Origin of the sequence: Streptomyces sp. NPDC059852 (assembly GCF_042731455.1) — a bacterium.
Classification (GTDB): Bacteria; Actinomycetota; Actinomycetes; order Streptomycetales; family Streptomycetaceae; genus Streptomyces.
Map to the genome: position 1 here is coordinate 56,633 of NZ_JBHWJK010000003.1, position 55,820 is coordinate 112,452.

The 55,820-nt window shown below is 72.5% G+C and carries 50 protein-coding genes, 1 tRNA gene, 1 pseudogene and 1 riboswitch (2 of these 53 running past the window's edge); of the genes and pseudogenes, 21 read left to right on the forward strand and 31 right to left on the reverse strand.

Going from position 1 to position 55,820, the window contains the following annotated elements:
* Positions 1 to 138: the 3' end of a ricin-type beta-trefoil lectin domain protein gene (locus tag ACFV46_RS04595; protein ID WP_376727267.1), read on the forward strand. The gene continues 1,458 nt to the left of window position 1, outside the view; only the last 138 of its 1,596 coding nucleotides appear in the window; its start codon lies off the left edge, out of view; its stop codon occupies positions 136 to 138.
* Here the strand turns inward: ACFV46_RS04595 and hutI are convergent, their stop codons facing one another.
* The 4 genes from hutI to hutU are packed head-to-tail and all read right to left on the reverse strand — an operon-like array spanning position 139 to position 5,619.
* Positions 139 to 1,410 (reverse strand): imidazolonepropionase, encoded by a 1,272-nt coding sequence (gene hutI, locus ACFV46_RS04600; protein WP_376727266.1) that lies wholly within the window; start codon positions 1,408 to 1,410, stop codon positions 139 to 141.
* Complete coding sequence (locus ACFV46_RS04605; RefSeq protein WP_361923619.1) at positions 1,407 to 2,744, reverse strand: formimidoylglutamate deiminase; 1,338 nt, start codon at positions 2,742 to 2,744, stop codon at positions 1,407 to 1,409. The genes hutI and ACFV46_RS04605 overlap by 4 nt, the downstream gene beginning before the upstream one ends.
* Complete coding sequence (locus ACFV46_RS04610) at positions 2,741 to 3,958, reverse strand: allantoate amidohydrolase (protein ID WP_361923617.1); 1,218 nt, start codon at positions 3,956 to 3,958, stop codon at positions 2,741 to 2,743. The genes ACFV46_RS04605 and ACFV46_RS04610 overlap by 4 nt, the downstream gene beginning before the upstream one ends.
* Positions 3,955 to 5,619, reverse strand: coding sequence for a urocanate hydratase (gene hutU, locus ACFV46_RS04615; protein ID WP_385497001.1), 1,665 nt, complete (start codon positions 5,617 to 5,619; stop codon positions 3,955 to 3,957). The genes ACFV46_RS04610 and hutU overlap by 4 nt, the downstream gene beginning before the upstream one ends.
* A gap of 161 nt (positions 5,620 to 5,780) precedes the next feature.
* On the opposite strand from hutU, the gene ACFV46_RS04620 reads away from it, so the two are divergent.
* The 5 genes from ACFV46_RS04620 (at position 5,781) to ACFV46_RS04640 (ending at position 9,532) form a co-directional block, all read left to right on the forward strand.
* Entirely contained in the window at positions 5,781 to 7,202 is a 1,422-nt protein-coding gene (locus ACFV46_RS04620) for a diaminopimelate decarboxylase (protein ID WP_376727299.1), read from the forward strand.
* A 180-nt stretch (positions 7,203 to 7,382) separates the two neighbouring features.
* Positions 7,383 to 7,775 (forward strand): hypothetical protein, encoded by a 393-nt coding sequence (locus ACFV46_RS04625; protein ID WP_055624228.1) that lies wholly within the window; start codon positions 7,383 to 7,385, stop codon positions 7,773 to 7,775.
* Positions 7,772 to 8,563 (forward strand): transcriptional regulator, encoded by a 792-nt coding sequence (locus ACFV46_RS04630; protein WP_376727263.1) that lies wholly within the window; start codon positions 7,772 to 7,774, stop codon positions 8,561 to 8,563. The genes ACFV46_RS04625 and ACFV46_RS04630 overlap by 4 nt, the downstream gene beginning before the upstream one ends.
* 82 nt (positions 8,564 to 8,645) lie before the next feature.
* Positions 8,646 to 9,143, forward strand: coding sequence for a roadblock/LC7 domain-containing protein (locus ACFV46_RS04635; RefSeq protein WP_361923608.1), 498 nt, complete (start codon positions 8,646 to 8,648; stop codon positions 9,141 to 9,143).
* A 14-nt stretch (positions 9,144 to 9,157) separates the two neighbouring features.
* Positions 9,158 to 9,532 carry a hypothetical protein gene (locus ACFV46_RS04640; protein ID WP_062664557.1) on the forward strand — a complete coding sequence of 125 codons (375 nt, stop codon included), beginning with the start codon at positions 9,158 to 9,160 and terminating at the stop codon, positions 9,530 to 9,532.
* Positions 9,533 to 9,542: 10 nt separating this feature from the next.
* Here the strand turns inward: ACFV46_RS04640 and ACFV46_RS04645 are convergent, their stop codons facing one another.
* The 3 genes from ACFV46_RS04645 to ACFV46_RS04655 form a co-directional block, all read right to left on the reverse strand.
* A complete protein-coding gene (locus ACFV46_RS04645; protein WP_385497003.1) occupies positions 9,543 to 10,097 on the reverse strand; it encodes a hypothetical protein in 555 nt (184 codons plus the stop codon).
* Between the two features lie 133 nt (positions 10,098 to 10,230).
* Complete coding sequence (locus ACFV46_RS04650; RefSeq protein WP_361923602.1) at positions 10,231 to 11,091, reverse strand: MurR/RpiR family transcriptional regulator; 861 nt, start codon at positions 11,089 to 11,091, stop codon at positions 10,231 to 10,233.
* Positions 11,088 to 12,605: an aromatic amino acid ammonia-lyase gene (locus ACFV46_RS04655; protein WP_361923599.1), complete on the reverse strand. Its 1,518-nt coding sequence runs from the start codon at positions 12,603 to 12,605 to the stop codon at positions 11,088 to 11,090. Before ACFV46_RS04655 ends, ACFV46_RS04650 begins: the two co-directional genes overlap by 4 nt.
* Before the next feature lie 182 nt (positions 12,606 to 12,787).
* Here ACFV46_RS04655 and ACFV46_RS04660 point away from each other — a divergent pair, with 182 nt between their 5' ends.
* A complete protein-coding gene (locus ACFV46_RS04660) occupies positions 12,788 to 13,228 on the forward strand; it encodes a hypothetical protein (RefSeq protein WP_361923596.1) in 441 nt (146 codons plus the stop codon).
* A 329-nt stretch (positions 13,229 to 13,557) separates the two neighbouring features.
* Here ACFV46_RS04660 and ACFV46_RS04665 read toward each other — a convergent pair whose 3' ends face one another.
* The gene (locus tag ACFV46_RS04665) at positions 13,558 to 14,946 is read right to left on the reverse strand and encodes a cystathionine beta-synthase (RefSeq protein WP_361923593.1); all 1,389 of its coding nucleotides are present in this window, start codon (positions 14,944 to 14,946) and stop codon (positions 13,558 to 13,560) included.
* Positions 14,947 to 15,104: 158 nt separating this feature from the next.
* Between ACFV46_RS04665 and ACFV46_RS04670 the strand changes: the two genes are divergently transcribed.
* The 3 genes from ACFV46_RS04670 (at position 15,105) to ACFV46_RS04680 (ending at position 18,682) form a co-directional block, all read left to right on the forward strand.
* Entirely contained in the window at positions 15,105 to 16,145 is a 1,041-nt protein-coding gene (locus ACFV46_RS04670) for an SGNH/GDSL hydrolase family protein (RefSeq protein WP_361923591.1), read from the forward strand.
* 211 nt (positions 16,146 to 16,356) lie between these two features.
* A complete protein-coding gene (locus tag ACFV46_RS04675) occupies positions 16,357 to 17,577 on the forward strand; it encodes an acetyl-CoA C-acetyltransferase (protein ID WP_361923588.1) in 1,221 nt (406 codons plus the stop codon).
* Positions 17,578 to 17,860: 283 nt separating this feature from the next.
* Positions 17,861 to 18,682 carry a hypothetical protein gene (locus ACFV46_RS04680; RefSeq protein ID WP_376727258.1) on the forward strand — a complete coding sequence of 274 codons (822 nt, stop codon included), beginning with the start codon at positions 17,861 to 17,863 and terminating at the stop codon, positions 18,680 to 18,682.
* Positions 18,683 to 18,701: 19 nt separating this feature from the next.
* On the opposite strand, the gene ACFV46_RS04685 is transcribed toward ACFV46_RS04680, so the two are convergent.
* The gene (locus ACFV46_RS04685; RefSeq protein WP_361923582.1) at positions 18,702 to 19,013 is read right to left on the reverse strand and encodes a hypothetical protein; all 312 of its coding nucleotides are present in this window, start codon (positions 19,011 to 19,013) and stop codon (positions 18,702 to 18,704) included.
* Positions 19,014 to 19,115: 102 nt separating this feature from the next.
* Between ACFV46_RS04685 and ACFV46_RS04690 the strand changes: the two genes are divergently transcribed.
* Positions 19,116 to 19,346, forward strand: a complete 231-nt coding sequence (locus ACFV46_RS04690; protein ID WP_037888320.1) for a DUF4287 domain-containing protein — start codon at positions 19,116 to 19,118, stop codon at positions 19,344 to 19,346.
* Between the two features lie 89 nt (positions 19,347 to 19,435).
* Here ACFV46_RS04690 and ACFV46_RS04695 read toward each other — a convergent pair whose 3' ends face one another.
* Together ACFV46_RS04695 and ACFV46_RS04700 are read right to left on the reverse strand one after the other, a co-directional pair.
* Positions 19,436 to 20,332 carry a Bax inhibitor-1/YccA family protein gene (locus ACFV46_RS04695; RefSeq protein ID WP_361923579.1) on the reverse strand — a complete coding sequence of 299 codons (897 nt, stop codon included), beginning with the start codon at positions 20,330 to 20,332 and terminating at the stop codon, positions 19,436 to 19,438.
* A gap of 317 nt (positions 20,333 to 20,649) precedes the next feature.
* Positions 20,650 to 20,733: transfer RNA gene (locus ACFV46_RS04700), tRNA-Leu, on the reverse strand.
* Between the two features lie 395 nt (positions 20,734 to 21,128).
* Between ACFV46_RS04700 and ACFV46_RS04705 the strand changes: the two genes are divergently transcribed.
* Both ACFV46_RS04705 and ACFV46_RS04710 read left to right on the forward strand, forming a co-directional pair.
* A complete protein-coding gene (locus ACFV46_RS04705; protein ID WP_361923576.1) occupies positions 21,129 to 21,899 on the forward strand; it encodes an ABC transporter ATP-binding protein in 771 nt (256 codons plus the stop codon).
* Positions 21,899 to 24,433, forward strand: a complete 2,535-nt coding sequence (locus ACFV46_RS04710; protein ID WP_376727257.1) for an ABC transporter permease — start codon at positions 21,899 to 21,901, stop codon at positions 24,431 to 24,433. The genes ACFV46_RS04705 and ACFV46_RS04710 overlap by 1 nt, the downstream gene beginning before the upstream one ends.
* Positions 24,434 to 24,510: 77 nt before the next feature.
* Here ACFV46_RS04710 and ACFV46_RS04715 read toward each other — a convergent pair whose 3' ends face one another.
* From ACFV46_RS04715 to ACFV46_RS04725, 3 genes are all read right to left on the reverse strand, one after another.
* Complete coding sequence (locus ACFV46_RS04715) at positions 24,511 to 25,809, reverse strand: cyclopropane-fatty-acyl-phospholipid synthase family protein (protein WP_361923570.1); 1,299 nt, start codon at positions 25,807 to 25,809, stop codon at positions 24,511 to 24,513.
* A 191-nt stretch (positions 25,810 to 26,000) separates the two neighbouring features.
* On the reverse strand, positions 26,001 to 27,389 hold the full coding sequence (locus ACFV46_RS04720; protein WP_115508360.1) for an NAD(P)/FAD-dependent oxidoreductase: 1,389 nt from the start codon (positions 27,387 to 27,389) through the stop codon (positions 26,001 to 26,003).
* Positions 27,390 to 27,913: 524 nt separating this feature from the next.
* Positions 27,914 to 28,807, reverse strand: a complete 894-nt coding sequence (locus ACFV46_RS04725) for a DUF2382 domain-containing protein (protein WP_385497005.1) — start codon at positions 28,805 to 28,807, stop codon at positions 27,914 to 27,916.
* Between the two features lie 142 nt (positions 28,808 to 28,949).
* Here ACFV46_RS04725 and ACFV46_RS04730 point away from each other — a divergent pair.
* Positions 28,950 to 29,150, forward strand: a pseudogene (locus tag ACFV46_RS04730) (type II toxin-antitoxin system prevent-host-death family antitoxin); the annotation flags it as partial.
* Between the two features lie 27 nt (positions 29,151 to 29,177).
* Here the strand turns inward: ACFV46_RS04730 and ACFV46_RS04735 are convergent.
* The 13 genes from ACFV46_RS04735 to ACFV46_RS04795 form a co-directional block, all read right to left on the reverse strand.
* Positions 29,178 to 30,119 carry an exopolyphosphatase gene (locus ACFV46_RS04735; RefSeq protein ID WP_376727254.1) on the reverse strand — a complete coding sequence of 314 codons (942 nt, stop codon included), beginning with the start codon at positions 30,117 to 30,119 and terminating at the stop codon, positions 29,178 to 29,180.
* Entirely contained in the window at positions 30,116 to 30,649 is a 534-nt protein-coding gene (locus tag ACFV46_RS04740; RefSeq protein ID WP_361923561.1) for a DUF501 domain-containing protein, read from the reverse strand. Before ACFV46_RS04740 ends, ACFV46_RS04735 begins: the two co-directional genes overlap by 4 nt.
* A 10-nt stretch (positions 30,650 to 30,659) precedes the next feature.
* The gene (locus ACFV46_RS04745; RefSeq protein WP_151784405.1) at positions 30,660 to 31,148 is read right to left on the reverse strand and encodes a septum formation initiator family protein; all 489 of its coding nucleotides are present in this window, start codon (positions 31,146 to 31,148) and stop codon (positions 30,660 to 30,662) included.
* Between the two features lie 93 nt (positions 31,149 to 31,241).
* On the reverse strand, positions 31,242 to 32,522 hold the full coding sequence (eno, locus tag ACFV46_RS04750) for a phosphopyruvate hydratase (protein ID WP_151784406.1): 1,281 nt from the start codon (positions 32,520 to 32,522) through the stop codon (positions 31,242 to 31,244).
* Between the two features lie 222 nt (positions 32,523 to 32,744).
* Positions 32,745 to 33,422, reverse strand: a complete 678-nt coding sequence (locus ACFV46_RS04755) for a transglycosylase family protein (protein WP_361923557.1) — start codon at positions 33,420 to 33,422, stop codon at positions 32,745 to 32,747.
* Positions 33,423 to 33,426: 4 nt separating this feature from the next.
* Positions 33,427 to 33,620, reverse strand: a riboswitch (cyclic di-AMP (ydaO/yuaA leader).
* 209 nt (positions 33,621 to 33,829) lie between these two features.
* Positions 33,830 to 34,828, reverse strand: coding sequence for a transglycosylase family protein (locus ACFV46_RS04760; protein ID WP_376727251.1), 999 nt, complete (start codon positions 34,826 to 34,828; stop codon positions 33,830 to 33,832).
* A 143-nt stretch (positions 34,829 to 34,971) separates the two neighbouring features.
* Positions 34,972 to 36,276, reverse strand: coding sequence for a cytochrome P450 (locus ACFV46_RS04765; RefSeq protein ID WP_385497006.1), 1,305 nt, complete (start codon positions 36,274 to 36,276; stop codon positions 34,972 to 34,974).
* A 19-nt stretch (positions 36,277 to 36,295) separates the two neighbouring features.
* Complete coding sequence (locus ACFV46_RS04770; protein ID WP_385497007.1) at positions 36,296 to 37,273, reverse strand: nucleoside triphosphate pyrophosphohydrolase; 978 nt, start codon at positions 37,271 to 37,273, stop codon at positions 36,296 to 36,298.
* A gap of 58 nt (positions 37,274 to 37,331) precedes the next feature.
* A complete protein-coding gene (locus ACFV46_RS04775; protein ID WP_361923545.1) occupies positions 37,332 to 37,970 on the reverse strand; it encodes a SurA N-terminal domain-containing protein in 639 nt (212 codons plus the stop codon).
* A gap of 157 nt (positions 37,971 to 38,127) precedes the next feature.
* Positions 38,128 to 39,621, reverse strand: coding sequence for a protein kinase (locus ACFV46_RS04780; RefSeq protein ID WP_385497172.1), 1,494 nt, complete (start codon positions 39,619 to 39,621; stop codon positions 38,128 to 38,130).
* A 38-nt stretch (positions 39,622 to 39,659) separates the two neighbouring features.
* Positions 39,660 to 40,274, reverse strand: coding sequence for a hypothetical protein (locus tag ACFV46_RS04785; RefSeq protein ID WP_361923542.1), 615 nt, complete (start codon positions 40,272 to 40,274; stop codon positions 39,660 to 39,662).
* A 194-nt stretch (positions 40,275 to 40,468) separates the two neighbouring features.
* Positions 40,469 to 41,212, reverse strand: coding sequence for an N-acetyltransferase (locus ACFV46_RS04790; protein ID WP_385497009.1), 744 nt, complete (start codon positions 41,210 to 41,212; stop codon positions 40,469 to 40,471).
* A gap of 57 nt (positions 41,213 to 41,269) precedes the next feature.
* A complete protein-coding gene (locus ACFV46_RS04795; RefSeq protein WP_385497010.1) occupies positions 41,270 to 42,040 on the reverse strand; it encodes an HNH endonuclease family protein in 771 nt (256 codons plus the stop codon).
* 196 nt (positions 42,041 to 42,236) lie between these two features.
* Between ACFV46_RS04795 and ACFV46_RS04800 the strand changes: the two genes are divergently transcribed.
* Positions 42,237 to 42,422, forward strand: coding sequence for an Rv0909 family putative TA system antitoxin (locus ACFV46_RS04800; RefSeq protein ID WP_361923534.1), 186 nt, complete (start codon positions 42,237 to 42,239; stop codon positions 42,420 to 42,422).
* Between the two features lie 136 nt (positions 42,423 to 42,558).
* Here the strand turns inward: ACFV46_RS04800 and mfd are convergent, their stop codons facing one another.
* Entirely contained in the window at positions 42,559 to 46,089 is a 3,531-nt protein-coding gene (mfd, locus tag ACFV46_RS04805) for a transcription-repair coupling factor (RefSeq protein ID WP_361923531.1), read from the reverse strand.
* A gap of 181 nt (positions 46,090 to 46,270) precedes the next feature.
* Between mfd and ACFV46_RS04810 the strand changes: the two genes are divergently transcribed.
* Positions 46,271 to 47,719, forward strand: coding sequence for a DUF2079 domain-containing protein (locus ACFV46_RS04810; RefSeq protein ID WP_385497011.1), 1,449 nt, complete (start codon positions 46,271 to 46,273; stop codon positions 47,717 to 47,719).
* Positions 47,720 to 47,791: 72 nt separating this feature from the next.
* Here ACFV46_RS04810 and ACFV46_RS04815 read toward each other — a convergent pair whose 3' ends face one another.
* The 3 genes from ACFV46_RS04815 to ACFV46_RS04825 all read right to left on the reverse strand — a co-directional run bounded on the left by ACFV46_RS04815 (position 47,792) and on the right by ACFV46_RS04825 (position 52,673).
* Positions 47,792 to 50,362: an FtsX-like permease family protein gene (locus ACFV46_RS04815; protein ID WP_361923525.1), complete on the reverse strand. Its 2,571-nt coding sequence runs from the start codon at positions 50,360 to 50,362 to the stop codon at positions 47,792 to 47,794.
* On the reverse strand, positions 50,359 to 51,147 hold the full coding sequence (locus ACFV46_RS04820) for an ABC transporter ATP-binding protein (protein ID WP_385497012.1): 789 nt from the start codon (positions 51,145 to 51,147) through the stop codon (positions 50,359 to 50,361). Before ACFV46_RS04820 ends, ACFV46_RS04815 begins: the two co-directional genes overlap by 4 nt.
* A 368-nt stretch (positions 51,148 to 51,515) precedes the next feature.
* Complete coding sequence (locus tag ACFV46_RS04825) at positions 51,516 to 52,673, reverse strand: alpha/beta hydrolase family protein (RefSeq protein WP_385497015.1); 1,158 nt, start codon at positions 52,671 to 52,673, stop codon at positions 51,516 to 51,518.
* Between the two features lie 401 nt (positions 52,674 to 53,074).
* Here ACFV46_RS04825 and ACFV46_RS04830 point away from each other — a divergent pair, with 401 nt between their 5' ends.
* The 5 genes in view from ACFV46_RS04830 to ACFV46_RS04850 are tightly spaced (at most 9 nt apart) and all read left to right on the forward strand, a layout consistent with a single transcriptional unit that may run on beyond the window.
* Positions 53,075 to 53,914, forward strand: a complete 840-nt coding sequence (locus ACFV46_RS04830; RefSeq protein ID WP_385497016.1) for a Scr1 family TA system antitoxin-like transcriptional regulator — start codon at positions 53,075 to 53,077, stop codon at positions 53,912 to 53,914.
* On the forward strand, positions 53,886 to 54,155 hold the full coding sequence (locus ACFV46_RS04835; protein WP_385497017.1) for a DUF397 domain-containing protein: 270 nt from the start codon (positions 53,886 to 53,888) through the stop codon (positions 54,153 to 54,155). Before ACFV46_RS04830 ends, ACFV46_RS04835 begins: the two co-directional genes overlap by 29 nt.
* The gene (locus ACFV46_RS04840; protein ID WP_385497018.1) at positions 54,152 to 54,814 is read left to right on the forward strand and encodes a VanZ family protein; all 663 of its coding nucleotides are present in this window, start codon (positions 54,152 to 54,154) and stop codon (positions 54,812 to 54,814) included. The genes ACFV46_RS04835 and ACFV46_RS04840 overlap by 4 nt, the downstream gene beginning before the upstream one ends.
* Positions 54,815 to 54,823: 9 nt before the next feature.
* Positions 54,824 to 55,501, forward strand: coding sequence for a response regulator transcription factor (locus ACFV46_RS04845; RefSeq protein ID WP_376727243.1), 678 nt, complete (start codon positions 54,824 to 54,826; stop codon positions 55,499 to 55,501).
* Positions 55,494 to 55,820, forward strand: partial view of a sensor histidine kinase gene (locus ACFV46_RS04850; RefSeq protein WP_385497019.1) — the start only. It continues 786 nt past the right edge of the window; the window shows 327 of its 1,113 coding nt (coding positions 1–327); its start codon is at positions 55,494 to 55,496; its stop codon lies beyond the right edge, outside the window. The genes ACFV46_RS04845 and ACFV46_RS04850 overlap by 8 nt, the downstream gene beginning before the upstream one ends.

Below are 55,820 nucleotides of genomic sequence, written 5' to 3' on the forward strand. Positions count from 1 at the left end.
GTCGACGGGGACGGGCTGATCCGCCCCGTCATCGCCTTCGGGACGGCCCTCACCCCGGACGGCGGCGCGGGCGACGGGCTGTCGCTGGAGCCCGCGGGCGGCGGCGCCGGCCAGCGGTGGCGGGCGGGGGCCGCCTGATCAGGCCACGCGGACGCCGCGCCGCCACACCTCGCCCACCAGGGGCACGCCGGGCCGGTAGGCCAGGTGCACATGGCTCGGGGCGTCGAGCAGCAGCAGGTCGGCACGGGCGCCCGGGGCGAGCCGGCCGATGTCGTCGCGGCGCAGCGCCGCCGCGCCGCCCGCCGTGGCCGACCAGACCGCCTCGTCGGGCGTCATCCCCATGTCCCGTACGGCGAGCGCCACGCAGAACGGCACCGACGAGGTGTACGACGAGCCCGGGTTGCAGTCGGTGGACAGCGCCACGGTGACCCCGGCGTCGAGCAGCCGCCGGGCGTCGGGCCACTGCGCCCGGGTGGAGAACTCGGCGCCGGGCAGCAGGGTGGCGACGGTACGGCTGTGGGCGAGCGCGTCGACGTCGGCGTCCGTGAGGTGGGTGCAGTGGTCGGCGCTGGCGGCGTCCAGTTCGACGGCCAGCTGGACGCCGGGGCCGTGGGAGAGCTGGTTGGCGTGGATGCGCGGGTGCAGGCCGCGGGCCTTGCCCGCGGTGAGGATCGCGCGGGCCTGGTCGCCGTCGAAGGCGCCCTTCTCGCAGAACACGTCGATCCAGCGGGCGTACGGGGCGCAGGCGTCCAGCATCGGGCCGGTGACGAGGTCGACGTAGGCCGTCGGGTCGTCGGCGTGGTCCGGGGAGACGATGTGCGCGCCGAGGTAGGTGACCTCGTCGGTGTGGGCGGCGGCGATGCGCAGGGCGCGGGCCTCGTCGTCGACGGTCAGGCCGTAGCCGGACTTGGTCTCGAAGGTGGTGGTGCCCTGGCGCAGGGCCTCGGCGAGGTGCCGGGTGAGGTTCGCCTCCAGCTCGGCGTCGCTCGCGGCGCGCGTGGCGGCGACGGTGGTGCGGATGCCGCCCGCGCTGTACGGCCGCCCGGACATCCGGGCGTTGAACTCCTCGGTGCGGTCGCCCGCGAAGACGAGGTGCGAGTGGGAGTCGACGAAGCCCGGGATCACCGCCCGGCCACCGGCGTCGACCCGGTTGTCAGTGGCGGGTGCTTTCCTTTGATCACCGGTCCACACGACGCGGTCGCCCTCGACGGCGATCGCCGCGTCGTGGACCAGTCCGAGGGGGGAACCGTCACCTAGGGAGGGGTCGTTGGTGACCAGGGCGGCGATGTTGGTGATGAGCGTGCTGGCGGTGCTCGCCGAGTGGGCGGGGCTGACGGTCGTCGCGTTGCTCATGGCGTCCTTGGTTGCCTTGTCGGCGGTGGGGTCGGGGGCGGGGCGGCCGGGGGTCATCCGCGCAGGGCTGCCACGGCGTCCGCGAGGGCGCGCGGCACGTCCGGCACAAGGGTGTGGGCCCCGTCCCGCACGACGTGCCGGCCGGCCACGACCGTATGCGACACGTCCGCTGCCGACGCGGCGAATACGGCCGTCTCGGCCCCGAGCCGCGGAAGCGGCCCTGCCGTCCTGACGGAGTCCAGCGCGATGGTCGTGAAGTCGGCGGGCGCACCCGGTTCCAGGGTGCCCGCTCCGTCCCAGCCGAGGGCCGCGTGGCCGTCGGCGGAGGCGGCCCGCAGCAGGGCGGACGCCGTCCAGTGACCGCGGGTGCGGGTGCGCAGCCGCTCGTTGAGCTCCAGGGCGCGGGCCTCCTCGAGCAGGTCGATGACGGCGTGGCTGTCGGAGCCGAGACACAGCGGTGAGCCCTCGTTCTGGAGGGCGGCGGCCGGTCCGATGCCGTCGGCGAGGTCGCGTTCGGTGGTGGGGCACATGCAGGTGCCGGTGCCGCTGCCGCCGATGAGGGAGATGTCCTCGGGCGTGAGGTGGGTGTTGTGCACGCCGGTGGTGCGCGGGCCGAGGACGCCGTGCAGGGCCAGCAGCTGGGTGGGGGTGCAGCCGTGGACCTCGCGGCAGGCGTCGTTCTCGGCGGTCTGCTCGGACAGATGCACATGGAGGGGGGCGTGCCGCTCCTCGGCCCAGCGGGCGACGGTCGCCAGCTGGTCGGCGGGCACGGCCCGCACGGAGTGGACGGCCGCGCCGATCCGCGCGTGATCGTGTTCCTTGAGAAGTGAACAGCGTTCGGCCCAGGCGTCGGCGTCCCCGTCGGAGAAGCGCAGCTGGTGCGCGGTGGGCGGGCGGCCGAAGCCGGAGGAGAGGTAGGCGGTGTCGAGGAGGGTGATCCGGATGCCGGCCTCGGCGGCGGCCGCGATCAGGGCCTCGCCCATCGCGTTGGGGTCGGCGTAGGGGGTGCCGCCGGGCGCGTGGTGGACGTAGTGGAACTCGCCGACGGCGGTGACGCCGGCGAGCGCCATCTCGGCGTACACCGCGCGGGCGAGCGCGTGGTAGGTCTCCGGGGTCAGCCGCTCGGCGATGGTGTACATGACCTCGCGCCAGGTCCAGAAGGTCCCGGAGCCGACCTGGACGGTGCCGCGCAGGGCGCGGTGGAAGGCGTGGCTGTGCGCGTTCGCGAGACCGGGCAGGGTCAGCCCGCGCAGGACCTCGGCGCCGGGCGGCGGGGAGGGGACGTCGGTGCGGACGGCGGTGACGCGGCCGTCCGCCACCTCCAGGGCGACGCCCGGTTCGACGTGGGTGTCGAGCCAGGCGTGCTCCAGCCAGTACGTCTTCGCTGTCACCTGCGGGCCAGCCCTTCCAGTACGTCGGCGAGTGCGAGCACCCCGGCCACGCAGTCGTCCTCGGCGGCGAACTCGGCCGGGGAGTGCGAGACGCCCGTGGGGTTGCGTACGAACAGCATGGCGGTCGGGATGCTCCCGGAGAGGATTCCGGCGTCGTGTCCGGCGCCGGTTCCCAGGACGGGCACGGTGATCTCGGTGTCCTTGCCGAGGATGCGGGCCAGTTCGTCGCGCAGTGCGTGGTCGAACTCGACGACGGGGGTGAAGGACTCGCGGACCACGTCGAGTCCGACGCCGTGCGCGTCGGCGTGGGCGCGGGCCGCCTTCTCGATGCCGCCGACGACGGCGTCGAGGCACGCCTGGTCCTCGGCGCGGGAGTCGAGCCAGCCGCGCACCAGGGAGGGGATGGCGTTGACGCCGTTGGGCTCGACGGCGATCTTGCCGAAGGTGGCGACGGCTCGGGCCTGTTCGGCCTCGCGGCGGGCGGCGAGCACCGTCTCGGCGTAGGGGAGCATCGGGTCGTGCCGGTCGGTGAGCCGGGTGGTCCCGGCGTGGTTGGCCTCGCCCCGGAAGTCGAACCGCCAGCGGCCGTGCGGCCAGATGGCGCCGGCGACGCCGACCGGGTCGCCGGTCAGGTCCAGGGCGCGGCCCTGCTCGACGTGCAGCTCGACGAAGGCGCCGATGCGGGCGAGCCGTTCGGGGTCGGCGCCGAGGGCGTCGGGGTCGTATCCGGCGGCCTCCATGGCGCGCGGCAGGCTGGTGCCGTCCGCGTCGGTCAGGCGGTGCGCCTCCTCGACGGTGAGCGCTCCGGCGGTGAGGCGGGAGCCCACGCAGGCGAGCCCGAAGCGGGCGCCCTCCTCGTCGCCGAAGTTGACGACGGCGAGGGGCTTGGCGAGGTGCGTGCCACGGGCGCGCAGCTCGTCGAGCGCGGCGAAGGAGGACACCACGCCGAGGGGGCCGTCGAAGGCCCCGCCGTCGGGCACGGAGTCCAGGTGCGACCCGGTGACGACGGCGTCCCCGGCGGTCGGGTCGCCGAGCCAGGCCCACTGGTTGCCGTTGCGGTCCACCTCGTAGGCGAGCCCGCGGGTCCGCGCCTGCTCCTCGAACCAGGCCCGGCACTCGAGATCGGCACCGGTCCAGGCGGACCGGCGGTAGCCGCCGGAGGCCGGGCTGCGGCCGATCGGCAGCAGCTCGGCCCACATGCTGTGGAAGGTCACGCGTCGTCACCCTCGCGCATCGGCACCCGGACCTGCCGCTCGTCGGCGACCGACTCCGCGATGTCGTAGCCGGCGTCCACGTGCCGGATGACGCCCATGCCGGGGTCGTTGGTGAGCACGCGGCGGATCTTCTCGCCGCCGAGCTTCGTGCCGTCGGCGACCGTGACCTGGCCGGCGTGGAGGGAGCGGCCCATGCCGACGCCGCCGCCGTGGTGCAGGGAGACCCAGGAGGCGCCGGACGCCACGTTCACCATGGCGTTCAGCAGCGGCCAGTCGGCGATCGCGTCGGAGCCGTCGAGCATGGCCTCGGTCTCGCGGTACGGCGAGGCGACCGAGCCGCAGTCGAGGTGGTCGCGCCCGATGGCCAGCGGCGCGGCCAGCTCGCCGCTCGCGACCATGTCGTTGAAGCGCTCGCCGGCCTTGTCGCGTTCGCCGTAGCCGAGCCAGCAGATCCGGGCGGGCAGGCCCTGGAAGTGGACGCGCTCGCCGGCCATCTTGATCCAGCGGGCGAGGGACTCGTTCTCCGGGAACAGGTCGAGGATCGCCTTGTCGGTCTTCGCGATGTCGGCCGGGTCGCCGGACAGGGCGGCCCAGCGGAAGGGGCCCTTGCCCTCGCAGAACAGGGGGCGGATGTAGGCGGGGACGAAGCCGGGGAAGGCGAACGCCCGGTCGTACCCGGCGAGCTGGGCCTCGCCGCGGATCGAGTTGCCGTAGTCGAAGACCTCGGCACCGGCGTCCATGAAGCCGACCATGGCCTCGACGTGCCGGGCCATGGACTCGCGGGCGCGGGTCGTGAACCCGGCCGGGTCCTTGGCCGCGTAGGAAGCCATGTCGTCGAAGTCGACGCCGACCGGCAGGTAGGCCAGCGGGTCGTGGGCGGAGGTCTGGTCGGTGACGATGTCGATCGGGGCGCCCTCGGCGAGCATCCGCGGGAGCAGTTCGGCGGCGTTGCCGAGGAGGCCGATGGACAGCGGGCGGCGGGCGTCGCGGGCCTCGGTGGCGAGCTGGAGGGCGTGCTCCAGGGAGTCGGCGCGCACGTCGAGGTAGCGGTGCTCGATACGGCGCTCGATGGCGCGCGGGTCGCAGTCGACGCAGATGGCGACGCCGTCGTTCATGGTGACGGCGAGCGGCTGGGCGCCGCCCATGCCGCCGAGGCCGGCGGTGAGGGTGATGGTCCCGGCGAGGGTGCCGCCGAACTTCTTCGCGGCGACGGCGGCGAACGTCTCGTAGGTGCCCTGGAGGATGCCCTGGGTGCCGATGTAGATCCAGGAGCCGGCGGTCATCTGGCCGTACATGGTGAGGCCGAGGGCCTCCAGACGGCGGAACTCCTCCCAGTTGGCCCAGTCGCCGACGAGGTTGGAGTTGGCGATCAGGACGCGCGGGGCCCACTCGTGCGTCTGCATGACGCCGACGGGGCGGCCGGACTGGACGAGCATCGTCTCGTCCTGCTTCAGGGTCCTGAGCGTGCGGACCATGGCGTCGAAGGAGCGCCAGTCGCGGGCGGCCTTGCCGGTGCCGCCGTAGACGACGAGCTTGTCGGGGTGCTCGGCGACCTCGGGGTCGAGGTTGTTCTGGAGCATCCGCAGGGCGGCTTCCTGCTGCCATCCCAGGGCACTCAGTTCCGTACCGCGCGGGGCTCGGACGGTGCGGGGTCCTGACATGGTCTGCCTCCCAGCGGACGAGGACGATGACTGTTGAGGTTGCTATTCACATCCTGACTTCATGAATAGAGCTAGTCAATACATCCGTGCGCCAGCAGGGGCGCCCGGTCGGTGTTTGGCTGGACGCGGTCGGTGTGGACGGCGAAGGGACGGAGGACACGGTGGGCGAGGCAGCGGGGATCGAGGCGCACGACGGACGCCGGGCGGCACGGCGGGACGAGGCGGTGCGGGCGGCCGTGGAGCAGGGGCTGCTCGGCCCGGCCTCCCCCGTGGTGGGCCTGCTCGACGTCACCGGCATCCGGGAGTCGGCGGCGGCGCTGCGGGCGGCCTTCGACGCCGTGACGGCACCCGGCACCCCCGTGCTGCACGCCTTCGCCGTCAAGGCGTGCCCGCTGGTGCCGGTGCTGCGGCTGCTGCACGAGGAGGGCATCGGCGCCGAGGTGGCCAGCCCCGGCGAGCTGGCGCTGGCCCGCGCCGCCGGGCTTCGCCCGGAGGCGACCGTGCTCGACTCGCCCGCGAAGACCCCGGCGGAGCTGCGCCAGGCGCTCGCCCTGGGCATCGCCGTGAACGCCGACAATCCGCAGGAGCTGGAGCGGCTGGACGCCCTGATGCTCCCCCACGGCCCGGACGGCACGGGCGGCACGGGCGGCACGGGCGGCACCCCCACCCTCTCCCCCCTCGGGCTGCGGGTGAACCCGCAGGTCGGCGGGGGTTCCATCGGGGCGACGTCGACGGCCACGCCCACCTCGAAGTTCGGGGTGGCGCTGCGCGATCCGGGGGCCCGGGCGTGGGTCGTCCAGGCGTACCGGGACCGTCCGTGGCTGACCCGGCTGCACACCCACACCGGGTCGCAGGGCATCCCGCTGTCCCTGATGGCCCAGGGGGTGGCGGAGGCGTACGCGCTGGCGGAGGAGATCAACGAGGCCGTCGGGCGGCGGCAGATCGACACCCTCGACCTCGGCGGCGGACTGCCCGTGAACTTCGCCTCGGACGCGACCGCCCCGACCTACGCGCAGTACGCGCGCCTGCTCGCGGAGGCGGTGCCGGGGCTGTTCGACGGCCGCTACGGCCTGGTCACCGAGTTCGGCCGGTCCCTGCTCGCCAAGCACGGCACGATCGTGGCGCGCGTCGAGTACGCCAAGAGCGCGGGCGGGCGGCCGGTCGCGATCACGCACGCGGGAGTGCAGGTCGCCACGCGGACGGTGTACATGCCGGGCAGCTGGCCGCTGCGGATCGCCGCGTACGACGCCAAGGGGCGCCCGAAGGAGGGGCCGGACGTGACGCAGGACGTGGCCGGCCCGGCCTGCTTCTCCGGTGACCTGCTGGCCGAGCGGGCCTCGCTGCCGCTGCTGGAGCAGGGGGACCACGCGGCGGCGCTCGACACCGGCGCGTACTACTTCGCGCACCACTACGCCTACAACTCCCTGGCCCGGCCCGGCGTGTACGGCTTCGCGGCCGGCGCGGACGGGGAGGTCGCGTTCGCGACGGTACGGGAGCCGCAGTCCGTCGAGGAGATCGTGGCCGAGTCCGGAGGGGCGCACGTCACCGCGCTCACCACCATCGGCGAGCCCGGGCGCCGTTGACGCACCCCGGGCCGGGCCTGTGAACAGGGGAGGTCAACTCCCCTGTGCCGGTGCCCAGTCGACCCACCCTAGCCACTTCGCGCATGTTCCACCGGAAAATGCCCGAACGCTCACTCGCCGCACACACGTTGCGTAGTTTGGCGGTCACTCAGCCGGACCCCAGGCGGGAGGGGAGCGACGGTGCCCGGAATCGACGAGTGCTTGCTGGAGACGATGCGACTGCCAGGTGCCCGGGGGGCGGCGCTCGTGGACTGGACGAGCGGGCTGGCCCTGGGCACGGTGGGCGACCCCCCGGGAGGTGACCACGAGACGGCGGCCGCCGAGGCGGCGGAACTGGCCCGGCTGGCCGCCGAGCAGCAGGCGTTCGGCCCGGAGGACGGCGGCGACGCCGCGGACCCCCCGGTCGAGGACGTGATCCTCAGCAACCGCGACAGCTACCACGTGCTGCGGTTCGTGCCGACGTCGTTCGACAGCAGCGTGTGCCTGTACCTGTGGCTGGCCCGCTCGGACGGCAACCTCGCGCTGGCCCGCATCCGGCTCGGCGAGATGGCCGAACGGCTGGTGCTGGGATGACCGTCGTCGCCGGCACCCCGCCGCCCCGGCTGCCGGTCCGGGACCGGCAGGCGGCCCTCCGGGAGGCCCGGGGCGTCGTCTCCCCGATGCTGACCCGGCTCGCGGACGAGCACGCCACCGGCGTCCTGCACCGCGAGCACGGCACGCTCCACCTCGTCGACGGCCGGGTGGTGCACGCGGAGAGCCCGCTCGCCCCCAGCCTCGGCGCGCTGCTCACGGCCCACGGCGGTCTCGACGCCACCGCGTGGCGGGACGCCGAGGACACCGCCGACGAGACCCATCTGCTGCGGCACGGCGTCACCCCCGGGGTGCTGGAGCTGGCCCAGGTCAGCGCCCTGTACGACGCGGCGTACTTCGCGCTCGCCCCGAGCAGCACCCCCGGCCGCTTCCGGTACGGCGGCGCGCACTGGCTCGCCGCCGTGCACCCGGTGCCGGTGGACGACCTGGAGCGCGAGACGCTGCGCCGCCGCGCCCTGCTCCGCACCATCTGGCCGGACCCGGCGATCGACGGGGCGCCCCTGGTGCGGGCCGACCCGGTGGCGGCGCCCTCGGTGCCGTCCCGGCAGGCGGCCGTCCTGGCCCGGGTGGACGGCGTCCGCAAGGCCGTGGACATCGCGCGGGAGCTGGGCAGGCCCGCCTTCCACACCCTGGTGCATCTGCGGCGGCTGGCCGCGGCGGGCCTCGTCTGCGCGCGGACGCCGCCCCACCAGGACCATCCGTCCGACGGCGCCGGCGATCCCTATGTCGCGCTGCTGAAGAGGGTCAGGGATGCGCTGGAGGCCCTTTGACCGCAAACCCTTCGAGGACCACGACACGGCGGACGGGCTGCCCCGCCCGCCCCAGCGGTCCCGTGCCGAGAGGAGAAGACTGATGGCGGCCGAGGCCGCTCTACTCGACGAGTTCCGCCGGCTCAGAGCCCGGGTGCCCCAGCTGACGGGGGCTCTGGCGGCCGGCGTCGACGGCCTCGTCCTCGCCCACGACACCCCCGGCGTCGAGCCGGACGGTCTGGCCGCGCTCACCGCGGCGGCGCTCGGCGTCGCGATGCGCGTGACGGACGCGACCGGCCGGGGCGACTTCCGCGAACTGCTCATGCGCGGCACCGGCGGCTATGTCGCCACCTACGCCGCCGGACGCACCGCCGTGCTGACGCTGCTCGCCGAGGACGGCGTCAACGTCGGCCGGCTGCACCTGGAGGGCCGCCGCGCCGGCGCCCGCATCGGCGAACTCGTCGACGCCGACGCGGCCCTGCCGAAGCGGAGCCCGGCCAAGAGCTCCGCGAAGGAGCCCGCCAAACCCATGCCCACCCGTACGAGAAGCACGCGCGCCGCGCGCACCGCCGCGAACGCGCGCACCACTACCGAAAGTTGAGAGGACACCACGTCATGGCCAACACCGAGACCGCTCTGAAGGAATGCCTCGCGTCGATCGAGGGGGCGACCGGCGTCGCGCTCGTCGACTACACCAGCGGAATGGCCCTCGGCACCCTGGGCGGCAGCAAGACCTTCGACCTGAACGTCGCCGCCGCGGGCAACACCGACGTCATCCGGGCCAAGATGCGCACCATGGAGCACCTGGGCCTCAAGGGCGGCATCGAGGACATCCTGATCACCCTGAACGACCAGTACCACCTGATCCGGCTGCTCACCGGGCGCGGCGGCAACGGCCTCTTCATGTACCTGGTCCTCGACGCCAAGCGCGCCAACCTGGCCATGGCCCGGCACCAGCTGAAGAAGATCGAGGAGGAGCTGGAGGTCTAGAGCGCCCGCGTCACACCAGCGCCGCGGCGCGGCGGCGGGCCCCGCCCGGGCCCGCGTCGCCCGCGGCGATGCCGGTGGTGCGGAAGCCCTTCACGGCCTTGCCGGCCGGGCGGCCCGCCCGGGCGTCCAGCCAGTCGACCCGCACCCACAGCAGGACGCCCCCGGCCAGCTCACGGCGGCCCACCCAGGCCGCCTTCAGCCACAGCCCCGCCCCGCAGCCCGCCAGCAGCAGCCCGCCGGCCACCGGCACCGCGAACGCGGAGGCCACGGCGGCGACGAGAGCGAGCAGCAGCCACCAGCGGTGGCCCCGGCGCCAGGCCCGTACGCTCACCGCCCGGTCCTGGAGCACGTCCTGCTTGGCGGCCCGCGCGGCCGACCCGATCAGCGCGGCGTACCGTCCGCGGCGGGCGAGAGCGACGACGGCGAGGGCCACGAGGAACAGCGCGGCCCCGGCGAGCGCGCCGATCCGGCGCCCCGTCAGGCCCGGCACCAGCGCGCCGACACCGGCCGCGCACACCCCGGTCCACCACAGCGGCGCGGCCCCGGCCCGTACGACGACGGCCACCCGAGCCAGCCCATGTCCTCCACCGCGCACCACGTTCAGCCTCCCGTCTCGTTGTCGTCCAGACGTCCGTGGCGGGCAGGTTAGCCAGCCAACGTGAGACGAGCCTTAAGAACGTCGGGAACGCGGGACCGGTTCACTCGACGAACAGTCCCCGTGCCGCCGCCCGTGCGTCGAACTCCTCCAGCCGCGCCTGGGCGTCCGGCAGGTCGTCGCACATGGCCTCCAGCAGGACCCGGCCCAGCAGCATCGGCGCGCAGGCGGTGTCGAAGGCGAGGCCGGTGCCGACGGCCGCGGGCAGCAGCAGGTCGGAGACCCGGGCGACGGGCGCGAACGCCGAGTCCGCGACGGTGACGACGGTCAGCCCGGCGTCCTTGGCGTAGGTCAGGGTGTCCACGACCTCGCGCGGGTGCCGGGGCAGCGCGAAGCACAGCAGGGCGCTCGCCCCGGCCCGGACGGCGGCGTCGATCCGGTCGTGGAGCATGGTGCCGCCCTCGTCGAGCAGCCGGACGTCCGGGTGCACCTTGGCGGCGAAGTACGCGAAGCCGTACGCCTGGGCGGCGGCGGCGCGCAGCCCCAGGACGGGCAGGGGGCGGGAGGCGGCGAGGACGCGCCCGGCGCGCTGCACGGGACGCGGGTCGGCGAGCGCCTCGGCCAGGTGCCGCAGGTTCTCGATCTCCGCCTCGACGGCCTGCTGGTACTCGTTGTACGAGCCGGAGTCCGGCGCGGGCTCGGCGGGCGCGACCTCGCGCAGGTGCCGGCGCAGCGCCGGGTAGCCGTCGAAACCGAGGGCGACGGCGAAGCGGGTCACGGACGGCTGGCTGACGCCGGCCAGTTCGGCCAGCTCCACACTGGACAGGAAGGGCACGTCGGCGGCCCGGCGCACCATGCTGTGCGCGATGCGCCGCTGGGTCGGTGTCAGCCGGTGCCCCTCGAAGAGGGTCTGGAGCCGCGCGGCGGGGCCGTCCGTCCCGGTCGTGTTCCTGTCGGCGCTCATGCCGCGCTTCCCCTCCAGAGGTCGGTGAACCGGTCGAGCAGGGCCGCCGCCGCGGTCACGTCGCCGGTGAGCGGACGGTCGGCCGGGTCGTCGTCGAGCACCGCCTCGGCCAGCGCCAGCGCCCGGCCCGCCGGAAGCGCGGGATCGGGCCGCAGATCGCGCTGGCGCAACGCCCGTACGGCGGAGACGAGTTCGCAGCCGACGACGAGACGGTACGCGTCGCACGCGCGCAGTGTCTGCCGGGCGGCGAGCGAGGCGAAGCTGGCCTGCTCCTCCACGCCCCGGGAGAGTACAGCGTGCCCGAGGGAGGCGGGGGCGGAGAACGCGCGCAGATCACCGAGGGCGGCCCCGGCGGCGTACTCCAGGATCATCACGCCGGACGCGGCGGGCGCGGGGTCGGCGAGGAACGGACGCAGGCGGGTGAACGCCGGTTCGTTGAGGGTCGAGAGCCGGGACGTCGACAGCCGGGCGACCTGCATGAGCGCGAGCCGGAAGTGGTCGAGGGCGAGGGCGAGCTGGGCCTGGTAGAAGCCGCCGTGGTGGTAGGCGGCCATGTCCTCCGGGGAGATGAGGGGGTTCTCGGCGGCCGCGTTCATCTCCACCGCCAGCACGTGTTCCAGGGCGTCGGCGGCGTCGTGCGCCGGGCCGTGGATCTGGGGCAGGCAGCGGAAGCCGTACGGGTCCTGGATGCGGCCGAGCGGCGGGGTCGGCCGGTCGTCGGCGCCGATGAGCCGGCGCATCCGGCGGGCGACCTCGGCGCTGCCCCGGTGCGGCCGGGCGGCGTGCACGGGCGCGGCGTACGCCTCGTGGGAGCCGTCGACGGCGAGCAGGGAGAGGGCGGCGACGACCTCGGTGGCGCCGACGAGTCCGCGCAGCTCGTGCAGGGCGAGGGCGGCCTGGCCGAGCGTGAGGGCGTTGCTGCTGATGAACGCGAGGGCGTCGTTGTTGTCGAGGGGCTGTGGCGCGGGGGCCCCGGGGCCTCGCCAGGGGTGTTCGCCGGCGAGCGCGAGGCCGGCCTGGGCGAGGGCCGCGATGTCGCCCGTGCCGACGGAGCCGAACTCGTTGACGACCGGGTGGGCGCCGCTCTCCAGTGCCTCGCACAGAGCGGTGACGACGCTGGGACGCAGTCCGGCGCCGCCCGCGAGCAGTTGGTTGGCCCGTATGGCGAGCATGGCCCGCACCTGCCGGGCGGGCACCTCCGCGCCGATGGCGCCGGCGTGGCTGCGCAGCAGCCGCAGTCCGTGCCCGGCGGCGGCCTCGGTGGGCACGGGTTCGTTGCGGTTGGCGCCGACGCCGGTGGAGCGGCCGTAGACCCGTCCGGTCGCGGCGATGAGGCGGGCGGCGTCCCAGGACGCCTCGGCCCTCTTGAGCGCCTCGGGCGCGGGCACCGGGCGCGCGGCGCCGTCGGCGAGGCGCACGACGTCCCGCACGCCGAGCCCGGTCCCGTCGAGGACGACCGGCCCGGCGCGCCGGGGGGACGGGACACCCGGCAGGTCCACGCACCGCGACCCCATCGACCAGCACTCCCCTCACGCCGCTATTCAGCTAGGAAGAACTCTGCATGACGCTATGCAGCCGGGCAAGGGACGTCTCGTGGCGCGACCTGTGCGCCCGGGTGGCGGGCGGGGCTTCCCCCGCCGGGAGAGGGGGGTTGTCCCCAGTGCGTGGGGCACCCGCCGCTGCCTACCGTGGGCGTATGACGGCAATGGACGCGCAGGGCCCCGAGCTCAAGAAGGAACTCGACGCCACGCTGCAGGCCCGCAGGGAGCTCGGTGAGGAGTACGAGTCCGCGCTGGTCGACTCGTTCCTGGAGAAGGTCGACCAGCGCATCGACGGCGCGGTCGAGCGCCGGCTCCGCCGGCAGCTGGCCGAGCAGCAGATGACGGCGGCCCGGGGCGCCCGGTCGTCCCAGGCCACGGACAGCTGGGGCGAGCGCTTCGGCTTCGGCATCGTCTCGCTGGTCCTGGCGATCCCGCTGTCGGCCATCGGCGGTGGTATCGCCCACCTGCCGGGTCTGCTGGTCGCCTGGGCCGGCATCGTCGGCGTGAACGTGGCCCAGGTCGCGCGCACCAACCCGGGGCTGTTCCGGGGCCGGCGCCGCGGGTCCGGCAAGGGCGACGACGCCTGGGAGGACTGAGAGGGTTTGTGCGCGGGGACCGCCGCACCCCCGTCACCGGGGGGCGGGACGACGGCGGTCCCCGCGAGGGACGTCGGCCGGGTCAGGGCCAGGTCTCGACGTCCGGGCGTCCATGGAGGTCCGGGAGCCGCTCCGGAGGTCCTTGGACGTTCGGTGCCGGCTCGGGCGGGGAGCCGCTCCCGCCCGTCTGCCGACACCCATCAATGTGCCGGACGCGTGTTAAGCGTGTGCTGCGCGGACGTGACACGCTCGTACCACTTCGGCGACGGCCGGGGCCCCGGCGGCCGTACGTTCGCCGCCGGCCGGGCCCGTTCACCGTGGATTCGCCGCTACTTCCCGCCCTTGGCCAGGAAGGCCAGCAGGTCCTGCCGGCTGATGACCCCGGTCGGCTTGCCCTCGACGAGCACGATCGCGGCGTCCGCGGCGCCCAGCACCGACATCAGGTCGCCGACCGGCTCACCGGAGCCGACCTGCGGCAGCGGGGCCGACATGTGCTTCTCCAGCGGGTCCTCCAGCGAGGCCTTCTTGGTGAAGAGGGCGTCCAGGAGCTCGCGCTCCACGACGGAGCCCACGACCTCGGCGGCCATGACGTCGGGGTGGCCGGCGCCCGGCTTCACGATCGGCATCTGCGAGACGCCGTACTCGCGCAGCACCTCGATGGCCTCGCCGACCGTCTCGTCGGGGTGCATGTGGACGAGGGACGGGATGGCGCCGTGCTCCTTGTCGTTGAGGACGTCGGCGACGCGGGCGTTCGGGCCCTCGTCCTCCAGGAAGCCGTAGTCGGCCATCCACTCGTCGTTGAAGATCTTGCTGAGGTAGCCGCGGCCGCTGTCGGGCAGCAGGACCACGACGACGTCGTCCGGGCCGAGCCGCTCGGCCACCCGCAGCGCGCCGACGACCGCCATGCCGCAGGAGCCGCCGACGAGGAGGCCCTCCTCCTTCGCGAGGCGCCGGGTCATCTGGAAGGAGTCCTTGTCGGACACCGGCACGATCTCGTCGGCGACGGTCCGGTCGTAGGCGCTCGGCCAGAAGTCCTCACCGACGCCCTCGACCAGGTAGGGCCGGCCGGAGCCGCCGGAGTACACCGAGCCCTCGGGGTCGGCACCGATGACCTTCACCTTGCCGTCGCTGACGTCCTTCAGGTAGCGGCCGGTGCCGGAGATGGTGCCGCCGGTGCCGACGCCCGCCACGAAGTGGGTGATCTTCCCCTCGGTCTGCTCCCACAGCTCGGGGCCGGTCGAGTGGTAGTGGGAGAGCGGGTTGTTCGGGTTGGAGTACTGGTCCGGCTTCCACGCCCCGGGCGTCTCGCGCACCAGCCGGTCGGAGACGTTGTAGTACGAGTCGGGGTGCTCGGGGTCGACGGCGGTCGGGCAGACGACGACCTCGGCGCCGTACGCGCGCAGCACGTTGATCTTGTCGGTACTCACCTTGTCGGGGCACACGAAGATGCACTTGTACCCCTTCTGCTGGGCCACGATGGCCAGCCCGACACCGGTGTTGCCGCTGGTGGGCTCGACGATGGTGCCCCCGGGCTTCAGCTCCCCGCTCTGCTCGGCCGCCTCGATCATGCGCAGGGCGATGCGGTCCTTCACGGAGCCGCCCGGGTTGAAGTACTCGACCTTGGCCAGGACGGTGGCCCGGATGCCCTTGGTCACGTGGTTGAGCCTCACCAGCGGGGTGTTGCCGACGAGGCTGATCATCGAGTCGTGGAAATGCACCGTTGTCTCCGGTAGCTGCAAAAGATGCGGTCGTGGTGTTCCGCCAGCCTATGGCCTGCACGAGACCCGTGAAGGTCGTTCACTCGCCGTGGGGATTGGGCCACCGTCCGTGCGGGGCAAGCAGTTGATGTACGGCTACGAGGAGGTGGCGGCGACGCATGACGAGCATGTCCAGGGCACGGGTGGCCCGACGGATCGCGGCGGGCGCCGCGTACGGCGGGGGCGGTATCGGCCTGGCGGGCGCGGCGACCGTCGGCCTGCTGCTCGCCGAGGTGCGGATGGCCAGGCGCCACGTCGGCAACGGCTCGACGAACCACGTCCCGAACGCCGACGGCCGCTACGGCCGCCTCTACGACGCCCCGGGTGAGACCGCGCTGCGCCTGACGCTGCTGGGCGACTCGACCGCCGCCGGGCAGGGCGTGCACCGGGCGGGGCAGACCCCGGGAGCCCTGCTGGCGTCGGGGCTGGCCGCGGTGGCGGAACGCCCGGTGGTGCTGCGCAACGTGGCGCTGCCGGGGGCCCGGTCGGACGATCTGGACCGCCAGGTGGCCCTGGTGCTCGCGGACTCCGCCGCGCCGCCCGACATCTGCGTGATCATGGTCGGCGCCAACGACGTCACCCACCGGATGCCTCCGACGCGTTCGGTGCGGCATCTGTCCTCGGCGGTCCGGCGGCTGCGCACGGCCGGCGCGGAGGTCGTCGTCGGCACCTGTCCCGACCTGGGCACGATCGAGCCGGTGCAGCAGCCGTTGCGCTGGCTGGCCCGGCGGGCCTCGCGCCAGCTGGCCGCCGCCCAGACCATCGGGGTGGTCGAGCAGGGCGGGCGCACGGTGTCGCTGGGCGACCTGCTGGGCCCGGAGTTCGAGGCGAACCCGCGCGAGCTGTTCGGCCCCGACCACTACCACCCCTCCGCGGAGGGGTACGCGACCGCGGCGATGGCGGTCCTGCCGACCCTGTGCGCGGCGCTCGGGCTGTGGCCGGCCGACGAGGAGCGTCCCGACGCCACCCGCCGCGAGGGGTTCCTGCCGGTCGCCCGGGCGGCCGCCGAGGCCGCGTCGGAGGCCGGTACGGAGGTCACCGCCGCGATGCCGACCGGGCCGAAGGGGCCCTGGGCTCTGCTCAAGCGGCGGCGCCGGCGCAGGCTGGGAGAGGCGGAGCCGTCACCGGCCGGACCGGCGGGTGTGCGGGAGGCCCCGTGAGTCACGACGGCCCCGTGGGCCACACAGCGACCCCGTGACCCAAGCAAGCGCTTAGACAATTGCGGCCAGGGTCACACCCCGATACCCGTGACCGTCCGCGTACGGACGGGTAACTTCCCTCACAGCCCTGCCCGACCCACCGGTATGCGCACCCTCCGCCGGCACCCCCGCAACGAGGTGCCGCGCGCCGCGCCCTTCGACTGGAGCCGTGATGCCCGAAGCCGTCATCGTCTCGACCGCCCGCTCCCCCATCGGCCGCGCCTTCAAGGGCTCCCTGAAGGACCTCCGTCCCGACGACCTCACCGCCACGATCATCCAGGCCGCCCTGGCCAAGGTGCCCGAGCTCGACCCGCGCGACATCGACGACCTGATGCTCGGCTGCGGCCTGCCCGGCGGCGAGCAGGGCAACAACCTCGGCCGGATCGTCGCCGTGCAGATGGGCATGGACCACCTGCCGGGCTGCACGGTCACCCGTTACTGTTCCTCGTCGCTGCAGACGAGCCGCATGGCCCTGCACGCCATCAAGGCCGGCGAGGGCGACGTCTTCATCTCGGCCGGCGTCGAGATGGTCTCCCGCTTCACCAAGGGCAACTCCGACTCGCTGCCCGACACGCACAACCCGTTCTTCGCCGAGGCCGAGGCCCGCACCGCCGAGGTCGCCCAGCAGGAGGGCACCACCTGGCACGACCCGCGCGAGGACGGCCTGGTGCCGGACGCCTACATCGCGATGGGCCAGACCGCCGAGAACCTGGCCCGCTGGAAGGGCGTCACCCGGCAGGACATGGACGAGTTCGGCGTCCGTTCCCAGAACCTCGCCGAGGAAGCCATCAAGAACGGCTTCTGGGAGCGCGAGATCACCCCGGTGACCCTCCCCGACGGCACCGTGGTCAGCAAGGACGACGGCCCGCGCGCGGGCGTCACCCTGGAGGGCGTGCAGGGCCTCAAGCCCGTCTTCCGCCCCGACGGCCTGGTCACCGCCGGCAACTGCTGCCCGCTGAACGACGGCGCCGCCGCCGTCGTCATCATGTCGGACACCAAGGCCCGCGAGCTCGGTCTCACCCCGCTCGCCCGCATCGTCTCCACCGGCGTCTCGGGCCTGTCCCCCGAGATCATGGGTCTCGGCCCGGTCGAGGCGTCCCAGCAGGCGCTGCGCCGCGCCGGCCTGAGCATCGACGACATCGACCTGGTCGAGATCAACGAGGCGTTCGCCGCACAGGTCATCCCCTCCTACCGCGACCTCGGCATCCCGCTGGAGAAGCTGAACGTCAACGGCGGTGCCATCGCCGTCGGCCACCCCTTCGGCATGACCGGCGCCCGCATCACCGGCACGCTGATCAACTCCCTCCAGTTCCACGACAAGCAGTTCGGTCTGGAGACGATGTGCGTGGGCGGCGGCCAGGGCATGGCCATGGTCATCGAGCGCCTCAGCTGACCCCGTCGGCGACCCCTGCGTAGTCGCCTCACGACCGAGTGTGAGCCGTCGGCCCAGAACCCGGGAAACCCCTTGGTTCTGGGCCGATTTGTGATCCAATCTCCCTCAGGATGTGACCTACCTCCCTCGTTGGAGGTATTCACGCAGCTCAGAGCCGTTGCACCACCCGCCCCCCGAGCCAAAGACCTGTCCGGTTCGTGACGTTACGCACTGACAGCTGGATGGTCCGCCCTTCAAGCTGATGTAGGAAGTCGGGGGTCGACTTTGAACCGGGAGTACGTCAGTGAGCGCCATGCCGATCGCCCTGCTGCTCATCACGGCCGCCACCGGCGCCGTGGGCGTCGCCGTCCTGCGCACCCTCTTGGTGCTGCGCCGACAGGTCGCGGCCCTGCACACCGAGCTCGCCCGGGGCAACGCCGCGCGGACCGCCGGCCGCGTCCCGCAGGCCCGGCTCTCCGCCGACGCGGACGAGATACGCGCGGCCGTCGCGGAAGCCCTCGCCGAGGAGCGGGAGCGGGAACTGGCCGAGGCGCGTGCCTTCTGGGCCGCGCAGGAGGCCCGGGACGGCTCCGAGGGCCCCACGCTGCTGGGTCTGGCCGACAGTGAGCTGTTCCTGCCCCGGCAGGCCGACCTCGCGGGCCTCGACCATCTGGAGCCGGTCGCCGAGCCGGCCGCGGACGCCGACGAGTTCTCCTCCAAGGACCTCGTGCAGCCGGGCACCCCGACGGAGTCGCCGGAGCTGGCCGCCGCCCGCCGCCGGCACCCCTCCCACCCGGACTTCGTCCCGGTGCAGTCGCCGGTCGTGAACGACCACGAGCGCACCGTGGCCACCCTGGAGGACCTGGCCGCCTCGGCCGTCGCGCTGACGGACGTCCGCCCCGGCCCGCTGGGCACGCTGGACGTGTACGTGTTCGCCGACGGCACCACGCTGTGCATGACGCCGGGTCACCGCGAGACGGCCGAGCGGCTGGCCGAGGCCCTGCGCGCCGGCGAGACGCCGGTCCTGCTGGGCGGCTCGGGTGTCTCCGGGGCGTACACCCTGACCTTCGCCTGCGGTGACGAGAACGTCTACATCCTGGCCGACCGGGTCATAGCGTCCCTGTAGTCAGCGCGGTCCGGGGCGCTCAGACCCCGGCGCGCTTCTGCGCCTCCTCCACCAGCCGTACCGCGTCCTCGACCTCGTCGTCGGCCGTCAGGACGACGGCCAGGTCGTGCACGGCGACGGTGATCTGGTCCGCCGCGGCGAACATGCCGGCGTCCGGCATCTCCCGGGGCTCCGCGCCCGGTTCCTCCAGCAGCTGCGCCCGCCGGGACAACTCCCGGGCCAGGCTCAAAGCTTCGCTCGCCGCCGAGCGCTGCAGCCGGCTCTGCGGAGCGGCCCTCAGACGATCGGCGAAGTGATCCACGGCACGGGTCAGGGGCGTCGTATCAACCACGGACCCAACCTACGCGCCGCGGCGGGACTGTTGCCAACGGGCGGACGCTCAGGCACGGTGACCTGAAGGACCGGCTTACATCCCCTGCGTTCGGAGGCGCCGATGTCCCAAGTCTTCTCCGAGGAGACCCATCGCAACCTGCTCGCCCGCATCCCCCATTGCACCGGTCGTGAAGTGTCCGACTGGCTCCGTGCCGTCGAAGAAGGCCCCGCTCTCTTCAACTTCGAGGAGAAGGTCAGCTGGCTCCGCCACGAGCACAACCTCGCGTACGGCCACGCGAAGGCGATCATCCATGAGTACGACCTGAGGAGGGCCGCGCGCAAGCTGCTCTGAGGCCGCCGGCCGGGGCACCCGTGCGCGCCACGACACGCGAAGGGCCCCGGGTGGGAACCCGGGGCCCTTCCGCGTACGACGGTCGGCGACTAGTCGTTGCTGTTGAGGATCGCGATGAGACGCAGGAACTCCATGTAGATCCAGACCAGCGTCAGCGTCAGGCCGAAGGCCGCCAGCCAGGACTCCTCGCGCGGAGCGCCGTAGGCGATGCCGTCCTCGACCTGCTTGAAGTCCAGGGCGAGGAAGCAGGCGCCGAGCAGGATGCCGATGACACCGAAGAGGATGCCGAGCGGGCCGCTGCGGAAGCCGAGGCCGTCACCGCCGCCGAACACCGCGAACAGCAGGTTGATCGCCATCAGCACGATGAAGCCGAGCGCGGCCGCCATCACGAAGCCGACGAAGCGCCGGTTCACCCGGATCCAGCCGGCCTTGTAGGCCACCAGGACCGCGGCGAAGACCGCCATGGTGCCGAGCACCGCCTGCATGGCCGCACCGCTGGCGATGCGGTTGTCCACGACGCTGGAGACGACGCCGAGGAACACGCCCTCGAACGCGGCGTACGCCAGGATCAGCGCGGGCGAGGCCTTGCGCTTGAAGGACTGGACGAGCCCCAGCACCATGCCGATGAGGCCGGCGCCGATGGCGATGCCGTACGACCGGCTGATGTTCGCGTCGTCGACGGGCAGCGTCGCCCAGGCGAGGGCCGCCGTGACGATCAGCACGCCGAGGGTGGTGCCGGTGCGCATGAGGACGTCGTCCATCGTCATGCGGCCGGTGGTCGCGGGGGCCTGCGGCGGCGCCCCGTACTGAAGGTCCTGCTGCGCGTAGGGGTTCTGCGCGTACGGGTTGCCGGCCTGCGGCTGGGCGTAGGGGTTGCCCTGCGTGCCGACAGCGGCGCCCCCGGCCTGCGGCGCGGCGTTGAAGCCCGCGTAGCCGTTGTCGCGGCTGAACCCCCGTCGCGAGAAGACCGGGTTGCTGCTCCTCATTTCACTCCTCCATGGCCACCGTGCGCGGCCTTGGCTCAAGAGTAATGGATTGGCAAAGGATCGACCCTAATACCTGGGGAGGATCTTTCCCTCTTCGTGCTGGCCAACACGCTACGCGTCCGGGTGATTCCCGGCCATGACCGGGAGCGTTCATGACCAGACTGGAACGCGCCCGGAACCTGACGGAGATCACCCGGCCGCCGGACGGCCGTCCGGGGCGGTCGCGGGACGGGACGCGCCCGGCGGAGGGAGCGGGAAACGAGGGAACCGAGGAAGCGCGGAGGCGTGGAAGCGCGGAAGCGAAGAAGATCGGAAAGTGCCCAGAGCCGGACTTGAACCGGCACGCCCGCGAAGGGGCAGCGAGGTTTAAGCTCGCCGTGTCTGCATTCCACCATCTGGGCAGGCCATGGGCTCCGCATCGAAGTCCTGAGCCTATCGGGAGCCGCCTGTCGAACAGGGGCCGGGCGGGCCGATGTTGTCTTATTTTATTGGCGTCTGAGGGAGCATCAGCCCACGGAACGGGCCATCCGCACTTGCCAAGAGCGTTGCGCACGGCCGCCGGCGCCGTGTGCGGAATGACGGAATTTCACCGTCCGAACAAGGACGCCCCACCTGTTCTCGTACGGACCGCTCCTCCGGGCGCCCGTCATCCTCAGGTATGACGCCGGCGCCCGTGGTCCGTCCGCAGTCTGCCTCCGGAACCGGAACAGCGATGGACTACACGCCCCGATCCGGCCGGGACGATGGACGTGTCCTTCGAACACACCGTCACCCCCCCCCCAGGAGCGTTCCTCTCGTGACCACCGCATCCATCGCCGGCCGCGCCACCGCCGTGGCCGCACGTGCCACGGATCTGTCGAAGATCTACGGACAGGGCGAGACCCAGGTGGTCGCCCTCGACCGGGTCTCCGTCGAGTTCCGGCAGGCCGAGTTCACCGCGATCATGGGCCCGTCCGGTTCCGGCAAGTCGACGCTGATGCACTGCGTGGCGGGCCTGGACACCTTCTCCTCCGGGTCGGTGCGCATCGGCGACACCGAGCTGGGCTCCCTGAAGGACAAGCAGCTCACCCAGCTGCGCCGGGACAAGATCGGCTTCATCTTCCAGGCGTTCAACCTGCTGCCGACGCTCACGGCGCTGGAGAACATCACGCTGCCCATGGACATCGCGGGCCGCAAGCCGGACAAGGAGTGGCTGGACCGGGTGATCGGCATGGTCGGCCTCTCCGACCGGCTCCGGCACCGTCCCGCCCAGCTCTCCGGCGGCCAGCAGCAGCGCGTCGCCGTGGCCCGCGCCCTCGCCTCCCGGCCCGAGATCATCTTCGGTGACGAGCCGACCGGCAACCTCGACTCGCGTTCGGGCGCCGAGGTGCTCGGCTTCCTGCGCAACTCCGTGCGGGAGATGGGCCAGACGGTGGTCATGGTCACCCACGACCCGGTCGCCGCCTCCTACGCGGACCGCGTGGTCTTCCTCGCCGACGGCCGGATCGTCGACGAGATGCACAAGCCCACCGCGGACGACGTCCTGGACTTCATGAAGCAGTTCGACGCGAAGGGCCGCACCTCCTGATGTTCCGCACCGCCCTGCGCAACGTACTGGCGCACAAGGCCCGTCTGCTGATGACCGTGCTCGCCGTCATGCTCGGCGTCGCGTTCGTCTCCGGCACCCTGGTCTTCGCCGACACGCTCTCCAACGCCTTCCGCAACCAGTCGGCGAAGAGCTACGACGACGTCGCCGTCGCCGTCACCTCCTACGCCTCCTCGGACGACCCCGACGAGGAGCCCGGCCTGTCGCGGAGGACGATCGAGAAGATCGCCGCCGTGGACGGCGTCGCCTCCGCCCGCGGCCGGGTCGAGGGCTTCGCCGGGGTCGCCGACCCCGACGGGAAGCTGATCGGCGTCGGCTGGTCCAACAAGGGCTCCAACTTCGCCCCCGGCAAGGACGGCGAGGACTCCGCGTACACCTTCACCGAGGGCTCCGGCCCGGTGAAGGACGACCAGATCGCCCTGGACCGGGAGTCCGCCTCCAAGGGCGAGTACGAGGTCGGCGACCGGGTGCGCGTCGCGACCAACGGCCCGGTGAAGGAGTACACCCTCAGCGGGGTGTTCACCACCGAGGACGGCGCCGTGAACGCCGGCGGCAGCCTCGTCCTGTTCGACACCGCCGTCGCCCAGAAGCAGTACCTCAAGCCCGGCTACTTCGAGAGCGCCACCGTCACCGCCGCCCCCGGCGCGTCCGACGCGAAGATCCTCGACGCCGTGAAGCCGCTGCTGCCGGAGCACGCCGAGGCCCGCACCGGGCAGGCGCTCGCGGACGAGCAGGCCGACGACATCGAGCGCGGCATGGGCAGCCTCAAGCAGGTGCTGCTGGGCTTCGCGGGCATCGCCCTGTTCGTCGGTGTCTTCCTGATCTCCAACACCTTCACGATGCTGGTCGCCCAGCGCACGAAGGAGATCGCCCTGATGCGGGCCGTCGGCGCGTCCCGCCGGCAGATCACCCGCTCGGTGCTGGCGGAGGCCGCGCTGGTGGGCCTGGTCGCCTCGGTGGTCGGCTTCGTCCTCGGCATCGGTCTGGCGGCCGGGCTGCGCTCCGGCATGGCCGCGTTCGAGATGAAGATCCCGGACGGCCCGCTGATCGTGGGCACCACACCGGTGATCGCCGCGATCGCCGTGGGTGTGCTGATCACGATGCTCGCCGCCTGGCTGCCCGGCCGCCGGGCCGCGAAGATCCCGCCGGTGGCCGCCATGAACAGCGTCCACGCGGCGGCCACCACCAAGTCGCTGGTGCTGCGCAACTCGCTCGGCGCGGCCATCACCGCCCTCGGCGCCGGCGGCATCGTGGCGGGCGCCTCCTCCGGCGGCGACGACGGCCGGATGCTCATCGGGGCGGGCGCGTTCCTCGCGCTGATCGGTGTGATCGTGCTGATCCCGCTGCTCTCCCGGCCCGTGATCGCGCTGGTCCGGCCGCTGCTCGTCGGCCCGTTCGGCGTGGCCGGCAAGCTCGCCGGGCAGAACGCGGTCCGCAACCCGCGCCGCACCGGCGCCACCGCCTCGGCGCTGGCGATCGGGCTGACGCTGGTCACCGGCCTGTCGGTGCTCGGCATCACGGTCGGCACCGCCATCGACAAGATGACCACGGACAACATCAAGGCCGACTACATGGTCTCGATGGCGAACGGCGGGGACCTCGACCGGTCCGCGCTGACCGCGCTGGAGAAGGCCGACGGCGTCTCCGCGGTCTCCCCGCAGCAGAGCGTCTACTTCCAGGCCGGCGGCGACGACTTCGTGTCCGCCTCCGCGGTCACCCCGGGCGACATCGAGCGGGTCCTGCGCATGGACCTGGTGAGCGGCGACCTCGGCACCCTCGCCGACGGGCAGCTCGCCGTCGCCGAGAAGACGGCCCGCGGCAAGGGCTGGAAGCCCGGCGACAGCGTCCCCGTCACCTTCGGCGACGAGAAGAAGCAGACGCTGAAGGTCGGCGCGGTCTTCAAGGACAGCGAGTTCCTCTCCCCCGTCGTCGTCTCCGCGGAGGTCGTCGGCCCGCACGAGACGCGTCCGTCCATCCAGCAGATCTTCGTGAAGATGGACGGCGGCCAGAACGGCGCCAACGAGAAGGTCCTCGTCGACGCGCTGGGCGACAACCCGGCGATCACGATCATGGACCGGCAGGACATCCGCAACGAGTTCGGCGGCGCCATCAACACCCTGCTGAACATCATGTACGGCCTGCTGGCGATGGCCCTGATCATCGCGGTGCTGGGCGTCGTCAACACGCTGGCGATGTCGGTGTTCGAGCGGCAGCAGGAGATCGGCATGCTCCGCGCGATCGGCCTGGACCGGCGCCGGGTGAAGCGGATGGTGCGTCTGGAGGCCGTCGTCATCTCGGTGTTCGGCGCGGTGGTCGGTGTCGGTCTCGGCGCGTTCCTCGGCTGGGCGATCGGCGAGACCTTCGCGGACCAGGTGCCCGGGTACGCCCTGGTCCTGCCCTGGGACCGGATCGGGATCTTCCTGGTCCTGGCCGGGCTGGTCGGCGTCCTGGCCGCCATGTGGCCGGCGCGCAACGCGGCACGGCTGAACATGCTGAACGCCATCAAGGCCGAGTAGCCGTACGGCGCGAGCGGCACGGAAGAGGGCCGGGCCCCCGTCACGGGGGCCCGGCCCTTCGTCTTCCCGGGTCCGGATCAGCCGCCCCAGACACGGGCGCGCAGCGGCATCCCGGAGGCGCCGGAGTCGGGCGTGCGCACGGCCAGCACCTGGTTCACCCCGATGCGGTTGCGCTCGAACGCCAGCGCGGACGCGGCCATGTAGAGCCGCCAGACACGGGCGCGCCCCGGACCGGTGAGCCGGACCGCCCGGTCCCAGTGGTCCTCCAGGTTGGCGACCCAGCGGCGCAGCGTCAGGGCGTAGTGCTCGCGCAGCGACTCCACGTCCCGCACCTCGAACCCGGCGCGTTCCAGCTGTGCGACGGTCACACCGATCGGCTGGAGCTCCCCGTCGGGGAAGACGTACGCGTCGATGAACTCGTCGACCTGGTACGAGGATTCGTCGCGCTGCGGGCGGCGTCCGATCTGGTGGTTGAGCAGCCGTCCGCCGGGCTTGAGCAGCCGGTGCAGCACGTCCGCGTACTCCAGGTAGCGCTCGGCGCCGACGTGCTCGGCCATGCCGATGGAGGAGATGGCGTCGTAGGGGCCGTCGGCGACGTCCCGGTAGTCCTGGACGCGGATCTCCACCTTGTCCGTCAGGCCCCCGTCGGCGACGCGCTTGCGGGCGTACGCCGCCTGCTCCTGGGAGAGGGTGACGCCGACGACGTCCACGCCGTACTCGCGGGCGGCGTGCACGGCCATGGAGCCCCAGCCGCAGCCGACGTCGAGCAGGCGCATCCCGGGCTTCAGGCCCAGCTTGCGGCACACCAGGTCGAGCTTGTCGCGCTGGGCGTCCTCGAGCGTGCCCTCGGGGGGCGGGGCCGGCCAGTAGGCGCAGGAGTACACCATGGACGGGCCGAGGACGAGCTCGTAGAAGTCGTTGCCCACGTCGTAGTGGTGGCTGATGGCCCGCTTGTCGGTGCGTCTGGTGTGCCGGTGCCGGGGCCGGCGCACCTCCTCCGGCGGGGGCGCGGGCGGCAGCGGGAGCCCGCCGATGCGGACCAGTCCCCGGACGGCGGCGCGCGCCTCCGGGTCCCGCAGGATCTCCAGCGGGCCGCGGGCGTCGTCGCCGCGCTCCCACACGAGGCCGGCGAGCAGGTCGAGCGCGGTGTAGAGGTCTCCCTCGATGTCCAGGTCCCCGGCCACCCAGGCGCGGGCCAGGCCGAGTTCGCCGGGCTTGTAGAGCAGGCGGCGTACGGCACGGCGGTTGCGGACGACGAGCGCCGGGGCACCCGGCGGCCCCGACTGCGAGCCGTCCCAGGCGCGGATGCGCACCGGGAGGGGCGTTCCCAGCAGTTGTTCGAGAAGGACCTGCAGCCGCTGCGCGGCGTCAGCCATGGCGCACACCTCCGAATCCCGGAATGTCCAACACCACGTAAACACCTGAGGGGGGCGTGCGCAGTCCCCCACGCGCGTCACGGCTGGGCAAACAACCGTTACGGAGTCCCCGAACGCCGAAGGACCTCCCGCACCACGGATGGCGGGAGGTCCTTCGGGCCGGCCCGGGGGCCGGTGGGGTACCGGGAGGGTCAGGAGGCCTTGGCCTTCTCGCCCTTGTCGGCGGCGCTCGCGGCGGGCACCGGAGCGGGCTTGGCGGCCTCGTAGAACTCCTCGCGGGGAGTCTCCAGGGCGCCGAGCGACACGACCTCGCGCTTGAGGAACATGCCGAGGGTCCAGTCGGCGAAGACGCGGATCTTGCGGTTGAACGTCGGCATCGCCATGCCGTGGTAGCCACGGTGCATGTACCAGGCGAGACGTCCCTTGAGCTTGATCTTCATCTTGCCCATGACGATCATCGCGACGCCCTTGTGCAGGCCGAGGCCCGCGACCGCGCCCTTGTTGGCGTGGCTGTACTCCTTCTGCGGGAAGCCCCGCATGCCGGAGATCACGTTGTCGCCGAGGACCTTGGCCTGGCGCAGCGCGTGCTGGGCGTTCGGCGGGCACCAGGCGTTGGGGTTGCCGGCCTTGCGGCCGACGAGGTCCGGGACCTGGGCGTTGTCGCCGGCGGCCCAGATGTAGTCGGTGCCGACGACCTGGAGGGTCGGCTCGCAGTCGACGTGGCCGCGCGGGCCGAGGGGCAGGCCGAAGCGGGAGAGCGCCGGGTTGGGCTTGACGCCGGCCGTCCAGACGATCGTGTTCGAGTCGACCTCGAGCCCGTTCTTCAGCACGACGTGGCCGTCGACGCAGGAGTCCATGGAGGTGGAGAGGTAGACCTCGACCCCGCGGGCCTCCAGGTGCTCCTTGCCGTACTGGCCGAGCTTGGGGCCGACTTCGGGGAGGATCTTGTCGGCGGCGTCGACGAGGATGAACCGCATGTCCTCGCGCTTGACGCTGGAGTAGTACTTGGCCGCGTCGCGGGCCATGTCCTCGACCTCGCCGATCGTCTCGGCGCCGGCGAAGCCGCCGCCGACGAAGACGAAGGTGAGCGCCTTGCGGCGGATCTCCTCGTCGGTGGTGGAGTCGGCCTTGTCCAGCTGCTCCAGCACGTGGTTGCGCAGGCCGATGGCCTCCTCGATGCCCTTCATGCCGATGCCCTGCTCGGCGAGGCCGGGGATCGGGAAGGTGCGGGAGACCGCGCCCATGGCGATGACCAGGTAGTCGAAGGGCAGCTCGTACGCCTCGCCGACCAGCGGGGCGATCGTGGCGACCTTGCGGTCCTGATCGATGGTGGTGACCCGGCCGGTGAGGACCTCCGCCTTCGGCAACACGCGTCGCAGCGGGACGACGACGTGGCGCGGGGAGATGCTGCCGGCGGCGGTTTCGGGGAGGAAGGGCTGGTAGGTCATGTACGACCGGGGGTCGACGACCGTGACGGTCGCCTCGCCGTAGCGCATCTTCTTGAGAATGCGCCGAGCTGCGTACAGGCCTACGTACCCACCGCCTACTACGAGGATCCTGGGACGCTCCGTGGTGCTCATGCCATCGAGTATCCACCCGCCTCAGGGGGGTCGCTCGTGCGCCCCTTCACAAGCTCTTGCAGGGGCTGTGCTACACTCCCCGGCCCGCGTGACGCAGGTCATGGTCACGACCGGGAACCGGATTCCGCTACGACCCGTTGTCAATGCCGCGTGAGCTGCCTCTCTGCCTCGGGAAGCCTCCTGTGAGGGGGCCGGGACGGGGTCCGGAGCGGGGCGTCGGAGACCTGCTTACACCGCCCATCTGAACATGTTCAAGGGCCTGTTCACCCCTCGGAAGGGCCGACCGGCCCCTCTTGGGCCCCGGACTTGACGGAAATCCTTGTGAAGAACTTCACGAACTTTCTCCGAGGCCGCACCGGGACCGGCCCGCAAGGCCCCTTCAGGCCCGCTCACCCGTGCCGTCCACCGCTCAGCGGAGGCTGTTTGACCAGCGCCGTTCACCGGTACGGGGCATCCGCCCCGGCACTCCGGCGGGCGCCGGCGCCTCTGGCCGCCGACGCCCTCGGAACCTCGTGCGCGGAGCCCTAACGGTGACCCGGCCCCTGGTCCTGCCGGGCGTCGTCGATCTCCTCGGCCTCGGCCTCGATGCGCTCCTTGCGGACCGTGCCGTGGACGGTCTCCTGCTCGGTCCGCTCCTCGGCGGTCAGCCGGACCCGCTCCACCGGCACGGCCTCGGTCTCGGTCACCGGCCGCTCCTCGTGGAGGACGACCTCGTGCTCGGCCTCAGCGATGTCCGGGCCGGACATCGCGGCGCCGCGATTGGCATCGGTGATGGGCTCGCGCTCCACGCGCACCTCTTCGTGCCGCACCGGGACGGTCCGCTCGACCTCCTCGGTGACGACGTACTTGCGCAGCCGGGCGCGGCCGGACTCCCGGCGCTCGACACCCACGTGCATGCGCTCCTCGGAGCGCGTCATGGCGTCGTCGTCCCTGTCGCCGCGCGCCCTCATGGCCGCGTCGGCGGTCCCGGGCGCACCCGCGGCTCCGGCCGCGCCCGTGGTCCCGCCTTCGGCCGTCCCTGCGGCTCGCGCCGCCCCGGTTCCGCCGCCGTGCGCCCAGCCGCCCTCGCCGGGCTGGTTGGCCCTGGACCAGGACGCGTCCCAGTCGATGCCGTAGTACTCGTAGAGCTGATGCTCCTCGTCCACGGAGAGGTGGCCGCCACCGTCGGCGTCGACGCGCGGCGCGTCCTTGACCGTGCCCTTGGAGTACGGGACCTCGGTGTGGTCCTCCACGACCGTGGCGTCACGGATGGGCACGAAGGACTCGCTGGAGCCGAACATGCCCGTCTTGACCGACATCCACTCCGGCCGCCCCGTCGCGTCGTCGACGTAGACGTGCTTGACCTCGCCGATCTTCTTGCCGCCCTCGCCCAGGACCGGACGGTCCAGGACGTTGCCTATCTGCTCCCTGCTGATCATGGTTCGCCTCACCCTTCTCGTGGGGTTCGTCCCTTGACGGGTACACCCCCGCAAAAAGGGCAAAACGACTCAACGTCAAGGAAAAGGCGCCTACTTTTCGAAAGCGCCGACGACAAGTCGGCGCACCCGCACCACACCGCGAGGCGTTCCGACCGTCATCACGCGCAACGGTGCTCCGGTGGCGGCCGTGGTCCCGATCGCGGACTTCGAGGCGCCGGAGGAAGCGGCCGACGTCATGCTGGCGCGCGAAGCCGAAGCGGTCCTGGCCGAGGGCGGTCCCACCGTGACGATGGCGGAACTGCTGGCGGATCTGTTCACCGAGCGCGACGGCGAGGCGGTGTGAAGTACGCCTTCCGGTTCACCGCGGCGGTCAGGCCAAGGACCACGCGATCCCGTCCAGGATGTCGTGCTCGCTCACCACGACCTCCTCGGCGCCGACGCGTTCCATGATCGCGAGCAGGACCAGGGCGCCCGCCGCGATGACGTCGACGCGGCCCGGGTGCATGGACGGCACGGCCGCCCGTTCCGCGTGCGTGGAGCGCAGCAGCCGGTCGGTGATCTCCCGGACCCGGTCCCGGGTGACCCGGGAGTGGTGGATGCGGGCCGAGTCGTACTCCGGCAGGTCCTGGGCGATCGCCGACACCGTGGTCACCGAACCGGCCAGCCCGACCAGCGTCCGCGCCTCGCGCAGCGGCACCGACTCCTCGGCGAGGTCCAGGGCGGCCTCGATGTCGGCCCGTACGGCCGCGATCTGCGCGGCGGAGGGCGGGTCGGAGACGACGCCGTCCTTCACCAGATGACGCTCCGTCATCCGGACGCAGCCGACGTCCACGGAGCGCGCCGCGCGCACATGCTCCTCGCCGACGACGAACTCGGTCGAGCCGCCGCCGATGTCCACGACGAGGTACGGCCGCTTCAGGTCGGCCCGCCCGGTCAGTTCGCGCGTCGCACCGGTGAAGGAGAACTCGGCCTCCTGGTCGCCGGTGACGACCTCGGGCTCGACGCCCAGGATGTCCACGACACCGCGGACGAAGTCGTCGCGGTTCTCGGCGTCCCGGGACGCGGAGGTGGCGACGAAGCGGACCCGCTCGGCGCCGTGCTCCTCGATGACGGAGGCGTACTCGCGGCAGGCGGCGAAGGTGCGCTCCAGCGCCTCGGGCGCCAGCCGGCCCGTGCGGTCGACGCCCTGGCCGAGCCGCACGATCGTCATCCGCCGGTCCAGCTCGACGAGTTCACCGGTGTCCGGGTGCACGTCCGCCACGAGGAGCCGGATGGAGTTGGTGCCGCAGTCGACGGCCGCGACCCGGGTCACCGGTTCTCCTCCTCGGCTGGCAGCGTCACGCAGGCGCCCTTGCGCCACCACTCCGGCAGCATCGCCAGCGCCTCGTCGCCCAGCGGGTTGACGCCGGGGCCCGCGGCCAGCGAGTGCGCGACCAAAACGTGCAGGCACTTCACGCGGTCGGGCATCCCGCCCGCGCTGGGGAAGCCCGTCAGCTCCTCGATCTCGTCCCGCCGCCGGATGTAGTCCTCGTGCGCGGCGCGATACGCGGCCGCCAGCTCGGGGTCGCTCTCCAGACGCGCCGTCATCTCCTTCATCACGCCGTTGGCCTCGAGCGTGCCGATCGCCGACGACGCCTTCGGGCACGTCAGGTAGTACAGCGTCGGGAAGGGGGTGCCGTCGGGCAGGCGCGGGGCCGTCTCGACCACGTCCGGCTGGCCGCAGGGGCACCGGTGCGCGATCGCGCGCAGTCCGCGCGGGGGGCGTCCGAGCTGCTGCTTGAAGGCCGCGACGTCCGCGTCGGTGGGCTCGGTGCGCGGGGTGGGCGGCGGGGGCGTTTCCATGCCTGTCTTTCTATCGTCTCTGTTCGCTGCGGGCGGCGTCGGCCTTGTCGACGCCCTCCCAGAGGTTCGTGTACCAGGGGCGGTGGGCCGCGCCCAGGTCGGTCCGGGACTGCTTGGCCGCGTCCGGGTCGACGACGACGTAGCCGGTCTCACCCGGCATCACGTAGTGCAGCCGCAGCCGGATCTGCTGCTCGGCGTAGGCGTCGTCCTGCCAGCGGGCCTTGAGGTCGCGCAGCTCCTCGACGCGCCGGGCGGTCTCGGCCTTCTCCCGCTGGAGGTCGGCGATCTCGGCGCGCTGGGAGACGTACTGCCTTATCGGGTACGCCATCGCCACGACGAGGGTGCACACGACCAGCGCGAGCAGCGCGGCGCGTCCGGTGAGCCGGGAGCGCCGGGCCTGCCGCTTGGTCTGGGAGCGGTAGACACGGGCCGCCGTCTGCTCCCCGAGCAACCGGATCCTGGTCGCGGTGGAGAACCGGTCCCGGTCCTTCACGGCCATCTACCGCCTCCGTCTCAACGCGCGTACGTCCCCGCACACGGTACGGGACCGAGTACGGGGACGTACGTACGACGCTTCCTACGGGTGCGTGCCTCAGCCCTTGAAGCGGGGGAACGCGCTGCGGCCGGCGTACACCGCGGCGTCGTCGAGGATCTCCTCGATGCGCAGCAGCTGGTTGTACTTGGCGACGCGCTCGGAGCGGGCCGGGGCACCGGTCTTGATCTGGCCGCAGTTGGTGGCGACGGCCAGGTCGGCGATGGTGACGTCCTCGGTCTCACCGGAGCGGTGGGACATCATGCACTTGAAGCCGTTGCGCTGGGCGAGCTCGACGGCGTCCAGGGTCTCGGTGAGCGAGCCGATCTGGTTCACCTTCACCAGCAGGGCGTTGGCGGCGCCCTCCTCGATGCCGCGGGCGAGGCGCTCGGGGTTGGTGACGAACAGGTCGTCGCCGACGAGCTGGACCTTGTCGCCGAGCTTGTCGGTGATGGTCTTCCAGCCCTCCCAGTCGTCCTCGAACAGCGGGTCCTCGATGGAGACGAGCGGGTACGCGTCGACGAGCTCCGCGTAGTACTCGGTCATCTCGGCCGCCGAGCGGTCCTTGCCCTCGAAGGTGTAGACGCCGTCCTTGTAGAACTCGGAGGCGGCCACGTCGAGGGCGAGGGCGATCTGCTCGCCGGGGGTGTAGCCGGCTTCCTTGATGGCCTCGAGGATGAGGTCGAGGGCCTCGCGGTTGGAGCCGAGGTTCGGGGCGAAGCCGCCCTCGTCGCCGAGGCCGGTGGCCAGGCCCTTGCCCTTCAGAACCTTCTTCAGGGTGTGGTAGACCTCGGCGCCCCAGCGCAGCGCCTCGGAGAAGGACTCCGCGCCGATCGGGGCGATCATGAACTCCTGGATGTCCACGTTGGAGTCGGCGTGCGAGCCGCCGTTCAGGATGTTCATCATCGGCACCGGCAGCAGGTGCGCGTTCGGGCCGCCCAGGTAGCGGAAGAGCGGCAGGTCGCTGGCCTCGGAGGCGGCGTGGGCGACGGCGAGCGAGACGCCGAGGATGGCGTTGGCGCCGAGGGAGCCCTTGTTGTCGGTGGCGTCCAGGTCGAACATGGCCTGGTCGATCAGACGCTGCTCGGTGGCGTCGTAGCCGACGAGCTCCGGGCCGATCTGCTCGATGACGGCGAGGACGGCCTTCTCGACGCCCTTGCCGAGGTAACGGTTGGTGTCACCGTCGCGCAGCTCGATGGCCTCGAAGGCGCCGGTGGAAGCGCCGGACGGGACGGCGGCACGACCCGTGCTGCCGTCGTCGAGGCCGACCTCGACCTCGACCGTGGGATTGCCTCGGGAGTCCAGGATTTCCCGGGCTACGACGACGTCGATGGACGGCACGAGCATCTCCTTCGTGATGTGAAGCCTGTACGCAGCCCGCGGTGGGTGCTGCGAGACGAGCCTAACCGGCTCCGGGGCCTCGGCCGGCGGTCCACCGCTCTGTGGACAGAACCGAGAGCGAATTGTTTCCGAACGGAACAAAAAGCGGGCGCCTACACCACACAGAACCCCGCCCCGGCGCGTACGGGGGAACACGCGCCGGGGCGGGGAGTCTGCGGGGTCCTACTTCAGGTGGAGCTGCTGACCCGGGTAGATCAGGTCGGCGTCCTGGACGATGTCCTTGTTCAGCTTGAAGAGCTTCTCCCAGCCGCCCTTGACGTCGTGGTCCGCGGCGATCGTGCTGAGGGTGTCGCCCTTGACGACCTTGTACTCGCCGTCGCCCTTCTTGACCTTCTTGCCGGTCGGGGTGGTGACGGTCTTGGTGCTCTTCTCGGCGGCCGGACGCTCGGCGGAGCGGGAGGCCGGCTTCTCCTCGGTGGAGCGGGTGCTCTGCTCGCCACCGGTGGCGGAGGAGCCGTTGTAGGCCGCGCCGGACAGGCCGGTGCCGCAGTTCGGCCAGGCACCCTTGCCCTGGCTCGCGAGGACCTTCTCGGCTATCGCGATCTGCTGGGCCTTGGTGGCCTGGTCGGCGGTGGAGGCGTACTGCGTGCCGCCGTAGGCCGCCCAGGTCGAGGCGGAGAACTGCAGGCCGCCGTAGTAGCCGTTGCCGGTGTTGATCGACCAGTTGCCGCCGGACTCGCACTGGGCGACGGCGTCCCACTCGGAGGCGGTGGCGGCCGAGGCGCTGCCGGAGGCCATCAGCGGGCCGGCGACGGCGGCGGCGCCGGTGACGCCGACGACGGCGATGGCGCGGGCGGCCTTGGACGGACGGCGGTGCTTGCCCTTGCTGGAGAACAGCATGGAGAGATCCCCTCACCGACGCCTACGAGGTGAGCTGTCGGGTTCGGGCCGGTTGAGTTGCCCGGTCGCGCAACGCTGGTGCGTGCTGCGCGACTTCACCCCAAGCCGGTTCCGGCCGTCCTCGCCCCGGAGGGCCTCGACTTCCGGACCCGGCGCTTACCTTGGGTCCCCCGCTCCTGCCTACGGCGCTTGACGCGACGACTGTTCCCGTACGGCCGCCGGCAGGATTCGGCGTGACGGCTGTCGGGGCTCGCTCTGGTGGCGAGCGGTCACGACCGTAGACACGCCGCTCGGGGATTTTCAAAGACGATCAAGGCTTCTGAGATCTATCTCTCAGTCCATTCAAAACGGACATTCACCATGAAAGCAGGGCGCGAACTGCCGCTTCCTTTGGCCCCGTTCGGCCGTTATTCGGTGGGGACGTCCAGCGTCTGACCGGGGGCGATGCTGTTCGCGTCGGCACCGATGGCCGCCTTGTTCGCCTCGTACAGCGCGCGCCATCCGCCGTCGACGTCAAGGGAGTCGGCGATGGAGGCCAGCGTGTCGCCCTCGCGGACCCGGTAGGAGGCGTGGCGGCCGGAGGAGCCGGCGGTGGCGTCCTCGGTGCCGGACTCCTCGGCGCTCGCGCCGCGGTGACGTCCGGAACCGGCCGGTGCGTCCTCGATCGCGGCGGTGTCGACGAGGCTCCAGGAGCCTACGCTCTGCACGGAGTTGTCCTGATTGTCGCTCTTGGCCTTCTCCACGGGGGAGCTGTCCGGCGACTCCGGGGCCGTCGCCCCGCCCGTCTTGCCGGCCTTCTCGGACGCATCGGACTTATCAGCCGCAGAGGATGAAGAAGGGGAGGAAGTGGAGCTGTCGGGCGTTTCGGACGAGTCGTCCGGTGACGCGCTCGGCGTGCCCGACGCGTCGCCGGAGGCGGCCGAATCGCCGGAGGAGTCGGAGGATCCGGATGAATCGAGCAAGCCGGACGAGCCGGACACCTCGCTCGGGGAGTCCTCCCCGACCCCGGTGTCGAGGTCGATGGCCCCCGACTTCTTGGTGAGCCCGTGGAGCACCGCACAGGTGCCCCAGGGGCTCGTGCCGCGCTCCGCGAGGATGTCCTGCGCCACGGCGATCTGCTGGGAACGGCTCGCCAGATCCGGGCTGGCGGCGTAGTCGAGACCGCCGAACCTCTCCCAGTCCGTCTGGGTCAACTGGAGCCCGCCGTAGTGCCCGTTGCCCGTGTCGGCGCTCCAGGAGCCGCCGCTCTCGCAGTCGGCGACCTTGTCCCACACGCTGCCGTCCGCCGCGCTCGCGCCCGAGGCGCCGAGGAGCGGGATGGCGATGGCGGAGCCGGTCACTCCGGCAGCGACAAGAAGAGCCGGAGCCTGACGGGGGCGACGGTGACGACCGTTCCCGGAGAGCATGCGGGGACCTTTCGCGAGACAGCGGTGACCAAGGCGCACGGAACCCGCGTGCCTTCGTTGATGGGTGAACGTATAGGCAGACGATCACTTGTCACAAGTTAATGCCGCGCAGATCACGTGAAGATCACAGAGGTGAGCGCGTGTCACGTTTGCGGAGCGGAACGGTTGCCTCCGACCGGGGTGAACTCCACCGGCAGGGTGCGCAGGCCCCGCATGATGAGCCCGCCGCGCCACCTCAACTCGGCCGGGTCGGCGGCCAGTCGCAGGTCCGGGAGCCGGGTGAGCAGGGTGGCCAGGGCCGTCTGCCCCTCCAGCCTGGCCAGCGGGGCGCCGAGGCAGTAGTGGATGCCGTGGCCGTAGCCGAGGTGCTGGTTGTCGCGCCGGCCGAGGTCGAGGACGTCGGGGTCGGCGAACCGCTCCGGGTCACGGTCGGCGGCGGCGAGGACGACGAGCACCGGGTCACCCGCGGCGATGTCCTGTCCGCCGATGGTCAGCGGCTCGGTGGCGAACCGCCAGGTGGCGAGCTCCACCGGCCCGTCGTAGCGCAGCAGTTCCTCGACGCCGGTCTCCAGCAGGGCGGTGTCGTGGGCGGCCAGGGAGTCCTGGAGCCGGGCACGCTGGCCGGGGTGGGTGAGCAGGGCGTAGGTGCCGTTCCCGATGAGGTTGACGGTGGTCTCGAAGCCGGCGAACAGCAGGATGAAGGCCATGGCGGCGGCCTCGTTCTCGGTGAGGTGCTCGCCGTGGTCGGAGGCCCGGATGAGACCGGAGATGAGGTCCTCGTCCGGGGTGGGCGCGCCGGGCAGGGCTTCGCGCTTGCGGTGGATGAGTTCGGCCAGATAGCCGCGCATCTTCTTCACGGACCGGGCCACCCCGCCGCGGGGCCCGCCCTGGTGCCGGATCATCATGCCCGCCCAGTCCCGGAAGTCGTCCTGGTCCTCGCGGGGGACGCCGAGCAGGTCGCAGATGGCGTGGATGGGCAGCGGGAAGGCGAACTCGTGGATGAGGTCGGCCTCCCCCTTCCCGGCGAACCCGTCGATCAGCTGGTCGGTCAGCTCCTGCACGCGGGGCGCGAACGCGGCGACGCGGCGCGGGGTGAACGCCTTGCTGACCAGCCGCCGCAGCCGGGTGTGGTCCGGCGGGTCGATGTTCAGCAGATGCGTCATCAGCTCGGCCTTGCGCTCTCCGGGGATGCCGGTGCGGCCCTTGGCGTGGGCCGGTTCGGCGTGATGGGCCGGGTTCTTGGAGAGCCGGTTGTCGGCGAGCGTCTGCTTGGCGTCGGCGTACCGGGTGACCAGCCAGGCCTCCACCCCGCTGGGCAGCCGGGTCCGGTGCACGGGCGCGTGCTCCCGCAGCCAGGCGTACGCGGGGTACGGGTCGCTGGCGAACTCCCAGGTGAACAGCTCGGGAGCGCCGGGGGCGGGCGCGGGGCGGTGGGGCTGGTCGGTCACGCCCCCGACCGTATCTGCCCTAGGCGGACACGCCCTCCGCGGCCCGGACCGCGTCCCGGTAGGCGCGGGCGGCGACCCGCAGGGCGGCCTCCGGGTCGACGCCGGCCTCCGCGGCCCGCACGGCCGTGGCGAGCAGGTCGTACCCGACGCCCTCCCCCGTCGGCAGCGGGACGTCCAGGCCGGCCGTGCGGACCCGGGACGCCAGCTTCGCCGCGAGGGCGAGGCCCGGCTGGCCGAGCGGGATGCCGTCGGTCACCGACTCCCGCCGCTTCTCCTCGGCCTTCGTCCGCAGCCAGTGCTCACGGACCTCCTCGGGAGTCGTCGCGGTCGCGTCGCCGAAGACATGGGGATGGCGGTGGATGAGCTTGGCCACGATGCCGCCGGCGACGTCGTCGACGGAGAAGGGCGCGTCGGGGTGCTCCTCGGCGATCCGGGCGTGGAAGACGACCTGGAGCAGGACGTCGCCCAGTTCCTCGCGCAGCTCGTCGCGGTCGCCGTCCTCGATCGCCTCGACCAGTTCGTACGCCTCCTCGATGCCGTACTTGGCCAGGCCCTCGTGGGTCTGCCGGGAGGACCAGGGGCACTCGGCGCGGATGCGGTCCATGACCTGGACGAGGTCGAGGAGGCGGGCGCCGGGCAGGTCGTAGGAGGCGGGCAGCAGCTCCAGCTCGGGCATCCGCACCCGGCCGGTGCCGGCGAGACGGGCCAGGCCGTCGGTGAGCGCGGGCTCGCCCTCGCCGGTGGCGACGACCACGGCGGTCCGGCCGCCGGAGCACGCCTCGACCAGCTGCTCGGCGGTCGGGGCGGCCTCGTCGACCGTGATCCCGGCCTCGCGCAGATACGGCAGCTGCGGGTGCGCGCCGTCCGCGCACAGCACCCGGTCGGTCGCGCGCAGCGCCTGCCAGGCCGGCCAGGACAGCAGGCCGGGGGCGACGCGGTGGCTGGTGGTGAGCAGGACGATACGGCCGGGGGCGGCTTCGGGACTGGTTGCGTTCACGCTCCGAACGTAACCCACGCCCCGGGTGCGGCCCTTCGGCCGTCCCCGGACCGGCCGGCTACGCGGGCTGCTGGGGCGCGGTGACCTCGCGCAGCCAGGGGGCCTTGGCGTCCGTGCGGGCGCTCTGGCGGGCGTCCCAGGTGCCGTAGCGGGGGTTGAGGTCGATGTCGAGCTTCTTGGAGGCCGCGGCCAGCGCGTCCCAGAAGGCGGGCTTGCCGGTGTCGGTGCCGAGCGCGGTGGCGAGCTTCTGGGCCTCCAGCTGGAGGCGGAGGTTGTCGTCGAGACGCTGCGGCGGGACGCCGTACTGCTGGAGCCAGGACGTCTCGAGCGCCTTCGCGCCGCCGACCTGCTTCTCCAGGCCGTCCCGCATCTCCTGGACCTCCTTGCGGGTGACGCTCACCCCGCGGTCGAGGGCGGCCCGGTGCAGCACCCGGTCGAGGACCATGGTGTGCAGCACGTCGCGCGGGAGGGTGCCGGACTTGGCGACGACCTGGGCGTAGGCGGCCTCGTCGGGGACGGCCGCGCGCTGGGCGTCGCGTACCTCGCTCACCCGGTTCTCCAGCTGGGCGACGGTGATCCGCTGGTCTCCGACGACGGCGGCCGCGCCCGGATGCGCGTCGCTTCCGCACGCGGTGAGCAGGGGTGCCGCGGCGAGCGCGGCGGAGAGCAGGAGCGCGGTACGACGGCGGCGGTGCAAGGAGACCTCCCGAGGGGCGCTTGTGCGACGGTGCACAAAGTCTTGCGATGATCGATGGTAGGCAGTGGGCAGGCTCTGGCCAACCCATGGGACCAACGATTCACCAGGACTTCCGGCACCGACGCGCCCGCCGGACGGGGCCATGCGGGGCGGATCGTCAGCCGCGCACCTGGCCCAGCCACTGCAGGGTGCGGCGGACCTCCGCGGCGAGGGGATGGGCGGGGCCGTGCAGCCGCTCGACGTCCATCAGGAGCCGCGCCAGGGTGTCGTGGGCGGCGGGCCGGTCCCCGAGGGCGAGCAGGAGGTGCCCGATGCGGCGGCGCACGTCGTGGGCGAGCACGGGGTCGCCGGAGACGTACTGGTTCTCGTAGTACGGCAGCAGCGCGCGGTACTCGGCGAGGGCTGCGGCCGGTTCGCCGAGCTGCTCCAGGCACTGGGCGACGTCGTAGCGGAAGCGCAGGGACTGCGGGTCGGCCTGGCCGGCCTCGGAGGCCCGTTCGTCGGCGAGGCGGCGCAGCTCGGGCAGGGCGCGCCGGTACTGGCCGTCGTCCATGAGCGTGGCCGCGTACTGCTTGCGCAGGGTGCGCACGACCGGTGAGTGGGTGCCGTGCTGTTCGGCCGCGACGGGCAGGATCGCGCCGAGGATGTCGACGGCCTGGGTGATCCGGCCCTCGCCGAGGAGCCGCTTGACCTCGTCGACGGCGCGGGCCACGTCGGCCTTCTCGTCGGCGGGCGGTGCCGGGGCGGCGGGCGCGGGCTGGGGCGCGGGGGTGCGGGCGCGGTCCGGCCACGGCGCGTGGGGGCGCAGGAAGGGGCGGGTGGGGTCGAGGGGTTCCCCGCTGGGCGTGCCGCGCGCGGGCAGCAGCGTCTCCAGGGCCTCGTAGACCTCCTGGGCGGAGGCCGGGCGGTGCTGGGGGTCCTTGGCGAGCAGGCGCAGGACCAGCGCCTCCAGGGCCTCGGGGACCTCGGGGCGGGTCTGGCGCACCGGCTTCGGCGGCTCGTACAGGTGCCGGTGCAGCACGCCGAGCGCGGTCGAGCCGGAGAACGGCACGTCCCCGCTGAGCAGTTCGTGCATCAGGACGCCGAGCGCGTACAGGTCGGTGTACGGGCCGACGGCTCCGCCCATCGCCTGCTCGGGGGCCATGTAGGCGGGCGAGCCGATCGGGGAGCCGGTGTGGGTGAGGCGGGTGGTGTCGGTGTCCATGACGGACGCGACGCCGAGGTCGAGGACGGTGACGGTGCCGTCCTGCTTCACCATCACGTTGCGCGGCTTGAGGTCGCGGTGGACGATCGGCACCGCGTGCACGGCGCTGAGCACCGCGCACAGCTGGGCGGCGACCGCGACCGCCCAGGGCCACGGGTACGGCTCCCGCTCGGCGAGGTGGGCGGAGAGGTCGACGCCGTCGACGTACTGCATGACGAGGAACAGCTCCTCGCCCGCGCTGCCCGCGTCGTGCACGGTGACCAGCCCGGGGTGGTCGACCTGCGCGGTCACCCGGCACTCGCGCACGAAGCGGCGGCGCAGCTCGTCCGCCTCCTGCCCGGCCACCTTGTCGGGGCGCAGCAGCTTCACCGCCACGCGCCGGTCGAGCCGCTGGTCGTAGGCCGTCCAGACCTGGCCCATGCCGCCCTGCCCGATGAGGGCGGACAGCTCGTAGCGGCCGGAGACGACACGTCCCGCCGTCGCGGTCACAGCCCGCCCTCACGGGTGCCGTCGGGCCGGCCGTCCTGGCGGCGCAGATAGTCGCTGAGCTCGTCGAGTTCGGCGCGCACCTGGTCGATGCGGGCGGGCGCGGGGCGCTGCGGGGGCGGCGGCACGGGCGTGGAGTCGCGCGGGAGCGGGGGCACCGGGGTGTGGGGCGGGACCGACGGCACGGTCGTCGCGGTGTACGGCGACGGGGGCCGGGGGTAGCCGTACGCCGGGCCGGAGTGCGGCTGCGGGGCGTATCCGGTGGCGAGGTGCGCCTGGTGGAAGTGGCGGATGTCGGCGGCGAGGTAGTACGCGATCGCGGCGACGATGCCGCCGAGGAGCAGGACGAGGCCCAGCCAGCCGCCGGCGGTGTGGATCTCGTCGCCGGGCTCGGAGCCGATCAGGTAGAGCCCGAAGTAGGGCACCATGATCGACGCCGCGAACAGCCACCAGTCGGCCGCCCGGCGGGTCACGAGGGCCAGGCGCAGCATCATCGCCCAGGTCAGCAGGCCGAAGCTCATCACGGCGACCACGACGAACAGCACGCGCAGGAAGACCAGCGTCCCGGTGGACGGCGGCCGCTTCACCGGCTGTGGGTAGCCGTGGCCTTGCATGACTGCTCCTGATCGCCTGACGAGTGGACGGTTCCGGCCGGTCCCGCACGCTCGGGGCAACCTCGGTCGCGCGACGGCCGCTTCGAGCGTATAGGTCGACACCGAGGTCCGGTCAGCGGTTGTACCGGATCGTTGTCGTGCTGATCACCTCGTGCGATGCCGCAGGTGGCGGAGGCCGCGCTTCCGCTCGGCCGTCAGAGCGGGTGGCGCATCCACACGTTGGGTTCCACGTACACGGCCAGGTCCCTGTCGGGTTCGCAGCGCACCGGCACCAGCGCCCCCTCCACCTCGACGTCCCCCGCGGTGTCGAAGGGCAGCCCGGTCCAGCCGCGCCACATCTCCAGCGAGCCGACGACGGTCATCGAGGCCGGGGAGACGGAGTCGACCGTGGCTCCGGCGCGCACGTGGACCCGCATCCACGGGTCGTACGGCAGCCCGTCGGGGCGCACACGGCGGACGTACTCCTCGATGGGGGTGCGCGGTTCGAGGTGCTTGGCGCTGGGCCGGACCGGCGCGACGACCTCGGTGAAGCCGTGCGCGCGGGCGTTGTCACGCATCGCGCCGAGCATCCGGGCGGACAGGCCGGCGCCCTGGACGTGCGGGGCGACGACGACGGAGATGGCGCTGACCGTGTCGGGCCGGGTGCCGTTCCGCAGGTCGGCGAAGGCCCAGTGGAGCACCTGGTCCCAGCCGCGGGCGGGCAGGGTGCCGCGCCCTTCGGCACGCAGCGCGAACGGCACGCTGAAGGCGTGGGCGACGACCTCGCCCCGCTCGTCCTCGGCGAACAGCACGTACTCGGGGAGCTCGGCGGGGATGCGGCCGTAGTGGCTGTTCCCCATGAGGTCGTGCAGGACGAGCTCCGGCCAGCTGTCCGCCATGCCGAGCACCGCCCCGGTCCGCTCGGGCCGCTCGGCCAGACTCCACACCTTCGTCTCCATGCCGGTCACGGTAGGGCGACCGGTGAGGCGAGCAAAGTCCTTTTCCGCGGGGCGGTCTCAGCCGCCGCACTGCCGCAGCATCATCTCCTTGTCGGCCTTGGTCACGGGCAGTTCGTACTTGAGGGAGACCTGGGCGAAGCGGACCGCGTAGGAGCAGCGGATCGCCTTGCTGGGGGGCAGCCAGGCGGCGGGGCCGGAGTCGCCCTTGGAGCTGTTGGTGGGGCCGTCGACCGGAAGCAGGTTGAGCGGGTCGTTGGCGATGTCCTGCCGCTTGCCCTTGGGCCAGCGCGAGGCGCCCATCTGCCAGTCGTAGGACAGCGGCATGACGTGGTCGATCTGCACGGTGGTGGCGCGGGACTTGGTCCACTCGATGGTCCGGCCCGTGTACGGGTCGTCCAGCGTCATCGACGTCACGACACAGTTCGAGCCGGAGCGGAAGCGGACGTCCTGGCCGTCGCGTTTGAGCAGGTCGTTGCGGGTGTCGCAGCCGTTGCGGGAGAAGGGGACGCCGCCGGGCGCCGAGTCCATCCAGGCGTAGCCGAACGCGTCCCGTTCGTAGCCGGTCTTCGGGCCGCGGCCCTTCGTGGCGACCTTCTCGATGAGGGCTCGCGCCTCGGCCCGGTCGGCGTCCGAGGTGAGGGGCGCGAGGCCCGGCTCGGTGCCGTCGGCGTTGTCCAGCGGGCTGGCCGCGCGTCCGGAGCCGGCGGCCGGACCGGCGCCGGACGTCCCTTCCGGTGCGGGCAGCTCGACGTTCTCGCAGCCTCCCAGCAGCAGTGCCGTGCCGAGCACCGCCGCGGCGGTCGCCGCCCCACCCCTCAGACGCCTCACGCTGCCGTCCCTCCCCTGGCCTGCCCCGATGCCCCTCGGCTCCGGCTCTGTGTCTTCCCCGGTTCCCGGTCATGCACACGGTAACCGCCCGGCGCACAGGGGCATCCAGGAGGTCCAGACCATAAACCGGCCAAGTGCGCATAGCACGCAAGTCCGGCGTATCGTCGATCGTGAGTCACTCGGGAAGGAGCTCTGGATGGGCATCTTCGACAGGTTCAAGAGCAACCGCCAGGCGCAGGACAAGGCCGGCGACATGTCCGACGCCGCGGAGCGAAAGGTCAACGAGAAGACGGGCAGCAAGTACGAGAGCCAGATCGACGACGCCCAGCAGCGGATGGAGCGTCAGGCCGGCATGGACCGTGACAAGCCCGACCAGCCGTGAGGCCGTAGACCCACGCCCAGCCCGAGACAAGCCGTCCGCGCGGACCGACGTCCCGCGGACGGCTCCCTGTGCCGGGCCTGGCGGCGACGCTGGTCCGCCGGTGAGCCGGGGCCGGTGAGTCAGGCCCCGGGGACCGTCAGGATCCCAGGACCGAGGTCAGGAACTCCCCGACCCAGCCCAGCAACTCCCGGCCGACCAGCGGCTTTCCGCCCACCTTCGCGGTCTTCGGGCGCGGCACCAGCACCTGGTGGACCGACGGCTTGATGACCGTGCCCGGATAGAGGCGCTTGAGCCGCAGCTCCTGCGACTCGCGCAGCTCCACCGGCGCGAACCGGATGTTGTTGCCCTGCAGCACGACCTCGCCGACCCCGCACGCGCGGGCCAGCATCCGCAGCCCGGCCACCAGCAGCAGGTTCTCCACCGGCTCGGGCAACTTGCCGTAGCGGTCGACGAGTTCCTCGCGGACGGCCTTGATGTCCTCCTCCGAGTTGGCGGAGGCGATGGCCCGGTACGCCTGCAGACGCAGCCGCTCGCCCGGCGCGTAGTCGTGCGGGACGTGCGCGTCGACCGGCAGCTCGATCTTGACCTCCAGCGGCGGCTCCTCCTCCACACCGCCCTCCAGCGAGGCGCGGTAGTCGGCCACCGCCTCGCCGACCATGCGCACGTACAGGTCGAAGCCGACGCCCGCGATGTGCCCGGACTGCTCGCCGCCCAGCAGATTGCCGGCGCCGCGGATCTCCAGGTCCTTCATGGCCACGTACATGCCCGCGCCCATCTCGGTGTGCTGGGCGATGGTGGCGAGCCGTTCGTGCGCGGTCTCCGTGAGCGGCTTCTCCGGCGGGTACAGGAAGTACGCGTACCCGCGCTCGCGGCCGCGGCCGACCCGGCCACGCAGCTGGTGCAGCTGCGAGAGGCCGAAGTTGTCGCCGCGCTCCACGATCAGGGTGTTGGCGTTGGAGATGTCGATGCCGGACTCGACGATCGTCGTGGAGACGAGGACGTCGAACTTCTTCTCCCAGAAGTCGACGACGACCTGCTCCAGCGCCTGCTCCGACATCTGGCCGTGGGCGGTCGCGATCCGCGCCTCCGGGACGATCTCGCGGAGCCGGGCGGCGGCCCGGTCGATCGACTCGACGCGGTTGTGGATGTAGAAGACCTGGCCCTCGCGCAGCAGCTCGCGGCGGATCGCCGCGCCGATCTGCTTCTCCTCGTACGGCCCGACGAAGGTGAGGACCGGGTGCCGCTCCTCCGGCGGGGTGGTGATCGTGGACATCTCGCGGATGCCGGTGACCGCCATCTCCAGGGTGCGCGGGATCGGCGTCGCGGACATCGTCAGGACGTCGACGTTCGCGCGGAGCTTCTTCAGCTGCTCCTTGTGCTCGACGCCGAAGCGCTGCTCCTCGTCGACGATGACCAGGCCGAGGTCCTTGAACTTGGTCTCGGAGGAGAACAGCCGGTGGGTGCCGATGACCACGTCCACCGAGCCGTCGCGCAGCCCCTCCAGGACCGCCTTCGCCTCGGTGTCGGTCTGGAAGCGGGACAGCGCGCGCACGTTCACCGGGAACTGCGAGTAGCGCTCGGAGAACGTGCCGAAGTGCTGCTGCACCAGCAGGGTCGTCGGCACGAGCACGGCGACCTGCTTGCCGTCCTGGACGGCCTTGAAGGCCGCGCGCACCGCGATCTCCGTCTTGCCGTAGCCGACGTCGCCGCAGATCAGGCGGTCCATCGGGACCGACTTCTCCATGTCCTCCTTGACCTCGGCGATGGTCGTCAGCTGGTCCGGGGTCTCGGCGTACGGGAAGGCGTCCTCCAGCTCGCGCTGCCAGGGGGTGTCGCCGCCGAAGGCGTGTCCCGGCGCGGCCATGCGGGCGCTGTAGAGCTTGATCAGGTCGGCGGCGATCTCCTTGACGGCCTTCTTGGCGCGGGCCTTCGTCTTGGTCCAGTCGGCGCCGCCGAGCCGGTGCAGGGTGGGCGACTCGCCGCCGACGTACTTGGTGATCTGCTCCAGCTGGTCGGTGGGGATGTACAGCCGGTCGCCGGGCTGGCCGCGCTTGGCCGGGGCGTACTCCACGACCAGGTACTCGCGGGTGGCGCCCTGCACGGTGCGCTGCACCATCTCGATGTAGCGGCCGACGCCGTGCTGCTCGTGGACGATGTAGTCGCCCGCCTCCAGGGTGAGCGGGTCGATGGTCTTGCGGCGGCGGGCCGGCATCCGGGCGCCCTCGCGGCCGGCCGCCTTCTGCCCGGTCAGGTCGGTCTCGGTGAGGACGGCCAGGCCGAGCGCGGGGTCGACGAAGCCGTAGTCGATGCAGCCGCACGCGACGTGCACGACGGACGGGGAGATCTCCTCCAGGTCGATGGTCAGACGGGCCGGGACGCCCTCGCCGCCGAGCACCTCGACGGTGCGGGCCGCCGGGCCGTGGCCCTCGGTCACGAAGACCGTGCGCCAGCCGTCGGCGAGCCAGCCCTTGGTGTCGGCGAGCGCCTTCGCCGTGTCGCCGCGGTAGGACTCGGGGGCGCGCATGCCCAGCTTCAGGGTGTCCGTGTCGAGCTCGTCGTCGGCGGCGAACGGCGACACCGACCACCACATCATGTCCAGCTCGCGGGCCCGGTCCCGGACGTCGGCGATGGACCACAGGGAGGCCGCGCCGACGTCGATGGGGGCCTCGCCGCCGCCCGCGGTGGCCGCCCAGGACGCCTGCAGGAACTCCTGCGAGGTCGCCACCAGGTCGGCGGCGCGGGTGCGGACCCGCTCCGGGTCGGCGACGACGGCCATGGCGCCCTTGGGCAGGACGTCGAGCAGCAGCTCCATGTCGTCGACCAGGACCGGCGCCAGGGATTCCATGCCCTCGACGGCGATGCCCTCGGCGATCTTGCCGAGCAGTTCGCCCAGCTCGGGGTGCTCCTCTGCCAGCACCCGCGCCCGCTCGCGCACCTCGTCGGTGAGCAGCAGCTCACGGCAGGGCGGCGCCCACAGGCCGTGCTCGGCGACCTCCAGGGAGCGCTGGTCGGCGACCTTGAAGTAGCGGATCTCCTCGACGTCGTCGCCCCAGAACTCGACGCGCAGCGGGTGTTCCTCGGTGGGCGGGAAGACGTCGAGGATGCCGCCGCGCACGGCGAACTCGCCGCGCTTCTCGACGAGCTCCACGCGTGCGTAGGCGGCGGCCGCGAGGGCGTCCACCACGGCGTTCAGGTCGGCAGTCTGCCCGGTGCGCAGGGCCACCGGCTCCAGGTCTCCGAGGCCCTTGACCTGCGGCTGGAGGACGGAGCGCACGGGCGCCACGACCACGGACACCGGTCCGGTCTCCGGGTCGTCGGGCCGGGGGTGGGCGAGCCGGCGCAGCACGGCCAGGCGGCGTCCCACGGTGTCGCTGCGGGGGCTGAGGCGCTCGTGGGGCAGGGTCTCCCAGGACGGGTACTCCACGACGCCCTGCTCGGGCAGCAGCGAGCGCAGCGCCGCCGCCAGGTCCTCGGCCTCCCGGCCGGTCGCCGTGACGGCGAGGACGGGACGGCCGGTCTCGCGGGCGAGGGCCGCGATCGCGAAGGGGCGGGCCGCCGGGGGGCCGACCAGGTCGACGTGCATGCGGTTGCCGTCCGCGGCCGCCGCGATCGCTTCCGCCAGGGCGGCGTCCTTGACTACGGCGTCGAGCAGACCGTGCAGACTCATGGAGGAGCTTTCCGTCCAAAGGGATGGGCAACGCGAAGGGCCCGACACGGGAGACGGGCCGGGTGTTCCAGCGTACGTCGCCACGAGGACGGACGCCGGGGCCTGTGGACAACCCACGATCACCCCCACGGCTCCCCGGCCCGGTCCCGGCCCCCCACCCCCCGCCACGTAAAGTCCCCCCATGCCCACCCCAGCCGCCTCCGCGATATCGGATGCCTCCCCGGACCCCGCGATACCGGGGGGCGAGCCGCGTGCCGGGGAGTCGGCGGCCAGGGCCGGGCGGTGGGACGGCTGGGGGCTGGCCGTCGTGTTGTTCGTCGGGTACGCCGTCGTGTCCGTGGGGCGGTACCGCCATCTGGGGCAGCGCTCGTGGGATCTCGGCATCTTCGAGCAGGTCGTACGCTCCTACGCGCACCTCCAGGCGCCGGTCGCCGATCTGAAGGGGCCGGGGTTCAACATCCTGGGCGACCACTTCAGCCCGGTGACCGTGCTGCTCGCGCCGGTCTACCGGCTGTTCCCGTCCTCCGTCACCCTGCTCGTCGCGCAGGCGGCGCTGTTCGCGCTGTCGGCCGTCCCGGTCGCCCGGGCCGCCGCCCGTCTGCTGGGCCGGGGGCGCGGTCTTGCGGTCGGCGTCTCCTACGGGCTGTCCTGGGGCATCCAGCAGGCCGTCGACTTCGACTTCCACGAGATCTGCTTCGCCGTGCCGCTGCTCGCGTTCGCGCTGGAGGCGGTCCTGGCCCGGCGCTGGCGGGCCGCCCTGCTGTGGGCGCTGCCGCTGGTCCTCGTGAAGGAGGACCTGGGGTTCACGCTGAGCGCCCTCGCCGTGGTCGTCGCCTGGCGGGCGCGCGGCACCTCCCCGCGCGCGGCCCGGTACGCGGTCGGCGTCGCCGCGTTCGGGGCCGTGGCCGTCGCCGTCACCCTGCTGGTGCTGATACCGGCGTTCAACTCGGCGGGCTCCTACGACTACTGGAACAAGGTGGGCGAATCGGGCGGCGGGGGGCCGCTGGACGGCCTGGACACCAAGCTCCGCACCCTCGGCTGGATCCTGATACCGACGACCGGGCTGCTCGCCCTGCGCTCCCCGCTGCTGCTCGTGGCGCTGCCCACCATCGGGTGGCGGTTCGTCTCCTCGTACCCGCAGTACTGGGGCACCGACTGGCACTACAGCGCCGTCCTGATGCCGGTCGCCGCCCTCGCCCTCGTCGACGCCGTGCACACCGCCCGGCACAGCCCCCGCCCGTGGCTGCGGTCGTACGTCCGGCACCTGCCGGCCGCCGTCGCGGGCGCCTCCCTGGCGCTGACGACGTCGCTGCCGCTGGCCGCCGTGACCGAGGCCGAGATCTACCGCAAGCCGGAGCGGGTCACCGCCGTCGAACGCCTGCTCGCCGAGGTCCCGGACGGCGCCTCCGTGGAGGCGAACATCGCCCCGATCAGCCGCCTCACCTCGCGCTGCCGGGTGTTCTGGGTCAGCAACACCCAGGGCGTCGACCCGGACTACATCGCCCTGGACAACTCCCGCAAGCGCTACCGCGACGTCGAGGCGTACGCCCGCACCCTGCACCCCGACGCCCGGTACGCCGTCCAGGGCACGGCCTACGGGGTCGTCCTGCTGGAGCGGCAGGGCCGGTGACGGCAGCGGCCCGGCCCGGAGGGTGTCCCCCTCCGGGCCGGGCCCGTCCCCCGCAACCCCCGTGTGCGGTGGCTACTCGGTCGCGATGGCGTTGAGCACGTTCATCCGGCCCGCCCGGAACGCCGGCACGAGGGCGGCGAACAGGCCCACGAAGGCCGAGCCGATGAACACCCCGCCGATCGTCCCCCACGGGATCTCGAGGACGTCCAGGCCCTCCAGGGCGAGGAGCCGCTGGGCGGTCGCACCCCAGCCCATCCCCAGGCCGAGGCCCAGCAGGGCGCCGAAGAGGGCGATCACCACGGACTCCATGCGGATCATGCGGCGCAGCTGCCGGCGGGAGAGGCCGATGGCGCGCAGCAGGCCGATCTCCCGGGTCCGCTCGACCACCGACAGGGCCAGCGTGTTCACCACGCCGAGGACCGCCACGATGATCGCCAGGGCCAGCAGGCCGTAGACCATGTTCAGGAGCTGGCCGACCTGGTCCTTCAGCTCCTCCTTGTAGTCGGTCTGGTCGCGGACCTGGTACTGCGGGTACGGGTCGAGCGCCTTCTTCAGAGCGGCGTACGCGGCGTCCTGCTTGCCGTCCTCCGCCTTGGCGAACATGATCACGTTCTGCGGGATGCGGTCCGCGGGCAGGTAGGTGCGCAGCGTGTCGATGCTCAGGTACCGGGCGCCCTGGTCGATGGCGGTGTCGTCGTCGGTGATGGCTGCGACCTTCAGCTTCGCCGTCTCACCGCCCTTGAAGGCGACGGTGATCGTGTCGCCGACGTGCACGCCGTGCTTCTTCGCGTAGTCGCTGCCGACCGACATGGCGTCCTTGCCGTAGGCGGCGGACAGGGTGCCCTGCGTCGTCGTACGGCGCAGGTCCTCGGCGTACGTCGGGTCGGCGGCCGTGACGCCGGAGTCGTCGGTCTTGCCGTCCGGCGAGGTCAGGGTGGCGTCGACGCTCTTGTAGTGGGTGACGTGGGAGAGGCCGGGCGTGTCCTCCATGGCCTTCTCGGCCTGCGGCACGATCGGCTGCTGCTGGCTCATCACGATGAAGTCCGCGCCGACCGACTTGTCGAGCTCGCTCGTCGCCGAGGCGACCATCGAGGAGCCGACCACCGACAGGCACGCCACCAGGGCGAGGCCGATCATCAGGGCGGCACCGGTGGCGCCGGTGCGGCGCGGGTTGCGCAGGGCGTTGCGCTCGGCCATGCGGCCCACGGGCCCGAACGCCCGCAGCAGCACCGCGCTGATCACCCGGACCACACCGCCCGCGAGGAGCGGGCCGATGACGACGAAGCCGATCAGGGACAGCACCACACCGCCGCCCAGCATCAGTGCGCCGTCGCTCGCCTTGTCGGCGGTGGCCGCCGCGTACAGGGCGGCCGCGCCCGCGCCGGTGAGGACCAGGCCGATCAGGCCCCGGACCCGGCCGGCCTTGCCGTCGGCCGGGGTGCCGGCGTCGCGCAGGGCGGCCATCGGGGAGACCTTCCCGGCGCGGCGGGCCGGCAGGTAGGCGGCCAGCACCGTCACCACGACACCGAGGATCAGGCCGACCACCGGGGTCGTCGTCTTCACCGTCAGGTCGTCGGTGGACAGGTTCATCCCGGCCATCGACATCAGCTTCATCAGGCCGACGGCGATGCCGACGCCCGCGCCGACGCCGAGGACGGAGCCGACGAAGCCGAGCAGCAGCGCCTCCACCAGCACCGACCGGTTGACCTGGCGGCGCGAGGAGCCGATGGCCCGCATCAGGCCGATCTCGCGGGTGCGCTGGGCGACCAGCATCGAGAAGGTGTTGATGATCAGGAAGATGCCCACCAGGAACGCGATCCCGGCGAAGCCGAGCATGGCGTACTTGATGATGTCCATGAACTCGCCGACGTCCTTGCGGTTCTCGTCGGCGTTCTCCTTGGCCGTCTGGATCTTGTACGAGCCGTCCAGGGCCTGGGCCACGTTCCGCTTGAGCTGGGTGTCGCTCACGCCGTCCGCGGCGGTGACGGAGACCTGGGTGAAGCGGCCGGTGGCGCCGAGCAGGGCGCGCTGGCTGGTCTCGGTGTCGAAGTAGACGACGGCCGCGCCCGGGTTGGTCACCTTCCAGGAGGCGATGCCGACGATCTTCGCGCGGATGTCGCCGGTGGCGGCGATGGTGCGCAGCTCGTCACCGAGCTTCAGGTCGTGCTTGTCGGCGGTGTCGGCGTCGACCATCACCTCGGTGGGTCCGCGCGGGGCGTGCCCGGAGGTGATCTCCATGGACCGCAGGTCGTTCTCGGTCCAGTTGCCGGCGAGGGTGGGCGCCCCGGTGGACGACCCCATGTTCTTGTTGTCGGCGTCCACGACGGTCACGTTCAGCGAACTGACCGCGCCCTCCGCCTTCTTGACGCCCTCGGCCGAGGCGACCTGCTCGACGACCGAGGCCGGCAGCGAGGCGGGCCGGCCCGTGCCGGCGCCGTCGTCCTCGTCCTCGGCGTCCTTGGGGCTGACGCTGACGTCGGAGGAGGTGACCGCGAAGAGCTTGTCGAAGGTGGTGTTCATCGTGTCGGTGAACACGAGCGTGCCGCACACGAACGCCACGGACAGCAGTACCGCCACCGCGGACAGCGCCATCCGGCCCTTGTGCGCGAAGAAGTTGCGCAGCGAGGTCTTCACGACGGTCATGACGTGCGCCCCCGGGCGTCGAAGTCCTTCATGCGGTCGAGGACGGCCTCGGCCGTCGGCCTGTACATCTCGTCGACGATGCGTCCGTCGGCGAGGTACAGCACCCGGTCCGCGTAGGAGGCGGCGACCGGGTCGTGGGTGACCATCACGATGGTCTGCCCCAGCTCGTCCACGGACGTGCGCAGGAAGCCGAGGACCTCGGCGCCGGCGCGGGAGTCCAGGTTGCCGGTGGGCTCGTCACCGAAGATGATCTCCGGCCGGGCGGCGAGGGCGCGGGCGACCGCGACGCGCTGCTGCTGGCCGCCGGAGAGCTGCGTGGGCCGGTGCTTGAGCCGGTCGGACAGGCCGACGGTGTCCACGACCCGCCCGAGCCACGCCTTGTCCGGCTTGCGGCCGGCGATGTCCATCGGCAGCGTGATGTTCTCCAGGGCGTTCAGCGTGGGCAGCAGGTTGAACGCCTGGAAGATGAACCCGATGCGGTCGCGCCGCAGTTGGGTGAGCTTCTTGTCCTTCAGACCGGTGATCTCGGTCTCGTCCAGGTAGATCTGCCCGCTGGTGACGGTGTCGAGCCCGGCGAGGCAGTGCATCAGGGTGGACTTGCCGGACCCCGAGGGACCCATGATCGCGGTGAACTGCCCGCGGGCGATGTCGACGTCCACGTGGTCCAGGGCGACGACGCGGGTCTCCCCCGACCCGTACGCCTTCACGACCTGCCGCGCCCGCGCGGCAACGGCCGTAGCCCCTCCAGTACCCCCATGCCTGGGAATGGTCACAGCCGAAGTCACGGTATGTCTCCTCAGTCGGTTCAGCAGGCGCTGCACGCCATCTCGTTACGGCGTTCAGTCTCGTGTCGGGAGGGGGTCCGGCGCGCTGGTGCCCGGCCCCGTCTTCTGCGGGGGAAAACCCCACCCCCACCGGTTCGGTCAGCCACCCCCCGGCGGCGTAAAGCCAGGTTAAGGACGCGGCCCCCGCCCTCTCGTCCTCCGCCGGTACCAACCCTCCCCGAGACCTGGTACGGAGGTACCCCTAGGGGCTCTCCCCCCTGGGGTGGAGGCCGCGTCAGGGTCGCTGCGCCCTTCGGCCCACTCAGCCTCCACCCTCCCGCCGCGTGAGGATCAAGCGGGAAGCCGTCCCGGCGGTTCGGGGACGGGTGTCAGGGACGGCGGACGGAGATCTCCGGGTACGCCGCTGAGGGACCGTCGAGCAGCGGTCGCGGCACGCCCTTGAGGTGCCGGTCGAAGAAGGCGGCGACGTACGCGCGCGTGAGGTGCTGTCCCCGCGCGTAGGGCAGCGCGGCGGTGTCGGGGATGCCGGCCAGTTCCCCGAGCAGCGGCACGTCGGTGAACGAGCCGTGGTCCGCCCCGGTGACGGTCAGCCATCGCTTCCAGCCGTCCAGGCCGGCCCAGGCGTCGTCCCAGGTCCGGTCCGCCGTACGGTCGGTGGCCCCGAACATCAGGAAGGGCCGCCCGTCGAGGCCGCCGGCGGGGACGGGGGCGAAGAAGGTGCCGTCCATGTTCACGCCGGCCCGCACCCGCGCGTCGGCGGCCATCGTGGCTGCGGCCGCGTCCCCGCCGATGGAGTGCCCGCCCATGCCGATCCGCCGGGCGTCGATCATGCGCGCGTGCCGCCACGCGGGGCGCGGCCCGGTGAGCCGGTCGAGCACGAAGGACACGTCCACGGCCCGGCTCTCGGCGACGGCCCGCATCCCGCCCTGCGGAGGCTCCTCGCACAGGACGCACGGCAGGGTCCGCCCGTCGGGCAGCGTGGTACCGGAGTTCTCGTACGGATGGTCGACCAGCGCGACGACGTACCCTCGGCTGGCCAGGTCCTCGGCGAGACCGGTGAGCGTGGAGCGCGGGAACGAGAAGCCGGGCGAGAGCACGACGAGCGGGAACCTGCCGGGCGCGGGCCGCGCCCCGGTGTGCGCCCAGGTCCGGACCCCGCTGATGACCTCCGGCGGGGCGGTCGCCTCGGGTGCCCGCAGCCGGATCAGGTACCGGGCCTCGTCGAGCGTCATGTACGGCGCCGTCGGCCCGCCCGTGCCCCGGCGCGCCGGGTAGGACAGGGACACCATCAATTGCCGTGGCCCGGCGGAGGGCACCCACGGGTCCGGGCGGCCGGTGTCCACGAGGTGGAGGGCGTCGCGTCCGACGGCGTACGGGCCCGTCGGACGCGGGAGTTGGGCCGGCGCGGAGCGCGCGGCGGACGCGGCCGGTGCGGCCGGGCCCGCGGCGGCGGCCGGCAGGGTCAGGGCAGGGCCGAGGAGGAGCGCGGCGGCCGCCACCGGCGGTAACAGGCGTGATCGGATCATGCGGTGGACGCTATGCCGGGCACCCCCGGCAGGGCGTCCCCACGGGGTCGTAGGCCGGGGGTGCCCCCTGGCACCACGGGCCGCCCCCGTGTCCTACCCGGGTCGTACACACCGGGGGCATCGGCAGGGCGGGAAGCGGCCCGCGAGGTCGAAGGGCGTGTCCTTGCGGGACGGCTGGTACGTCACCCTCGGTCCCCACGTCCGCCCGCCGTCCCGGGAGACACGCAGCGTGAGCGCGGGCCCGGGCACCTCCTCGAACGGGTCTTTCTCCTGCTCAGCCTGTTCCACGTCGCCACCTTTCACTTTCCGTGCCGTCTCCGACACAGAGTGACGTCACCGTGGGTACGCTCGGAAGGTGGCTCAGTGTGACAACGGAGTCCGCACGGAGGGGAGTCGCCGGGGTGGCCATCGAGGACAATCCGCGTTCGCGGGAGCAGTACGGGGCGGAGCTGAAACGGCGCCGGGAGGCGGCGGGGCTGACGCAGGAGGAGCTGAGCCAGCGGGCGGTGATGTCGCGGACGCATATCGCGCACATCGAGGGCGGCCGCCGCAGACCGGACACCGAGGACGCCCGGCGCCTCGACCAGGTGCTGAGTACGGACGGTTTCTTCGAGAACTTCCTGCCGGTCCTGGACGGTCGCAAGGTGGCGGAACACTTCAAAGGCGCCGCCGAGTTCGAGGGGCAGGCCACGGAGATCCGGCTGTACGCGCCGAAGTTGGTGCCCGGCATCCTTCAGACGCCCGCGTACGCACGCGAGGTGCTCAGTTCCGGCGCCACGCAGAGGAGCGACGAGCAACGTGACGCGTTGCTTGTCACACGGCTCCAACGCGGGCGCATCCTCGACGATCCCGGCACCCCGACCGTGTGGGCAGTGTTTGACGAGGCCGTGCTGCGACGGCCGATCGGAGGGCCCGCCATGATGGCGGAACAGCTCCGGCACGTCCTGTCGCTCGGAGAGACCCGGCGCATCCGTGTGCACGTCCTGCCCTTCTCGGCCGGATATCACGCGCTGCTTGAGGGCTTCGTCTCCCTGATGTGGTTCGAGGACCTTCCGCCTGTCGCCTACGTGGAAGGTCTGCGGAACGGCCGCGTCTGGGAACTGCCGTCCGTGGTCCGCGAATGCCAGGTGGCCTACGATCACGCGCTGGGCGACGCGTTGTCGCACCGGGCATCTCTGGCCCTCCTCAGGTCTGCCGCGGAGGATTACGAGCATGAAGCGCACCGAGCACCGCATCCCTGACGCCTCCGTCCTGACCTCGTGGCGCAAGTCGAGCCACAGCGGCGGGGACAGCGGCGACTGCCTCGAAGTCGCCGACACGGCACACCCCTCCGTCCCCGTCCGTGACAGCAAGCTCCCCACCGGACCAGCCCTCCTCTTCTCCGCGCCCGCCTGGACCGCCTTCGTCGGCGGCGTGTATCGCGGGCGTATCGAGAACGGCGTACGCCGACGCAACAGTGCGGCCTCTGTCATGGAGGCATGACCCGCAAGCTCTCCCTTCTCGGCACGGCCCTGCTCGGCGTGGCGGCCGTCCTGTTCCTTCTGCGGCGGCCGTTGATGATGTCCGCGCCGACCTGTATGGCCGGGCGGTGGCACGGCTGCCTCGACACGTTCAACGGCGTGGTGCTGATGACCCTGCTCACCGTGCCGTTGGCCGTCCTGGTCGCGGGGGCGCTCGTGTGGCGCCGGCGCGCTCGCGGGGTCCCGGCGGCGTGGCGGCTGTCGCTGGCCGAGGTCGGCATGGTGCACGGCACGGTGCCGTTCGTCTGGCTGGTCCTCATGCCCGGCGCGGCGGCGGGCCGGGGCCCCGGCCGGGTCAGCCTCGTCCCGCTGCGGGACCTGGCCACGATGGGCGCACTCGGGATCACCGGCAATCTGCTCGTCTTCGCGGCCCTCGGCTTCTTCGCCCCGATGCGGTACGCGGCCCTGGCGTCCGTGCCGCGCGTGCTGGCGCTGGGAGCCGGCTGCTCGGTCGTGGTCGAGACGGCGCAGTACGTGCTGCGCCTGGACCGCGTGTCGTCGGTGGACGACGTCCTGGTGAACGCGGCCGGTGCCGCGCTCGCCGGGCTGGCGTCGCGCCGCTGGTGGCGGGTCGCGGCGCGGCCGTCGTCGCATACGCCGGCGGTACGCACCGCTGCCTAGGCTGCGGACATGCGCGTACTGATCGTGGAGGACGAGCCGTATCTGGCCGAGGCGGTCCGGGACGGCCTGCGGCTGGAGGCGATCGCGGCCGACATCGCCGGGGACGGCGACACGGCCCTGGAGCTGCTGAGCGTCCACTCCTACGACATCGCCGTCCTCGACCGTGACATCCCCGGCCCGTCCGGCGACGAGGTCGCCCGGCACATCGTGGCGTCCGGCAGCGGCATCCCGATCCTCATGCTGACCGCCGCCGACCGGATCGACGACAAGGCGTCCGGGTTCGAGCTGGGCGCGGACGACTACCTCACCAAGCCGTTCGACCTGCGGGAACTCGTCCTGCGGCTGCGGGCGCTGGACCGCAGGCGCGCGCACGCCCGGCCTCCGGTGCGGGAGATCGCGGGCCTGCGCCTGGACCCGTTCCGCCGGGAGGTGTTCCGGGACGGACGCCATGTGGCGCTGACCCGGAAGCAGTTCGCGGTGCTGGAGGTTCTGGTGTCCGCCGAGGGCGGGGTCGTGAGCGCGGAGGAGCTGCTGGAGCGGGCCTGGGACGAGAACGCCGACCCGTTCACCAACGCGGTCCGCATCACCGTGTCCGCCCTGCGCAAACGGCTGGGCGAGCCCTGGGTCATCGCGACGGTCCCCGGGGTCGGCTACCGCATCGACACCGGAGGCGACACCCGTGCCTAGGCGCCCCGGTCCGAGCACCCGGCTCAAACTCACCCTCAGTTATGCCGGCGTCGTCCTCGTCACCGGGGCGGTCCTGCTGGCGGTGGTGTGGGTGTTCCTGCTGCGGTACGTGCCGGACAACTCGCAGGGTCTGCTGGGGATCTCACCCAACCGGTATCTGCTGTCGCGGATCTTCGGGCGCGCGGCGGCCGTGACGATGGGGGTGCTGCTGGTGGCCGGCCTCGGCGGCGGGTGGGTCCTCGCCGGGCGGATGCTGGCACCGCTCACCCGGATCACCGCCGCCGCGCGGACGGCCGGGAGCGGATCGCTGTCGCACCGC

What these genes read in the sequence shown, in the direction of transcription:
- ACFV46_RS04785 (WP_361923542.1), bottom strand. Translation starts at nt 40,274, where the DNA reads ATGCAAGGCCACGGCTACCCACAGCCGGTGAAGCGGCCGCCGTCCACC.
- ACFV46_RS04790 (WP_385497009.1), bottom strand. Translation starts at nt 41,212, where the DNA reads ATGGAGACGAAGGTGTGGAGTCTGGCCGAGCGGCCCGAGCGGACCGGG.
- ACFV46_RS04650 (WP_361923602.1), bottom strand. Translation starts at nt 11,091, where the DNA reads ATGAGCGCCGACAGGAACACGACCGGGACGGACGGCCCCGCCGCGCGG.
- ACFV46_RS04760 (WP_376727251.1), bottom strand. Translation starts at nt 34,828, where the DNA reads ATGCTCTCCGGGAACGGTCGTCACCGTCGCCCCCGTCAGGCTCCGGCT.
- mfd (WP_361923531.1), bottom strand. Translation starts at nt 46,089, where the DNA reads ATGAGTCTGCACGGTCTGCTCGACGCCGTAGTCAAGGACGCCGCCCTG.
- ACFV46_RS04715 (WP_361923570.1), bottom strand. Translation starts at nt 25,809, where the DNA reads ATGGCTGACGCCGCGCAGCGGCTGCAGGTCCTTCTCGAACAACTGCTG.
- ACFV46_RS04740 (WP_361923561.1), bottom strand. Translation starts at nt 30,649, where the DNA reads ATGGAAACGCCCCCGCCGCCCACCCCGCGCACCGAGCCCACCGACGCG.
- ACFV46_RS04845 (WP_376727243.1), top strand. Translation starts at nt 54,824, where the DNA reads ATGCGCGTACTGATCGTGGAGGACGAGCCGTATCTGGCCGAGGCGGTC.
- ACFV46_RS04755 (WP_361923557.1), bottom strand. Translation starts at nt 33,422, where the DNA reads ATGCTGTTCTCCAGCAAGGGCAAGCACCGCCGTCCGTCCAAGGCCGCC.
- ACFV46_RS04690 (WP_037888320.1), top strand. Translation starts at nt 19,116, where the DNA reads ATGTCCCAAGTCTTCTCCGAGGAGACCCATCGCAACCTGCTCGCCCGC.
- ACFV46_RS04675 (WP_361923588.1), top strand. Translation starts at nt 16,357, where the DNA reads ATGCCCGAAGCCGTCATCGTCTCGACCGCCCGCTCCCCCATCGGCCGC.
- ACFV46_RS04660 (WP_361923596.1), top strand. Translation starts at nt 12,788, where the DNA reads ATGACGGCAATGGACGCGCAGGGCCCCGAGCTCAAGAAGGAACTCGAC.
- ACFV46_RS04825 (WP_385497015.1), bottom strand. Translation starts at nt 52,673, where the DNA reads ATGATCCGATCACGCCTGTTACCGCCGGTGGCGGCCGCCGCGCTCCTC.
- ACFV46_RS04640 (WP_062664557.1), top strand. Translation starts at nt 9,158, where the DNA reads ATGGCCAACACCGAGACCGCTCTGAAGGAATGCCTCGCGTCGATCGAG.
- ACFV46_RS04840 (WP_385497018.1), top strand. Translation starts at nt 54,152, where the DNA reads ATGACCCGCAAGCTCTCCCTTCTCGGCACGGCCCTGCTCGGCGTGGCG.
- ACFV46_RS04655 (WP_361923599.1), bottom strand. Translation starts at nt 12,605, where the DNA reads ATGGGGTCGCGGTGCGTGGACCTGCCGGGTGTCCCGTCCCCCCGGCGC.
- ACFV46_RS04815 (WP_361923525.1), bottom strand. Translation starts at nt 50,362, where the DNA reads ATGACCGTCGTGAAGACCTCGCTGCGCAACTTCTTCGCGCACAAGGGC.
- hutU (WP_385497001.1), bottom strand. Translation starts at nt 5,619, where the DNA reads ATGTCAGGACCCCGCACCGTCCGAGCCCCGCGCGGTACGGAACTGAGT.
- ACFV46_RS04810 (WP_385497011.1), top strand. Translation starts at nt 46,271, where the DNA reads ATGCCCACCCCAGCCGCCTCCGCGATATCGGATGCCTCCCCGGACCCC.
- ACFV46_RS04630 (WP_376727263.1), top strand. Translation starts at nt 7,772, where the DNA reads ATGACCGTCGTCGCCGGCACCCCGCCGCCCCGGCTGCCGGTCCGGGAC.
- ACFV46_RS04710 (WP_376727257.1), top strand. Translation starts at nt 21,899, where the DNA reads ATGTTCCGCACCGCCCTGCGCAACGTACTGGCGCACAAGGCCCGTCTG.
- ACFV46_RS04720 (WP_115508360.1), bottom strand. Translation starts at nt 27,389, where the DNA reads ATGAGCACCACGGAGCGTCCCAGGATCCTCGTAGTAGGCGGTGGGTAC.
- ACFV46_RS04635 (WP_361923608.1), top strand. Translation starts at nt 8,646, where the DNA reads ATGGCGGCCGAGGCCGCTCTACTCGACGAGTTCCGCCGGCTCAGAGCC.
- ACFV46_RS04695 (WP_361923579.1), bottom strand. Translation starts at nt 20,332, where the DNA reads ATGAGGAGCAGCAACCCGGTCTTCTCGCGACGGGGGTTCAGCCGCGAC.
- ACFV46_RS04725 (WP_385497005.1), bottom strand. Translation starts at nt 28,807, where the DNA reads ATGATCAGCAGGGAGCAGATAGGCAACGTCCTGGACCGTCCGGTCCTG.
- hutI (WP_376727266.1), bottom strand. Translation starts at nt 1,410, where the DNA reads ATGACCCCCGGCCGCCCCGCCCCCGACCCCACCGCCGACAAGGCAACC.
- ACFV46_RS04670 (WP_361923591.1), top strand. Translation starts at nt 15,105, where the DNA reads ATGACGAGCATGTCCAGGGCACGGGTGGCCCGACGGATCGCGGCGGGC.
- ACFV46_RS04745 (WP_151784405.1), bottom strand. Translation starts at nt 31,148, where the DNA reads ATGGCCGTGAAGGACCGGGACCGGTTCTCCACCGCGACCAGGATCCGG.
- ACFV46_RS04835 (WP_385497017.1), top strand. Translation starts at nt 53,886, where the DNA reads ATGAAGCGCACCGAGCACCGCATCCCTGACGCCTCCGTCCTGACCTCG.
- ACFV46_RS04800 (WP_361923534.1), top strand. Translation starts at nt 42,237, where the DNA reads ATGGGCATCTTCGACAGGTTCAAGAGCAACCGCCAGGCGCAGGACAAG.